This is a genomic window from Halomonas sp. LBP4 (assembly GCF_003202205.1).
Taxonomy (GTDB): Bacteria; Pseudomonadota; Gammaproteobacteria; order Pseudomonadales; family Halomonadaceae; genus Halomonas; species Halomonas flagellata.
Genome location: NZ_PDOG01000003.1, coordinates 246,578 through 302,918, shown reverse-complemented (window position 1 = coordinate 302,918; position 56,341 = coordinate 246,578). Strand labels below are relative to the sequence as shown.

Annotated in this window: 54 protein-coding genes and 1 other RNA gene (2 of these 55 cut by a window edge); 22 read left to right on the top strand and 33 right to left on the bottom strand. The window is 66.8% G+C overall.

Features of this window, described 5'->3' with window-relative positions:
* Together CR157_RS11825 and CR157_RS11820 are read right to left on the bottom strand one after the other, a co-directional pair.
* On the bottom strand, positions 1-1,517 hold the 5' portion of the coding sequence (locus CR157_RS11825; protein ID WP_181422045.1) for a vWA domain-containing protein. 340 nt of this gene lie to the left of the window's left edge; 1,517 of the gene's 1,857 nt are visible here — the first part of the coding sequence; it begins with the start codon at positions 1,515-1,517; the stop codon falls past the left edge of the window.
* 9 nt (positions 1,518-1,526) lie between these two features.
* Positions 1,527-1,961 (bottom strand): hypothetical protein, encoded by a 435-nt coding sequence (locus tag CR157_RS11820; RefSeq protein WP_110283731.1) that lies wholly within the window; start codon positions 1,959-1,961, stop codon positions 1,527-1,529.
* Between the two features lie 71 nt (positions 1,962-2,032).
* Here CR157_RS11820 and CR157_RS11815 point away from each other — a divergent pair, with 71 nt between their 5' ends.
* Together CR157_RS11815 and CR157_RS11810 are read left to right on the top strand one after the other, a co-directional pair.
* The gene (locus CR157_RS11815) at positions 2,033-4,141 is read left to right on the top strand and encodes a S9 family peptidase (RefSeq protein ID WP_110283730.1); all 2,109 of its coding nucleotides are present in this window, start codon (positions 2,033-2,035) and stop codon (positions 4,139-4,141) included.
* Between the two features lie 81 nt (positions 4,142-4,222).
* A complete protein-coding gene (locus CR157_RS11810) occupies positions 4,223-5,203 on the top strand; it encodes a cysteine synthase A (protein ID WP_110283729.1) in 981 nt (326 codons plus the stop codon).
* On the opposite strand, the gene CR157_RS11805 is transcribed toward CR157_RS11810, so the two are convergent.
* The 8 genes from CR157_RS11805 to ffs all read right to left on the bottom strand — a co-directional run bounded on the left by CR157_RS11805 (position 5,200) and on the right by ffs (position 13,023).
* Positions 5,200-5,649 carry a YcgN family cysteine cluster protein gene (locus CR157_RS11805; RefSeq protein WP_110283728.1) on the bottom strand — a complete coding sequence of 150 codons (450 nt, stop codon included), beginning with the start codon at positions 5,647-5,649 and terminating at the stop codon, positions 5,200-5,202. The genes CR157_RS11810 and CR157_RS11805 overlap by 4 nt on opposite strands.
* A gap of 64 nt (positions 5,650-5,713) precedes the next feature.
* Positions 5,714-6,025: a YcgL domain-containing protein gene (locus CR157_RS11800; protein ID WP_110283727.1), complete on the bottom strand. Its 312-nt coding sequence runs from the start codon at positions 6,023-6,025 to the stop codon at positions 5,714-5,716.
* Positions 6,022-7,152, bottom strand: coding sequence for a ribonuclease D (rnd, locus tag CR157_RS11795; RefSeq protein WP_110283726.1), 1,131 nt, complete (start codon positions 7,150-7,152; stop codon positions 6,022-6,024). Before rnd ends, CR157_RS11800 begins: the two co-directional genes overlap by 4 nt.
* 35 nt (positions 7,153-7,187) lie before the next feature.
* The gene (gene recR / locus CR157_RS11790) at positions 7,188-7,808 is read right to left on the bottom strand and encodes a recombination mediator RecR (protein WP_110283725.1); all 621 of its coding nucleotides are present in this window, start codon (positions 7,806-7,808) and stop codon (positions 7,188-7,190) included.
* Between the two features lie 22 nt (positions 7,809-7,830).
* Positions 7,831-8,157 (bottom strand): YbaB/EbfC family nucleoid-associated protein, encoded by a 327-nt coding sequence (locus CR157_RS11785; RefSeq protein WP_110283724.1) that lies wholly within the window; start codon positions 8,155-8,157, stop codon positions 7,831-7,833.
* Positions 8,158-8,209: 52 nt separating this feature from the next.
* A complete protein-coding gene (gene dnaX, locus CR157_RS11780) occupies positions 8,210-10,150 on the bottom strand; it encodes a DNA polymerase III subunit gamma/tau (protein ID WP_110283723.1) in 1,941 nt (646 codons plus the stop codon).
* Between the two features lie 105 nt (positions 10,151-10,255).
* Positions 10,256-12,526, bottom strand: a complete 2,271-nt coding sequence (locus CR157_RS11775) for a putative bifunctional diguanylate cyclase/phosphodiesterase (protein ID WP_146218678.1) — start codon at positions 12,524-12,526, stop codon at positions 10,256-10,258.
* A 400-nt stretch (positions 12,527-12,926) separates the two neighbouring features.
* Positions 12,927-13,023, bottom strand: an RNA gene (gene ffs / locus CR157_RS11770) — signal recognition particle sRNA small type.
* 257 nt (positions 13,024-13,280) lie between these two features.
* Between ffs and CR157_RS11765 the strand changes: the two genes are divergently transcribed.
* Genes CR157_RS11765 through CR157_RS11755 form a run of 3 tightly spaced genes read left to right on the top strand, consistent with a single transcriptional unit; the run spans position 13,281 to position 17,379 of the window.
* Positions 13,281-14,504, top strand: a complete 1,224-nt coding sequence (locus CR157_RS11765) for an ATP-grasp domain-containing protein (protein ID WP_110283721.1) — start codon at positions 13,281-13,283, stop codon at positions 14,502-14,504.
* Between the two features lie 46 nt (positions 14,505-14,550).
* Complete coding sequence (locus tag CR157_RS11760; RefSeq protein ID WP_110283720.1) at positions 14,551-16,584, top strand: hypothetical protein; 2,034 nt, start codon at positions 14,551-14,553, stop codon at positions 16,582-16,584.
* 18 nt (positions 16,585-16,602) lie between these two features.
* Positions 16,603-17,379, top strand: a complete 777-nt coding sequence (locus tag CR157_RS11755) for a TlyA family RNA methyltransferase (RefSeq protein ID WP_110283719.1) — start codon at positions 16,603-16,605, stop codon at positions 17,377-17,379.
* 18 nt (positions 17,380-17,397) lie between these two features.
* On the opposite strand, the gene mscK is transcribed toward CR157_RS11755, so the two are convergent.
* The gene (gene mscK, locus CR157_RS11750; protein WP_258364143.1) at positions 17,398-20,745 is read right to left on the bottom strand and encodes a mechanosensitive channel MscK; all 3,348 of its coding nucleotides are present in this window, start codon (positions 20,743-20,745) and stop codon (positions 17,398-17,400) included.
* 530 nt (positions 20,746-21,275) lie between these two features.
* On the opposite strand from mscK, the gene CR157_RS11740 reads away from it, so the two are divergent.
* From CR157_RS11740 to CR157_RS11720, 5 genes are all read left to right on the top strand, one after another.
* Entirely contained in the window at positions 21,276-22,346 is a 1,071-nt protein-coding gene (locus CR157_RS11740; protein ID WP_258364142.1) for a phospholipase A, read from the top strand.
* Between the two features lie 111 nt (positions 22,347-22,457).
* Positions 22,458-22,790, top strand: a complete 333-nt coding sequence (locus CR157_RS11735) for a DUF883 family protein (protein WP_110283716.1) — start codon at positions 22,458-22,460, stop codon at positions 22,788-22,790.
* Positions 22,790-23,182 carry a phage holin family protein gene (locus tag CR157_RS11730; RefSeq protein ID WP_110283715.1) on the top strand — a complete coding sequence of 131 codons (393 nt, stop codon included), beginning with the start codon at positions 22,790-22,792 and terminating at the stop codon, positions 23,180-23,182. Before CR157_RS11735 ends, CR157_RS11730 begins: the two co-directional genes overlap by 1 nt.
* A complete protein-coding gene (locus CR157_RS11725) occupies positions 23,175-23,507 on the top strand; it encodes a YqjK family protein (protein ID WP_110283714.1) in 333 nt (110 codons plus the stop codon). Before CR157_RS11730 ends, CR157_RS11725 begins: the two co-directional genes overlap by 8 nt.
* 149 nt (positions 23,508-23,656) lie before the next feature.
* Positions 23,657-24,112 (top strand): DUF4149 domain-containing protein, encoded by a 456-nt coding sequence (locus tag CR157_RS11720; RefSeq protein ID WP_110283713.1) that lies wholly within the window; start codon positions 23,657-23,659, stop codon positions 24,110-24,112.
* A 57-nt stretch (positions 24,113-24,169) separates the two neighbouring features.
* Here CR157_RS11720 and CR157_RS11715 read toward each other — a convergent pair whose 3' ends face one another.
* Together CR157_RS11715 and CR157_RS11710 are read right to left on the bottom strand one after the other, a co-directional pair.
* Entirely contained in the window at positions 24,170-24,817 is a 648-nt protein-coding gene (locus CR157_RS11715) for a TetR/AcrR family transcriptional regulator (RefSeq protein ID WP_181422044.1), read from the bottom strand.
* A 67-nt stretch (positions 24,818-24,884) separates the two neighbouring features.
* Complete coding sequence (locus CR157_RS11710) at positions 24,885-26,081, bottom strand: NAD(P)/FAD-dependent oxidoreductase (RefSeq protein WP_110283711.1); 1,197 nt, start codon at positions 26,079-26,081, stop codon at positions 24,885-24,887.
* A 472-nt stretch (positions 26,082-26,553) separates the two neighbouring features.
* On the opposite strand from CR157_RS11710, the gene CR157_RS11705 reads away from it, so the two are divergent.
* On the top strand, positions 26,554-27,462 hold the full coding sequence (locus tag CR157_RS11705) for a helix-turn-helix transcriptional regulator (RefSeq protein ID WP_181422043.1): 909 nt from the start codon (positions 26,554-26,556) through the stop codon (positions 27,460-27,462).
* A gap of 428 nt (positions 27,463-27,890) precedes the next feature.
* On the opposite strand, the gene CR157_RS11700 is transcribed toward CR157_RS11705, so the two are convergent.
* From CR157_RS11700 to CR157_RS11640, 13 genes are all read right to left on the bottom strand, one after another.
* Positions 27,891-29,153, bottom strand: coding sequence for a TadE/TadG family type IV pilus assembly protein (locus CR157_RS11700; protein ID WP_110283709.1), 1,263 nt, complete (start codon positions 29,151-29,153; stop codon positions 27,891-27,893).
* Between the two features lie 2 nt (positions 29,154-29,155).
* Positions 29,156-29,656 (bottom strand): TadE/TadG family type IV pilus assembly protein, encoded by a 501-nt coding sequence (locus tag CR157_RS11695; protein ID WP_110283708.1) that lies wholly within the window; start codon positions 29,654-29,656, stop codon positions 29,156-29,158.
* A gap of 47 nt (positions 29,657-29,703) precedes the next feature.
* Positions 29,704-30,645 (bottom strand): tetratricopeptide repeat protein, encoded by a 942-nt coding sequence (locus CR157_RS11690; RefSeq protein WP_110283707.1) that lies wholly within the window; start codon positions 30,643-30,645, stop codon positions 29,704-29,706.
* Positions 30,646-30,695: 50 nt separating this feature from the next.
* Positions 30,696-31,667, bottom strand: coding sequence for a type II secretion system F family protein (locus CR157_RS11685; RefSeq protein ID WP_110283706.1), 972 nt, complete (start codon positions 31,665-31,667; stop codon positions 30,696-30,698).
* Between the two features lie 12 nt (positions 31,668-31,679).
* The gene (locus tag CR157_RS11680) at positions 31,680-32,678 is read right to left on the bottom strand and encodes a type II secretion system F family protein (protein WP_110283705.1); all 999 of its coding nucleotides are present in this window, start codon (positions 32,676-32,678) and stop codon (positions 31,680-31,682) included.
* The gene (locus CR157_RS11675; protein WP_110283704.1) at positions 32,669-34,033 is read right to left on the bottom strand and encodes a CpaF family protein; all 1,365 of its coding nucleotides are present in this window, start codon (positions 34,031-34,033) and stop codon (positions 32,669-32,671) included. The genes CR157_RS11680 and CR157_RS11675 overlap by 10 nt, the downstream gene beginning before the upstream one ends.
* 81 nt (positions 34,034-34,114) lie before the next feature.
* The gene (locus CR157_RS11670; RefSeq protein ID WP_110283703.1) at positions 34,115-35,302 is read right to left on the bottom strand and encodes an AAA family ATPase; all 1,188 of its coding nucleotides are present in this window, start codon (positions 35,300-35,302) and stop codon (positions 34,115-34,117) included.
* Between the two features lie 49 nt (positions 35,303-35,351).
* Positions 35,352-35,606, bottom strand: coding sequence for a hypothetical protein (locus tag CR157_RS11665; protein WP_110283702.1), 255 nt, complete (start codon positions 35,604-35,606; stop codon positions 35,352-35,354).
* Between the two features lie 179 nt (positions 35,607-35,785).
* On the bottom strand, positions 35,786-37,345 hold the full coding sequence (locus tag CR157_RS11660; protein WP_110283701.1) for a type II and III secretion system protein family protein: 1,560 nt from the start codon (positions 37,343-37,345) through the stop codon (positions 35,786-35,788).
* A gap of 186 nt (positions 37,346-37,531) precedes the next feature.
* Positions 37,532-38,347 carry a Flp pilus assembly protein CpaB gene (gene cpaB / locus CR157_RS11655; protein ID WP_110283700.1) on the bottom strand — a complete coding sequence of 272 codons (816 nt, stop codon included), beginning with the start codon at positions 38,345-38,347 and terminating at the stop codon, positions 37,532-37,534.
* A complete protein-coding gene (locus CR157_RS11650) occupies positions 38,344-39,717 on the bottom strand; it encodes an AAA family ATPase (RefSeq protein ID WP_110283699.1) in 1,374 nt (457 codons plus the stop codon). Before CR157_RS11650 ends, cpaB begins: the two co-directional genes overlap by 4 nt.
* A gap of 117 nt (positions 39,718-39,834) precedes the next feature.
* Positions 39,835-40,380: an A24 family peptidase gene (locus CR157_RS11645; RefSeq protein WP_258364141.1), complete on the bottom strand. Its 546-nt coding sequence runs from the start codon at positions 40,378-40,380 to the stop codon at positions 39,835-39,837.
* A gap of 69 nt (positions 40,381-40,449) precedes the next feature.
* Complete coding sequence (locus CR157_RS11640) at positions 40,450-40,650, bottom strand: Flp family type IVb pilin (protein WP_110283698.1); 201 nt, start codon at positions 40,648-40,650, stop codon at positions 40,450-40,452.
* A 387-nt stretch (positions 40,651-41,037) separates the two neighbouring features.
* Between CR157_RS11640 and CR157_RS11635 the strand changes: the two genes are divergently transcribed.
* Entirely contained in the window at positions 41,038-42,147 is a 1,110-nt protein-coding gene (locus tag CR157_RS11635) for an efflux RND transporter periplasmic adaptor subunit (RefSeq protein WP_110283697.1), read from the top strand.
* The gene (locus tag CR157_RS11630; RefSeq protein ID WP_110283696.1) at positions 42,147-45,260 is read left to right on the top strand and encodes an efflux RND transporter permease subunit; all 3,114 of its coding nucleotides are present in this window, start codon (positions 42,147-42,149) and stop codon (positions 45,258-45,260) included. Before CR157_RS11635 ends, CR157_RS11630 begins: the two co-directional genes overlap by 1 nt.
* Before the next feature lie 111 nt (positions 45,261-45,371).
* Here CR157_RS11630 and CR157_RS11625 read toward each other — a convergent pair whose 3' ends face one another.
* The 7 genes from CR157_RS11625 to CR157_RS11605 form a co-directional block, all read right to left on the bottom strand.
* The gene (locus CR157_RS11625; RefSeq protein ID WP_110283695.1) at positions 45,372-45,797 is read right to left on the bottom strand and encodes a DUF3617 domain-containing protein; all 426 of its coding nucleotides are present in this window, start codon (positions 45,795-45,797) and stop codon (positions 45,372-45,374) included.
* A 191-nt stretch (positions 45,798-45,988) separates the two neighbouring features.
* Complete coding sequence (locus CR157_RS11620) at positions 45,989-46,399, bottom strand: VOC family protein (RefSeq protein WP_110283694.1); 411 nt, start codon at positions 46,397-46,399, stop codon at positions 45,989-45,991.
* A 206-nt stretch (positions 46,400-46,605) separates the two neighbouring features.
* A complete protein-coding gene (locus CR157_RS11615; RefSeq protein ID WP_110283693.1) occupies positions 46,606-47,271 on the bottom strand; it encodes an SOS response-associated peptidase in 666 nt (221 codons plus the stop codon).
* A gap of 259 nt (positions 47,272-47,530) precedes the next feature.
* Positions 47,531-47,749 carry a hypothetical protein gene (locus CR157_RS22240; protein ID WP_146218677.1) on the bottom strand — a complete coding sequence of 73 codons (219 nt, stop codon included), beginning with the start codon at positions 47,747-47,749 and terminating at the stop codon, positions 47,531-47,533.
* A 540-nt stretch (positions 47,750-48,289) separates the two neighbouring features.
* Positions 48,290-49,954, bottom strand: a complete 1,665-nt coding sequence (locus CR157_RS11610; protein ID WP_110283692.1) for a tetratricopeptide repeat protein — start codon at positions 49,952-49,954, stop codon at positions 48,290-48,292.
* Between the two features lie 762 nt (positions 49,955-50,716).
* Positions 50,717-50,890 (bottom strand): hypothetical protein, encoded by a 174-nt coding sequence (locus CR157_RS22605; protein ID WP_181422042.1) that lies wholly within the window; start codon positions 50,888-50,890, stop codon positions 50,717-50,719.
* A gap of 100 nt (positions 50,891-50,990) precedes the next feature.
* On the bottom strand, positions 50,991-51,332 hold the full coding sequence (locus CR157_RS11605; RefSeq protein WP_181422041.1) for a YbjQ family protein: 342 nt from the start codon (positions 51,330-51,332) through the stop codon (positions 50,991-50,993).
* Between the two features lie 512 nt (positions 51,333-51,844).
* On the opposite strand from CR157_RS11605, the gene CR157_RS11600 reads away from it, so the two are divergent.
* The 9 genes from CR157_RS11600 to CR157_RS22235 all read left to right on the top strand — a co-directional run.
* Positions 51,845-53,128: a tyrosine-type recombinase/integrase gene (locus tag CR157_RS11600; protein ID WP_110283690.1), complete on the top strand. Its 1,284-nt coding sequence runs from the start codon at positions 51,845-51,847 to the stop codon at positions 53,126-53,128.
* A gap of 68 nt (positions 53,129-53,196) precedes the next feature.
* Positions 53,197-53,478, top strand: coding sequence for a hypothetical protein (locus CR157_RS11595; RefSeq protein WP_110283689.1), 282 nt, complete (start codon positions 53,197-53,199; stop codon positions 53,476-53,478).
* A 141-nt stretch (positions 53,479-53,619) separates the two neighbouring features.
* On the top strand, positions 53,620-54,381 hold the full coding sequence (locus tag CR157_RS11590; protein ID WP_110283688.1) for a hypothetical protein: 762 nt from the start codon (positions 53,620-53,622) through the stop codon (positions 54,379-54,381).
* Between the two features lie 96 nt (positions 54,382-54,477).
* A complete protein-coding gene (locus CR157_RS11585; protein WP_110283687.1) occupies positions 54,478-54,654 on the top strand; it encodes a helix-turn-helix transcriptional regulator in 177 nt (58 codons plus the stop codon).
* Positions 54,654-55,286 (top strand): KilA-N domain-containing protein, encoded by a 633-nt coding sequence (locus tag CR157_RS11580; protein WP_110283686.1) that lies wholly within the window; start codon positions 54,654-54,656, stop codon positions 55,284-55,286. The genes CR157_RS11585 and CR157_RS11580 overlap by 1 nt, the downstream gene beginning before the upstream one ends.
* On the top strand, positions 55,283-55,474 hold the full coding sequence (locus CR157_RS11575) for a hypothetical protein (RefSeq protein WP_110283685.1): 192 nt from the start codon (positions 55,283-55,285) through the stop codon (positions 55,472-55,474). The genes CR157_RS11580 and CR157_RS11575 overlap by 4 nt, the downstream gene beginning before the upstream one ends.
* Positions 55,471-55,746, top strand: a complete 276-nt coding sequence (locus tag CR157_RS11570; RefSeq protein ID WP_110283684.1) for a helix-turn-helix domain-containing protein — start codon at positions 55,471-55,473, stop codon at positions 55,744-55,746. Before CR157_RS11575 ends, CR157_RS11570 begins: the two co-directional genes overlap by 4 nt.
* A gap of 4 nt (positions 55,747-55,750) precedes the next feature.
* Positions 55,751-56,146, top strand: coding sequence for a MarR family transcriptional regulator (locus CR157_RS11565; protein WP_110283683.1), 396 nt, complete (start codon positions 55,751-55,753; stop codon positions 56,144-56,146).
* Positions 56,143-56,341, top strand: partial view of a hypothetical protein gene (locus CR157_RS22235; protein ID WP_146218676.1) — the 5' portion only. 116 nt of this gene lie beyond the right edge of the window; only the first 199 of its 315 coding nucleotides appear in the window; the start codon lies at positions 56,143-56,145; its stop codon lies beyond the right edge, outside the window. The genes CR157_RS11565 and CR157_RS22235 overlap by 4 nt, the downstream gene beginning before the upstream one ends.

Below are 56,341 nucleotides of genomic sequence, written 5' to 3'. Positions count from 1 at the left end.
GCGTCGGGGTTGAGCAGCAGCCGCGGCAGGCGGATCTCCCGGGTCTCGCCGTCCAGGGTGACCCGCGCCGTCAGCAGCAGCGGGCGGCTGATGGCGTCGTCCAGTTCGGGTAGCGGGAGATGCCAGCGCCGAGGCGCCACGGCCTCGGCCTCGAGCGTCTCGCCCTGTAGCTCGCCCGAGAGCTCGGTGTTGTCACGATCGAGACGCGGATGCTCGGCGGCCAGCACCACGCGGTCGGCCCGGGGGTCGTGCCTCGCGCCGATGGCGGGCAGCACGTTGACCGCCTGGATGCGCTGGCGATGGAAGTCTTCGCCCTCGGCATGCAGCTCCAGCCGGGCGTTGCCGGTCAGGGCCGGGGCCGGCAGCACCCCGACGAAGCGGCCATCCCGCTCCTCCAGGCGCACGGCGGCCTGGACGCTGCCCTCCGCATCGTACAGCTGCACGTCCATGACGATTTCGTCGACCCCCTCGACGAGCGGTTCGCCATCGCGTTCGAGCCAGACCTCCAGCGGCAGCGGGAAACCGAGGTAGAGGGTCGCCGGCAGGCCGCCGGTATGCAGCCTCAGCGGCGCGACCACACTGATCCGGCTGTCGCCGCCCGCCTCCCCCTCCAGGCGCCACTCGCCGGGCTGGGGGTCGGGGATGCGAATCAGGTCGAAGCGCGGTTCCACCTGCCAGTGGCTGCCCTCCGGGCGGTCGTCGGCACGATAGACGGTGCCGTCGGGGGCGATCAGGCTCAACGGCTCGCCGTCGGGGTCATGGAACAGCAGTGCCGAAAAGGACTCGACGTCCGGATCGATGATGAAGCGCCCCTGCTCGAATGGCACCTGGTCGGTGGGAAAGATGCGCTCGAAGATGTCGAGGAAGGCCCCGAGCAGGCTCTCGGGGGTCTCGACCATTGCCGGCAGGCCGCCGGTGAGCTGGGAGAGGCGCTCCACCAGCGCCAGGTCGGCTTCCTCGGAAAAGGCGACGCCGTGTACCGCCACTCCCTCGCTGGCCAGCCGAGGCGCCAGGTCGTCGAGCAACGCCAGCCGCGAGGCACGATCCACGCCGGGCTTGGCCCCGCGGGCCGGCGGCAGGTCGATCATGCCATCGGTGAGCAGTACCAGATGGCGCCCGCCGTTGGGGTCGGGGGTCGCCGCCTCGCGCAATGCGGCCTCGATGTCGGTGAACTGCTGGTACTCCACCAGCGCCGGCGCCAGGGCCAGGGCCTGGCGGCGCCATTCGGCATCCACGCGGCCCAGCGGCAGGGGGTTGTCGACCCGCTCGCCGAAGGTCCAGACACCGGCACTGACGCCCCCCGGCAGCAGCGACACCAGCAGCTCCAGGGCGCTGGTGCCGAGCTGGTTGGGATCGTGCTCCTTCATGCTGCCCGAGACATCGATGATCACCCGGATGTCCGGCTGTTCCCCGACCTCCTGGGCCAGGCCTGGCCCCGCCGCCAGCCACAGCAGGCTGGCCGCCACCAGCAGCCCGCGGACTCGACGTCCGCGCCTGCCCACCATCCACCAAGCCATCATGGCTCCTTAGCCGATCATCGGCTCCCGGCGCGCCCCGTCGCTACCGCGGCGGGGTGGCATGGGCTCGTCATCCTCGTCCATGTCGACGTAGTCGTGACGATGACGCCCCCGCCACCAGAGCAGCAGCCCGAGCCCGGCCCCGGCCAGACCGCCCGCGACCAGCAGCAGCAGCGCCGGCACCATCACCGAGGCGTTGCGTTCCAGGAACGCCACGGCGGCGACCATCACCGCCGGCGCGAAGCCGGTATAGACCTCGCCCTCCTCGAGCAGCGGCAAGCGGAAGCGCGCCGGCATCCAGATCACCCCGGCTACCAGCCAGGTGATCACCAGCCGTGGCAAGCGCGGCAGGAAACCCAGCCCCAGGTAACCGGTCAACACCACCACCAGCGACAAAAACCCGTAGCTCAGCCATAGTAGGGAGATCGAATCTGTTATCGGCATCGATACCTCGCAGCCCGTGCGTCCCGCGACGCACTGTCTTGAAATGTTTTAAGTATGGTACATCCCGCGCAATGAAAGCACAGCCGCCCCGTGACAATCCCCAGCCCGCCGACGACACCCCCGTGGCCCGCTTCCGCCGCGCCGACGATCCCGAGTGGCACTGGCTGGAGAATCGAGACGACCCGGAGGTGACCGCCTTCCTCGAGGCGGCCAACCGCGAGTCCGCGGACTGGTTCGTCCCGCTGGACGACCTGGTGGAGCGACTCTATCACGGCCACCTGGCACGCCGTGAGCTCGCCGTGCATGGCCTGCGCACGCCGCTGGACCACTACACCTACTGGAGCGAAACGGCGGTGGATGCCGACTACCCGGTGTGGTGGCGCCATCCCAACGGTCGCGACGACGCGGCCGAGATATTCCTCGACCTCCAGGCCCGCGCCGCGCCCCACCACTACCTTGAGTTGGGCGACATGGCGCTGTCGCCGGACGAAGCCTGGCTGGCCTGGACCGAGGACGCCCGCGGCGACGAGACCTTCGAGCTCTACCTCAAGCGACTGCCGGACGGCGAACCGGTGAAACTGCTCGAGGAGATCGGCCCCGAGCTCAGCTGGGCCGAGGACAACCGCACCCTGCTGTTCACCCGCTACGACGCCACCCAACGCCCGGAGAGCATCTGGCGACTGCCGCTGGCGGAAGGGGCGACCGGCATGCCGGAGGCGGGCGAGCCCACCCTGGTACTGCGCGAGGAGGACCCCGAGTTCTGGCTGGGGCTGGGCAAGACCCGCTCCCGGGAGTGGCTGGTGCTGGAGAGTGCTTCGAAGGATACCAGCGAGTGCCACCTGATTCCGGCCCGGCAACCGGCGACGGCACCACGCTGCTTTCGCCCCCGTGAAAGTGGCGTCGAGTACGCCCTCGACCACCGTCCCGGCCACTTCTATGTGCTGCACAACCGCGAGGCCCCCCACTTCCGCCTCGACCGGGTGGATGAGGGCACCGTCGTCGCCGGCTCCACCCGGGCGCTCCCCTGGCAACCGCTGCTCGCCCATTGCCAGCACGAGACCCTGGAGGGCGTCGATGCCTTCGACTGGGGGCTGGTGATCACCGCGCGCGACCATCACGAGGCGCAGGTGTATCTGCGCATTCTCGAGCTGGACGGCGCCCATGCCATTACCCGCGACGAGCGCCTGCCGCTACCGGAGACGCCCTGCAGCCTGGCCCTGGGCGACTCGCCCCACTTCGATGCACGGCGCCTGCGGCTGCGTGAGGAGTCCTTCACCCTGCCGGTGACCTGGCTGGAGCACGACCTGGACAGCGGCGAACGCCGCCTGCTCAAGCAACAGCCAATCCACGGCGACCTCACGCCGGCGCAGCTGGTCTGCGAGCGACTCTGGGCCACGTCCCACGATGGTGAGCGGATCCCCGTCTCCGTGGTGATGCGTGCCGATCTCACCGGGCATCCGCTGCCGACCCTGCTCTACGGCTACGGGGCCTATGGCGAGGTGCTCGATCCCTGGTTCTCGGTGGCCCGGCTGGAACTGCTCGCCCGCGGCATGGCCTTCGCCGTGGCCCACGTCCGCGGCGGTGGCGATCGTGGCGAACCCTGGTACCTGGCCGGCAAGCTGGAGCACAAGGAGAACAGCTTCCGCGACTTCCTGGCCGCCCGCGATGCCCTGGTCGCGAAGGGCATCAGCGATGGCGAGCGCATCGCCGCCTACGGGGCCAGCGCCGGCGGCCTGCTGGTCGGCGCCAGCCTCAATCTGGCGCCCGAGTCCTTCTGTGCCGCGGTGCTCGACGTGCCCTTCGTCGACGTACTGCGCACCATGGAAAACCCCGACCTGCCGCTGACCACCGCCGAGTACACCGAGTGGGGCAATCCCGGCGAGCCCGATGCCCGCCGGCGTATCCTCGCCTACTCGCCGCTGGACAACCTCTCGGCCCGGCCCTGGCCCACGGTGTTCCTGCAGGGCAGCTGGCACGATACCCGGGTGCCCTACTGGGAGCCCGCCAAGCTCTACGCCCGGCTGACCGAGCTGGGTACCGCCCGCGGCCCCGTCCTGATGCGCACCGACATGGCCGCCGGCCACGGCGGGGCCTCCGGCCGCTTCAAGGCCTGGCACGACAATGCCCGCCAGGATGCCTTCATCCTCTGGGCACTGGGACTGGAAGAGCGGGAAGGCTGAAGATACCGGCGGCTTGTCGTCGACCGGCTCCGAGGGTCCATACTGCACTCAGCGATATCGTCAGGATCCGGGAGGTCCACGATGGATGACCGTATCTGCGCAGGCTTCGCCGGGGCGGTGGGCCGCACGCCGCTGATCCGCCTCGCGCGGTTTTCCGAGGAGAGCGGTTGCGACATCCTCGGCAAGGCCGAATTCATGAACCCCGGGGGCTCGGTCAAGGACCGTGCCGCACTCTACATGGTCCTCGACGCCGAACGGCGCGGATTGCTCGGCCCCGGTGGCACTGTGGTGGAGGGCACGGCCGGCAACACCGGCATCGGCCTGGCGCATATCTGCAATGCCCGTGGCTACCGCTGCGTGATCGTGATTCCCGAGACCCAGACCCGGGAAAAGATCGACCTGCTGCGCACCCTCGGGGCCGAGGTGCATACCGTGCCGGCCAAGCCCTACCGCGACCCCGACAACTACCAGAAGATCGCCGGACGCATGGCAGCGGACATGGACAACACCATCTGGGCCAACCAGTTCGACAACACCGCCAACCGTCAGGCCCACTACGAGACGACCGGGCCGGAGCTCTGGGAGCAGACCGGGGGACGTATCGATGCCTTCGTCGCGGCCACCGGCACCGGCGGCACCCTGGCCGGGGTCAGCCGCTACCTCAAGGAGCAGCGTCGCGATGTCCGCTGCATTCTCGCCGACCCCAGCGGCAGCGGCCTGTACCGTTACGTCACCACCGGCCATCCGGATGTGGTGGGCGGCAACTCCATCACCGAGGGGATCGGCAGCACCCGGGTGACCGCCAACCTGGAGGGTTCGCCGCTCGATGACGCCTTGATGATCCCGGACCAGGAGGCCGTCACCACCGTCTACCGCCTGCTCCATGCGGAGGGGCTCTTCCTGGGCAGTTCCTCGGGGATCAACGTGGCCGCCGCCATGCACGTCGCCCGGCAGCTGGGGCCGGGCCACACCATCGTCACGGTGCTGTGCGACGGCGGGGGGCGCTATTACTCGCGGCTGTTCAATGCCGAGTGGCTGGCCGGCAAGGGGTTACACGCCTAGCCATCGATGGGCAGGATGGCGATGATGTGGTCCTCGAGCTCCTCTTCGGGGACCTCGCTCTGGGAGACGGCGAAGCTGCGCACGCTGATGCCCTTGCGGTGGACCCGCTCCGGGTCCCCCGAGATCAGCGGGTGCCAGCCGGCGAGCTTGCGCCCCTCGGCGAGGCGGCGATAGGCGCAGGACTTCGGCAGCCAGCGGAACTCCTCGATGCGCGCGGGGGTGAGCTGGGCGCAGTCGGGCACCTTCGCGAAGCGGTTCTCGTAGTCGCCACAGCGGCAGCCGTGGATGTCGAGCAGCCCACAGGCGACATTGAGCACCGCGAGATCACCGCTCTCCTCGTCCTGGAACTTGAGCAGGCAGCACTGGCCGCAGCCGTCGCACAGGGCCTCCCACTCCTCGGGGGTCAGCTCCTCGAGGTCGAAGCGCTCCCAGAATCGCTCTCGCATGCTCTCTCCTTCGCGCGGGGACGGGCGCGATCAACGGGTTGTGCGCAGCCTGGGGCGCGATGGATCAATATCTTGCCTCGGTGGGCGTGCGATAGAGGTCGAGCAGGTACTCCTCCTTGGCCGGCGGCATCTGCAGGTAGAAGCCCTTGTCGCGAATCGCCGCCATGACGTCGGCGGCCTTCGCCCGGCCCAGCGTCTTCTCCGGGGTGAGGATCAGGGTCATCGCCGGCAGTGGCCTGCCGAAGCGCTCGAGCAGTGCCTCGGGCACCTCGCCGAGCCCCTTGCGCTTGTCCACGTAGAGATACATTTCGTCCAGGCGCGGGCTCTTGAATATCTCGCACAGCAGCTTGTCGCCCTTCATTCGATCGTCACTCATCCGTCATTCGCCTCGTCCAGGGCCGCCCTGAGCCCCATGTTCAATCGTTCGCCACGCCAGCCGCCGGGCAGCGGCAGCGGTTCGCCCTCGAGGTCGGCGGTCACCAGCGCCTCCAGGTCGCGCCGGCGCATCAGCACCTCGGGGGCCAACCCCAACGCCTCGGCCTCGCCCCTCACCACCCGCTTGAGGGCCTTGAGGCGCTTCTTGAAGTCCGGCGCCATCGGCGAGGGCATCGCCGGTGGCAACGCCTGCTCGTCGACATGCAGCGCCTCGCGCACCAGGGTCAGCAGCGCGTCGCCCTCGCGCTTGACCAGCGTCGGCTTGACCTCCTCGACCTGGGCCAGCTCGTAGCGGTTCTCGGGCAGCCGCTCGGCGATGGCGTAGAGCAGGCGGTCGTTGACCAGCCAGCCCCGCGGCACGTCACGGCGACGGGCCTCGCCCTCGCGCCAGGTGGTCAGCCGGCGGTAGGCCTCGATCTGGCACGGCGAGAGCCGCCACAGCTGGCGGTTGCGCAGGTACCACTGGCCGTCGGCGGCATCGCTGCGGGCCGCCTGGGCGACCATCTCGCGGCAGTCGGCCTCGAGCCAGGCCATCCGGCCCTGCCGCTCGAGCGACTCGCGCTGGTGCTCCCACACCTGCACCAGGTAGACCACGTCCAGGGCGGCATAGCTCAGCTGGGCATCACTGAGCGGGCGCAGCAGCCAGTTCGAGCGGGTCTCGTCCTTGGGCAGGGTCTCGCCGGTCCAGTGCTGCACCAGCCGCTGGTAGCCCATGGCGGGGTCTTCGCCGAGCAGACCCTGGGCGAGCTGGGTGTCGACCAGCGGGGCGGGCGGCACCCCGGCCCAGTGGGCGAAGACCTCGAGGTCCTCGCTGCTGGCATGCAGCAGCTTGAGCGCCCCCTCGGAGAGCAGGCGCCGGAAGGCGTCGGTGCACTCGACCTCGAGCGGGTCGACGACGAAGGCCGGGCCGCCGGCGGAGAACTGGATCAGTGCCGGCACCGGGTGAAAGGTGTTCTCGCGGAAGAACTCGGTGTCCAACGCGATCACTTCCGCTCCGGCCACCTCGGCACAGGCGGCGTCCAGGGCGGCGGGGGTATCGATCCAGTGAATCTCGGGGGTCAGGGGCATGCGGCATCCGGCAGGCAGTGGGACGGGAAAGGGGATCAGTCGCCCTGGAACGGCAGGCGACCGTTGAAGGCACGGCTCAGGGTACCGCCATCGACGTACTCGAGCTCGCCGCCCATGGGCACGCCATAGGCCAGGCGCGAGAGCGTCACGCCCCGGGAGGCGAGCTGGGAGGCGATGTAGTGGGCGGTCGCCTCACCCTCCACGGTGGGATTGGTGGCGAGGATCACCTCCTCGACGCCGCCCTCGGCCGCCTCGCTTCCAGATACCAGGGCCTCGAGCTGGTCGAGGCCGATGTCCTCGGGGCCGATGCCATCCAGCGGCGAGAGGTGGCCGTGCAGCACGAAGTAACGGCCGCGATAACCGCCAGCCTCCTCGATGGCCAACTGGTCGGCGGGAGACTCGACCACGCAGAGCACGCTGTCGTCGCGCCGCGGGCTTTCGCAGAGCGTACAGACCGCTTCCTCGGTGAGGGTGCGGCAGCGCCGGCAGTAGCCGACCTCCTCCAGCGCCACGCCCAGCACCTCGGCCAGGCGCCGGCCACCATCGCGGTCGCGTTCGAGCAGGTGCATGGCCATGCGCTGGGCGGTCTTGGGGCCGACGCCGGGCAACACCCGCAGCGACTCCATCAGTCGATCGACCAGGGGAGAGAAGCTCATTGGCAGCCCTTTCCGGCAGACATCAGAAAGGCATCTTGAAGCCCGGCGGCAGGTTCAGCCCCGCGGTGGCCTCTTCCATCTTCTCACGGGAGTTGGCCTCGACCTTGCGCACGGCGTCGTTCACCGCGGCGGCCAGCAGGTCCTCGAGCAGCTCCTTGTCCTCTTCCATGATACTGGGGTCGATGTCGACCTTGCTGACATCATGGCGGCCATTCATGGTTACCTTGACCATGCCGGCACCGGCCTCGCCCAGGACCTCGGCCTTGGCGACCTCCTCCTGGACGCGCTGCATCTTTTCCTGCATCTCCTGGGCCTGCTTCATCAGGTTGCCCATTCCGCCCTTCATCATGGGGGATTCCTCTCTTGGTCGTGTGAATGCCGCTGTGATCGGGTGCGGCGCCTCAGCCGCGTGCCTCGGCATCGGCCGGCTTGACCGTGGATTCGATCAGCCGCGCACCGAAGGCTTGCTGCAACTGCTGTACCTGCGGGTCGTTACTCAGCGCTTCAACCGCCTCGGCATGGCGCTCGGCGGCCAGGCGCTCGGCCTGCCGCCTGGGGGTCTCGATGCCCTCGGGGAGCGGCCCCTCCTCGACGCTGAGGCGGCGCTCGATGCCGATCGTCGCCAGCGCCTGGGTGATGCGTTCCACATGCACCTCGGCGTTCATCGCCGAGAGCGCCGGGTCGAGCCGCAGCAACAGCCGCTCGCCGTCATCGGCTTCGACAACGCAGTTCGCCGCCAGGTTGCGGGTCAGGCCGCCCAGCCCCAATGACTCGAAGCGGGCCAGCCAGCCGGCATGGTCGAGATGCCCCTCGACGCCCCCTGCCGAGACGGCGGGTTCGGGGGCCGAAGCCGCGGGCTCGGGCACCGCAGGGGCGGGGTCGGGTTCCGGCGACACCGGGGCGACCGGCTCGGGCGCGGTATCCGCCCCGCGCGCTGCGTGCCGCTCTTCCCAGGGCGGCGGCTCTTCCGCTGGCGGCGGCTCTTTCGCTGGTGGCGGCTCTTTCGCTGGCGGCGCCTGGGGCTCGACCGGTGGCGCGGCTTCCGGGGGTGACACGGGGGCCGCCGCACGAGGGGCCCCGGCAGCAGGCGCTTCTGCCGTGGCGGGCGCCTGCTGCGGCGCACTCGCCGCCGGCACGGCCGGGGCACCGGTCGCGGGCGACTCGCCGTCGCCATTGCCGGCCCCTTCGTCGACATTACCCCCCCGCAGCGGCAGTGGCGTCTTCGCCGGCCGGGGCACGCCCTGGGGACGGAAGGCCAGCATGCGCAGCAGGGTCATCTCCAACGCCATGCGCAGGTCGGGGGCGTGCTCCATGTCGCCGCGCCCCTGGATGCCAATCTGGTAGTAGAGCTGCACGTCCTCGGCGGTGAAGCGGGCGGCCAGCTGCAGCAGCGCCTCGCGGTCACCATGACCGTTGTCCAGCGCCTCGGGCACCATCTGGGCGATGGCCAGGCGGTGCAACACACCGGTGACGTCGTCGAGCACCGCGGCGAAGTCGGGCCCCTGCTCGGCCAGGGCCGCGACCTCGGCGAGTACGCGGCCGGCGTCCACCTCGGCCAGGGCCTCGAGCAGTGCCAGCACATGACGGTGATCCAGGGTACCCAACATGGCCGCCACGTCGGCATGGCGCACCTGCCCCTGGCCGAAGGCGATGGCCTGGTCGGTGAGGCTCAGGGCATCGCGCATGGAGCCATCGGCGGCCTTGCCCAGCAGCCACAGGGCGCTCTCGTCACAGGGCACCGACTCGGCCTCGAGGACCCGGGTCAGGTGCTCGACGATGCGCTCCGGCGCCATGTTCTTGAGGGTGAACTGCAGGCAGCGCGACAGCACCGTGACCGGCAGCTTCTGCGGGTCGGTGGTGGCGAGCAGGAACTTCACGTGGGGCGGCGGCTCTTCCAGGGTCTTGAGCAGCGCATTGAAACTGTGGGTGGAGAGCATGTGCACCTCGTCGATGAGGTACACCTTGTAGCGCCCCTGGGTCGGGGCGTACTGCACGTTGTCGAGCAGCTCGCGGGTATCCTCCACCTTGGTGCGCGAGGCGGCGTCGACCTCGATCAGGTCGACGAAGCGGCCCTCGTCGATGGCCCGGCAGCTGTCGCACTCGCCGCAGGGCGTCGAGGTGATGCCCTCGTCGCCATGTCCCTGTGCCGTGCAGTTGAGGCACTTGGCGAGGATACGCGCCAGGGTGGTCTTGCCCACCCCGCGGGTGCCGGTGAACAGGTAGGCGTGATGCAGGCGCCCCTGGTCCAGGGCATTGACCAGCGCCCGCTGGACATGCTCCTGGCCGACCAGTTCATGGAAGGTACGCGGCCGCCACTTGCGGGCCAGAACCTGATAGCTCATGCAGCGCGGAATCCTTGCAGCTGGGCTGGCTGGCAGCCGGACTCGAGGATCGACGCCGCCCGGAACTCCCGCTGGCCACGCCGATCATGGGTATCGCCCTTCATTCTACCGGCTGGGGACGGGGTCGCAAAGCTCGGCTCCGCCCCCCCAGCGACGATCGAACACCTCGGCCGGCACGGGTCGGCTCAACAGGAAGCCCTGGTAGCGCTCGCAGCCCCGGCCCGCCAGGAAATCGAGCTGCACCGGGAGCTCGACCCCCTCGGCCACCACCTCGAGCCCGAGCCGACCGGCCATCGACAGGATGGCGGCCAGGATGATCTCGTCGTCCGCGTCGCCGGGCACGTCGCGGATGAAGGATTGATCGATCTTCAGCCGTTGCACGGGTAGACGCTTGAGATAGGCCAGCGACGAGTAGCCGGTGCCGAAGTCGTCCACCGCCAGCATCACGCCCAGCTCGCGCAGTTCGTGCAGCACCCCGACGCCCTCGTCGGCGTGGTTGATCAGGAACCCCTCGGTGATCTCCAGTTCCAGCCGCTCCGGCGACAGGCCGCTCTCCTGCAGCGCCCGGCGCACGTCGCCGACGATATCGCCGTTGACCACCTGGGCACCGGAGAGGTTGACGGCCACCTGCAGGTCGAGCCCGCGCTGCTCCCACCGACGTGCATGATGGCAGGCCTCGTCAAGCACCCAGCGCCCCAGCGCATGACTCAGCCCCGACTCCTCGGCCAGCGGGATGAAGCGCTCCGGCATGATCATCTCGCCCTCCGGCGAGACCCAGCGAGTCAGTGCCTCGGCACCGAACACCCGGCCCCCGTCGACGAAGGCCTGGGGCTGGAAGTAGAGTTGCAGCTCGTTGCGCTCGAGCGCCCGGCGCAACCCCACCTCGATATCGAAGCGCTCCCGGCTCTCCTCTCCCAGCGCCGCGGTGTAGCGCTGCCAGGTGTTGCGCTTGAGGGCCTTGGCCCGATACATGGCGGTATCGGCGTTGCGGATCAGCGCCTCACTGGTCGTGCCGTCCTCGGGAAACAGGCTGATGCCGATGGAAGCCCCGATGAAGATCTCGTGCCCCCCGACGTGGAAGGGCTCCACCAGCGCGCCGATCAACTGGTTAGCCACTCCATCGGCCTCCGCGGGGGCCGACAGGCGCTCGATCACCATCAGGAACTCGTCGCCGCCCAGCCGACCCAGCTGGTCCCGGTCGCGCAGTACCTGCGACAATCGCCGGCCGACCGCCCGCAGCAGGCGGTCACCCAAGGGGTGGCCAAGGCTGTCGTTGACGCCCTTGAAGTGGTCCAGGTCGAGGAACAGCACGGCGAGCCGGGACCGCTCCGCCGCCGCCGTCTCCAGCGCCGCCTCGAGACACTGACTGAGGTAGAAGCGATTGGGCAGCTGGGTGAGGGCATCATAGTGGGCCGACTCCTCGAGGCGCCGGGCCTGCTCGTCGATGCGCGACAGCAACGGCTTGAGCACCCGGGCCGTGACCAGGGCCCCCAGCAACATCATGATCAGGGTGGCCAGCAGCGGCCAGTACAGCACCCTGAAGACCTCGGCATAGAAACTGCCGGCCGGCAGCTCCACCAGCAACCCCCAGCCCGGCGTCGACATGGGCACAGCGATCAACACCTGCTCGCCATCGCCCATGCCGGTCCTGTCGACCCCGGACTGCCCTGCGGCCAGGGCCTGCACCCTGGCCTGCTCCAGTGCATCCGGCTCCCGGGTCAGGGGCGCTCCGTCATCGCCGGCACCCAGCAGGATCCCGCTCTCCAGCGCCACCAGATACCGGCTCGCCCCGGGTCCGACGCTATCGGCACCGGCCAGCAGCGCCAGCAGGGTATCCACCCGGAAGTAGAACAGCTCGGTGCCGATGGGCTCACCACCCGGGGCGATGATCGGCGCCGCGACCTCCAGCACCAGCGACTCATCCACCCGCACCAACCGGGCTGGCGAACTCGTCTCGCTCTCACCGGGTGGCACTTCCCGCGGCGCCTGCGGGGTGCGGCCGAGGGCCAGCAGCGGCTCCCCCGCGGGGCCCAGGCGTACCACCCCGACGATCTCGTCGGACTGGACCATGGCATCGCGCAGCCGTGGGGCATTGTAGGCGACCAGCCAGGAGCGACTGGATTCACCGTCGACATGGGACACCAGACGCCGACGGATCTCGTCGTCGCTGGCCACCTGTCGAGCCAGATCCTCGAAGTGACGCAGCTGATGGTCCAGGGCACCCGCCTGGGTCTGGAGGCTGGCCAGCGTGGTGGTTTCCAGCCTGTCTCGGGTGACATGAAAGAGCGGCACCGCAGTACTCGCCCCCACCAGAGCGCCCGTGGCCAGGATCCCCATCATGGCCAGTGTCACGATGCGCCGCTGCGCCTGCGTCACCCCGCCCCCCATCCCCTCTTGCACTCCTGCGGCCGATGGGGTCGATGCATGAATATCACGACCCGCCCTGGTTACAGTGTATCGGCTTCCGCGGAGAATGCGCGGCTCCAGTGACGAAGATTCATCCGCCGTCGTCGGCATGGCCCACTGCAGCCCCCTGCGCCGCTCGCGAACGAAGGCCGGCACCGGGACGACTTCCCGCTGACGCTGCAGACAGTGATCGAGGAGGAGTGCATCGGAACGGTGCCCTGGCCGACACCACAGGGACGCCGCTGAATGACGGTTGCGCACCGGGGCTGCGGTACTGTCATGGAAGCAGTAGGGACGCAGGGGGAAACTGGCGGAAAGACGGAAACAGGCAGGCACCGGAGGGGGGATGGCACCGCCGAAATGGAGGCGGCCCCGACAGCCACATCCCGGCACACGCGTCCACCACTACCGTTGCTCCCTTCCGGGCCTGGCGGGGTTTGCGGTTTAGCGTTGCGGGAGGACCGACGGGGCCACCACAGCGGATGCTTCCCGAGCCTGGCTCGAGGCATCAAACTCGACGTCGCATCAAGGGCTTGTCGAGTGCGCGGGCACTATAACAGCGGCCCGCCATGGCGGCAAGGGGCGGCACCCGTTGGAACGCTCGCGCGGCGACGCGAGGATGTCACCCTTCGCCCCCTGGTGTATGGTGAGGGGTATTCTCTTCCTTCCGACAGTCACTCCCGTCAGGGAGGAATCATCCATTGCCGACATCTGGAGGCGCCCCATGAAGAAGGATCCGAACAAGGGCTACATCGCCCTGCTGGGCTGGAGCCTGAATGCCATCGAAGCCGCCGAGAACTTCGATAGACGCTATGTGGTGGTCGCCCCGGACTGGGCGGAGGAGTACTGCCAGAAGCACGACATTCCCCACGTTTCCTGGAACTTCGAGCGCCTCAACGACCGCTCCATGGAGATCGCCGAGACGCTCAAGGAGATGGGCGTCGACGTGGCCATTCCACTGTTCGAGGAGACGGTGGAGTGGGCCGGTGCCATCAACTCGCTGCTGCTCGACAACCCGCGGCTCTACGGCCAGTCGCTGCTGCTGCGTGACAAGGCGCTGATGAAGCGCCGCGCCCAGTTGGGCGGCATCCGCGTGGGCATCTTCGAGGAGGCCCACGACAAGGGAGACGTCATCCGCTTCCTCAAGCGGGTCAACCAGACCCTGCTCAAGCTCGACGGCGACCCCAACGACCCCATTCACCTCAAGGCCTTCGACAAGGCCGGCTGCCTGGGCCACCGGGTGATCCGTACCCCGGACGAGGTCGATACCATTCCCGAAGAGGAGTTCCCGGTGCTGATGGAGTCGCACCTGGACGGCTGGGAGTTTGCCGTGGAGGCCTGGATCCACAACGGCAAGGTCGCCTTCCTCAACATCTCGGAATACGTGACCCTGGGCTACTCGGTGTTCGTGCCCGCCTCGCCGGAACTCGAGCAGTATCGCCCGCAAATCACCGCCCAGATCGAGAAGCTGATCAAGGCCTTCGACATCGAGTTCGGCCTGATCCACCCCGAGTACTTCGTCACCAGCGACGGCGAGATGTACTTCGGCGAGGTCGCCTACCGGCCGCCGGGCTTCAAGGTCTTCGAACTGCTCGAGCGGGTCTACGGCTTCAACGCCTACCAGGCCAGCATGCTGGTGTTCGACCCCAAGTCCACGCCGGAAGAAGTCAGCGCCTTCTTCCCGAAGGAAGTGGTCGATGCCGACGGCTACGCCGGCTGCTTCGGCGTCTACCCGCGCCGCCGGGTGGTCAGCAAGCTGGAGATTCCCGAAGAGGTCGAGGACGACCCCTACTTCGAGTCCCACGAATTGACGCCGCCCATGGAGGAGACCGTCACCAAGCGGACCGCCTTCGGCACCCACTGGGGGCTGATCTACTTCAAGGGCGACGAGGCCGCGCGCATGAAGGAGCTGCTCAAGCATATGGAAGAGCTTGATTTCTATGTCTGATCGAGGCGTCATGGGGATGATGACAGCCTGACGACAAGGAGTCGGCGTGACGACGCACCGACCTACGCAAGACACAAACGAGCCGGCAGGCGACGACAAGCTCGCCGGCCTGCTGGCGAAGCTCGATGACGCGACCACCCTGCTCGCCAAATCACTCGACTTCGCCAAGCCAGGGAAGCTGCCCCGGGTGCTGGACACCGCGCGTCGCGTGCTGCTTCAGGAGGGCGGCGCCGCCGCCGTGGAGGCCCGTGCCAGGGCACTGGAGGAGGCCGGGGTCTTCCTCGGCTCCGACTGGGAGACACCCCAGTACCTGGTGCCCTCGCTCACCACCCATGCGCTGAAGAGCGCCGACCCCAACACCGTGGTGATCGAGGCCCTGAGCGAGCTGCGGCTGCTGGCGGTGGCCAAGGGCGAGTACCTGCATCCGCTGGTCTCGGCGGAGCAGGCCCACCACTACCTGACCCAGGTGATGGCGCTCAACCTCTGGCTGCTGTTCGGCGCGCCCAGCGAGGCCGAGCGCGAGACCCAGGGTCGCCTGGCACAGATCCCGCGCCACCTGTTCCGCCACCTGGCCGAGCGCATCGGCTACGAACACATCATCGACAAGCTGATCGAGGAGATCTGGCGGATCCTGCAACAGCGTCCGATCCAGGTCGAGCCGGTCAAGCAGATGATCACCCAGATCGCCATCTGCCAGTCCAACCCGGCGATCGACCTGGGCACCAGCGGCCAGGGCGCCGACCGCCTGGTCAGCTCGCTGTTCGGTCCCACCCAGGCATGCCGCGAGGATCCGGGGCTGGAGGTCTATCGCGAACGACTCTCGAGCATGGACAGCTCCGCCCTCCAGAGCGAGGCCACCGGCTTCGCCCGCGCCATGCACGATACCGGCCTGGTATCGCCCTACCATCCGGTGCTGCTGCGCCACCTGCTCGACCATGGCGACCACCTGCTCGCCGAGGCGCTGGGGCTCTCCTCCACCGGCCGCGACTGCCTGCTCTGCTACCGCGAGCTGGTCCATGCCCTGATCCGCGGGGGCGTCCACCCGGCCACCCCCCAGGCGACCTATGGCCTGGCGCTGATGCTCGAGCGCGGCATCCTCTACCAGCCACCGGTGGCCCCGGCCATGTGGCGCCAGTTGGGGCTCTCCCTCTCGGAGTGGTCCCAGGCACGCCTGAACCTGGCCTATGGCGAGGCCATCTCGCCGCGGGCGCGACTGCTGGAAGGCGTGCTGTGCATGCTCGGGCAGCCGCTGGGCGTGGGTCAGGGCAACAACCCCACCTGCCAGTCGGCCAGGGCGCTCTCCATGTGGGCCTACAACGACCCCGACTACCTGCTGCAGATGGTGGCCTGGGCGGCCCGCGACGACGAGATCATCATGCACTTCGAAGGCATGCCGCTCTCCTCCATGGCGAGCCTCTCCGGCGTGGCCCAGACCCTGCCCATGGACCTGGACCCGGTGTCGCTAATCGTGGTGCCGCACCTGGACCGCATCTATGCCGAGATGGGGCGGCGCTGCATCGGCCGCGAGGGCGACCCGCACCGCTGGGTGAACCCGGAATTCCACGGCTGGTGGTCGGGCCGGGGCTTTCGCATCAATGTCGACGTGGCCACCGGGCAGCTGCACGAAGTGGACACCTTCCTGCGCCACTTCTATGCCAGCTACCACCCCTACTACAACGGCAACCAGCCGCTGATCCACCCGCAGCCGGCGGGTATCGCCGTGACCGACAGCGCCGCCCGCTTCATCGGCTGGCACGCCATCACGGTGCTGCGGGTCTCGCTGGACCCGAACGACGTCATGCGGGTCTACTTCTTCAACCCCAACAACGACAGCGGCCAGGACTGGGGTGACGGCATCCAGGTGAGCACCGCCGGCAAGGGAGAACGGTTTGGCGAGTCATCGCTGCCCTTCGAGCAGTTCGCCTCGCGCCTCTACATCTTCCACTACGACCCGCTGGAGCGCGGCGAGCTGGCCCAGATCACCCAGGAGGAACTCGACCGGGTCACCGGCCACATCCACCGCAGTTGGGGGGTCGACCGGATCCCGCCCACGGGCCTGCAGGCCGACGAGGGGCCGTAAGGCGCCTCTGCCCCGCCCATGCCGCGCCTCGACCAACTGCTCGTCACCCAGGGCCTGGCCCGTTCCCGCACCCGCGCCCAGCGGCTGATCCGCCATGGCCGCGTCAGCCTGGCCGGCACTGGCCGGGTGCTGACCAGGCCCGGCGAGAAGCTGCCCGGCGAGGCGCAACTGACGGTGACGGAAGACCCCGAGGAGCGCTACGTCTCCCGTGCGGGGCTCAAGCTGGAGGCACTGCTCGAGGCCCTGGGGCTCGACCTCTCCGGGAAGCTGGTGCTGGACGTGGGCCAGTCCACCGGCGGCTTCACCGACTGCGCGCTACGCTTCGGCGCCCGTCATGTGATCGGCGTGGAGGTGGGCCACGACCAGCTCGACCCCGAGCTTCGCGGCGACCCGCGGGTGACCTGCCTGGAGGGGCTCAACGCCCGCGCCATGGCGGGCGAGCCACGGCTGCGCGGGGCCCTGGCGGCGCAGGGTGCCGAGGGGCCCGATATCGCCGTGATGGACGTCTCCTTCATCTCCCAGACGCTGATCCTGCCCGAGCTCGCCGCCCTGCTCGCCCCCGGCGGCGAACTGCTCAGCCTGGTCAAGCCGCAGTTCGAGGCGGGGCCCGGGGGCGTCAATGCCCGCGGCATCGTCAGCGACCCGGCCCGCTACGGCGAGGTGGAGGCATCCATCCGTACCTGCTGCGACGCGCACGGTTTCAGGATCCTGCACTGGCGAGAGAGCCCGCTGCTCGGCGGCGACGGCAACCGGGAGTTCCTGCTCCACGCCGTTCGGCGAGGCGCCGCGGACTGACGACGACGCTCGTGAGTCTCAACGCCCGCCATCGGCGTCTCCGTCATCGAAATGCCCCGGGTCGCCCCTGGCCCCGGGCGGCGGGAAGGCCGGATCGGTCACCCGGCCGGGCGTGGCGCTCTGCACCTTCTTCACCGTCCCGTCGGTGCGATGCAGCCACACATCGAGCTGGTTGAAGGCGATATCGACCTCGTGCTCGGCGAACAGCTCGCCCACCCGGCAGTTGATCTCGTCGGTGGCGAAGAGCCGGTCACCGAGGCTGTTGACGAAGATGCGCAGCTCGAAATTGAGGGTGCTCTCGCCGTAGTCCATGAAGAACACCTGGGGCTCGGGGTCGGCCAGCACCCGCGGGTTCTCGTCGGCGGCCTGTCGCAGCAGGCGATGCACCAGGCGGTGATCCGAGCCGTAGGCGACCCCGTAGGCGAGCACCACCCGGGTGATCGTATCCGACAACGACCAGTTGATCAGCTGGTCGGTGACGAAGGTCTTGTTGGGGATGATGATCTCCTTGCGGTCGAAGTCGGTGACCGTGGTGGCCCGGATGCGAATCTTGCTCACCGTGCCGGTCAGGTTGCCCAGGGTGATGGTGTCGCCGATCCGCACCGGCCGCTCGAAGAGGATGATCAGCCCCGAGACGAAGTTGGCGAAGATCTCCTGCAGGCCGAAGCCCAACCCCACCCCCATCGCCGCCACCAGCCACTGCAGCTGGCTCCAGGCCACGCCCAGGGTCGCCAGGGACATCACCAGGCCAGTACCGACGATGGCGTAGGAGAGCAGCGAGGTGATGGCATAGGCGCTGCCCTGCTTGAGTTCCAGGCGCGACAGCACCATCACCTCGAGCAGCCCCGGCAGGTTGCGGGCCATCATCAGGGTCAGCGCGAAGACCAGCAGCGCGGTGAAGATATCGGCCACCGAGAGGGCGCTGGTGACCAGGTCGGCGTCCTCGCCATCGCCCCAGATCGCCACTTGGTCCAGGTAGCGCAGCACCGTCAGCAGATCCGCCCAGACCAGGTAGAGCAGCACCGCGAAACCGATCAGCAGGATCAACTTGGACAACCGCAGCGACTGCTGGTTGATCTGCTCCATGTCCAGCGGTGGCTCCTCCACCACCTCGAGCCCGCCCTCGGCCCCCTCCTGCACCTGGGCACGGCGCCGTGCCAGGGCGCGCCGGAAGGCGAGGCGACGCGCCGCCACCGCCAGCCCCCGCACCACGGTGGACTCGACCAGGATCCACAGGCCCAGCAGGTAGAGGGTGATCACGAAGCGCCCCACCAGGCTCAGCGCCGTGTATTCGTAGCCGGCGACGATCAGGCCGATGAAGACCAGCGGGACCGCGGCCATGGTCAGGCCGAGAATCAAGCGGAACAGCTTGACCCCGAAGAAGGGCGTATGGGCGAGGATCAGCCTGGCCGCCAGCACGCTCATCGCCACCAGGCCACCGAGCAGTAGCCCGAGCGCCAGCGGGCGCTGGGTCAGGCTGATATCGCCGTCCCGCGCCAGGGTCGAGATCAGCAGCACCGGCACCAGTGCCACCCCCAGCCACAGCAGCAGCCAGCGCAGCCGGGCGACGTAGCCCGCCGGCCAGTAGAAGTGCTTGGTGGCCACGCCGTCCCTCACCAGCAGACGCCGCGACCAGGCGATCACGGCCCAGGCCAGGGCGAGATGCCAGAAGGCCTGGCCGAGCCCGATGGCGATACCATGGCCCCCCGCCACCAGCGCCACGCCCACCCCGGCCAGCGCCAGCGGCCCGGGCAGCGCCAGCAGGGCGTTCAGGGCCACCGCCTGGGGCGTATGGCCCTGGCTGTCGCTGCGCAACCGGCCTATCTGCTCGTGCAGCACGGCGAGCCGGGCCTGGATGCGCCGGCGGCACCACAGCAGCACGGCCACCACCAGCAGCAAGGGGACAGCGAGGAGCGCCTCGGCGCCGGGCATCCGCCAGTGCACCGGCAGCACCTCACGCCATTCGCCCTCCTCCCATTCGGTGAGCAGGTGCGAGGGCAACTGGCGAAGCCAGGAGAGATCCAGCGGCCGGGTGTTGGCGATCCAGAACAGCTGCTCGTCGATGGTGGTGCGCAGCTCCCGTGAGGTTTCCAGCAACTGCTGCTGGTTGAGCTGCAGCTCGATGGCGGCGCTGAGCAGATTGCCGTAGGACTGCTCGAGCTGGTCGACCAGCTCGCGACGCGATTGGTAGAGGCCCTGCAGCGACTCGACCAGGGCGGGACTGATCTCGATGCCCGCCTCCTCCAGCCGCTGGTTGGCAAGCCGCTCGCTCTGCCGCAAGGCGTCGCGCTGGCGGACCAGGTCGAACTGGCGCAGGCGCAGGTCGGCGATCTCGTCCTGGAGGTCGCGGCGGGCATCCACCTGGGGCAGCGAGCGGCGCTGCTCGCGCAGGATCCGCGACAGCAGCAGGCTGCCGCGGATCGCCTCGATCTGCTCGTTGAGGCTGCGTTGCAGCTGGCGCACATGGTCGAGCTGGCTGCGGATCGCCAGGCTGTCCCGCACCAGGCTGTTGTTGCGGTCGTTGGCGCGCAGCAGCTCCAGGCTCAGGTCCCGGTTGATCTGCTGGGCCCGCTCCAGCACGGGATGTCCGGCCTCGAGCAGCGGGTCGTCCCGCGCGGCATCGGCGATCGCCTGCTCCGAAGCGATCCTGCGCTTGCGCTCGATGACGCTCTGCAGCAGCGCCAGTTCGGTCTCCTGACGCGTGATCTGCTGCGACAGCAGGTCACGCCGCTGCTGGGCCAGCTCGCGCAAGCGGGTGTTGGTGCCCAGCTCACGCTGGTGCAGGCGCAGGGTCTGTTCCGCCAGACGCCGCTCGACCCGTTGCCGCCAGAGCCGCGGATCATCCTCGGCCAGGTCGCGCACCTCCAGTTCGTCCAGCGAGCGACGCGACGTCTCGACGGCCTGCATCGCCTCGGCAATCGCCTGCTGGGCCCGCTCGGGCAGGGTCTGGGCGGAGAGCAGCTGGGAATTGACCTCGGCGAGACGATCCTGCAGTTGCTGCAGCTCGAGCACCGCCTCCTGCTGGCGATATTCGAGTTCCTCCAGGGGCTCGTCGTCCAGGCCGGTGGCGGAGAGTGCCGCGGCCTCCTCCTCTTCCTCCCGCAGCTCCCGCTGCAGGCGCAGCAACTCGGCCGGCGCCTGCTCCACCCGTTCCTCCAGGGCCTGCAGGCGCTCCTCCGTCTCGGCCAGTCGCTCCAGCCCCTTCAGGGTCGCCTCGAGCGCCTCGACACGGCGTTGATCGGCATCGCCGAGGGACTCGCCCTCCCCGGGCTGCAATGCCGCGAGGCGCTCTTCCACCACGGCTCGCTCGGGCAGCGTCTCATCGGCGCGGACCTCGAACGCCACACACAGCAGCAGCAGCGTCATCCACCCGACCATGGCCCGCCTGATATGCTCCCACCCCCGGGAGACTCGCACACATCGCATCCTGATCACTGACTCCCTTGGGCAGCATCCTGGCCGAGCCGGCCGCTAGGAGCCTGTCGCATTTGACCGATCGTCGCGAGAAAGACGGATTTCGAGACAAGTTTATGATCTGATGAGGCGAATAGCGCGCTATTTAACGAATCAGATCGAATGAAATTGGCCGAAAGCCCGGGTTTCGTAGCAGATCAGCGTTAAGTCCGACAGGCTCCCAGGCTTTGTCCGAAAAGTCGGCGAGCGATGGCCAGACAAGGCAAAAATCAGCGCAAAAGCGGAGTTTACGTGGATGTAAATGAGCATTTTAAGCTGATTTTTAACGCCGTATGGGCGAGCGCAGGCAGTTTTCGGGCAAAGCCTAGGGCCAATTCTCGGCTTCCCGGCGCCGCAAGGCAATGCGTCGCCACCTGGCCACAGGGGCGTCGCCCCAGCGCCACGGTTGACTTGCCCCCCGGGCATGGTAGAAGAGCGGTCATATGCCACACACGGTCGACGATGCCATGATCCCCCCTCGTTCAGTCTCGCTGCTCGCCCTGCCACTGCTGCTGCTAGGGCCGGCCTCCCTGGCCCTGGCCGAAGCCGAGCGTCTCACCGCGGACGAGCGAGCCGCCATCGAATCGCGCGTCGACGCCCTGAGCAACGAACTCGACTCGCTGCGCCAGCAACTGGCCGAGGATGATCGGCAGGCCCGGGACGAGGCTTCCGACCCGGCGGAGCAACTCTCCGCCGAGATCGAACAGGACCTCGAAGCGGTGGAGGAGCGCCGCGAGCTCGAGAGGGAGTCCTCACGCAACCCCTACGCCATCACCATGCACCGACGCAACTATCTGCTGCCGCTGAGCTACAATGACAACCCCAACAGAGAGGGCTTCGACAGCGACAGCACCACCACCGATCGCACCGAGATAAAGTTCCAGTTCAGCGCCAAGGTCAACCTGGCCGAGGACCTGTTCGGCGGCAATGGCGACCTCATCTTCGCCTATACCCAGCGCAGCTGGTGGCAGGCCTACAATGGCGACGCCTCTGCGCCCTTCCGCGAGACCAACTTCGAACCCGAGGTCTTTCTGGACTTCGATAGCCGCTGGTCGCTGCTCGGCTGGACCAACATCAACAACCGCTTGGGCTTCAACCACCAGTCCAACGGTCGCTCCGGTGACCAGTCTCGCAGCTGGAACCGGGTGATCCTGACATCGACCTTCATCAACGGCGACTGGGCATTCAGCCTGGCGCCCCATTGGCGAATCCCTGAATCCGCAGAGGATGATGACAACCCCGACATCGAGCGCTTCGTCGGCCACGGCGATGTCACCGTCGCCCGTCGTTTCGGTGACCAGGAACTGAGCCTGCTGTGGCGCGGCAACCCCGGTACCGGCAACATGGGCACCCAGCTCGACTACTCCTGGCCACTGTTCGGCAATGTCCGGGGCCACGTCCAGTATTACTACGGCTTCGGCGAGAGCCTGATCGACTTCGATCACCGCACTCATCGCCTCGGCATCGGTTTCAGCCTCAACCCCCTGTTCTCCGGCAGCCGCATGGCTCGGTGAGACGGGCCCGTGAACCAGTGGGCCCGGCCTGTCGAACGCGGCCTGCCGTATTGAAGTCACCCCGGCGGCTGCTATGCTGAGCCTGTCATTCACCGTCAGAGGAAGACCCCGATGGCAAGCCGAACCCCCAATACCCATGAGTCCGCCCAGCAGCTCAGGGAAGACCTGCACCACCTGACCCAGACCATCGAGGAGCTGGTCAGCGCCACCGCCGACGATTCCCGCAGCAACATCAAGGAGCTGCGCGAGCGCGCCGAGAAGCGCCTCAAGGATACCCGCGACCGCCTCGAGGCCCGCGGCGAGCGGCTCTACGGCGAGACCCGCGAAACCCTCACCCACCAGGCCGACGCCTGTGATCGCTATGTGCACGACAATCCCTGGACCAGCATCGGCATCGGTGCCGCGATGGGGGTCGTCGTCGGCATGCTGATCGGGCGTCGCTGATGGCGGAGAGCCAGGGACCGGCACAGCGGCTGTTCACCGCCGGCAAGCGCCTGCTGGGCAGCCTGCTGGCCACCGGCGAGACGCGGCTGCGCCTCGCCGTGCTGGAACTCGAGGAGGAGCGTGCCCGGCTCGTCACCCTGCTGCTGCTCGCCGGGCTGAGCCTGCTGCTGCTGCTGCTCGGCCTCGCCGTGCTGACCCTGCTGGTGGTGGTGATGTTCTGGGACAGTCACCGCCTCGTCGCCATCGGCCTCAGTGCGCTGATACTGCTCGGCAGCGGTACCGCCCTCGCCCTCTGGGTGCGCCGCCTGGCGCGCCGCCGCACCCTGCTCGCGAGCACCCTCAAGCACCTGGCGACCGATCGCGAACTGGTGGAGCGCTCACGCCATGACTGACACCGCCACGTCTCGGCTCCCGGCCCGACGCGCCGATGTCGACCGCACCGACCACAAGGCACGGCTCGAGGCCGCCATCGAACAGCAACGCATCGATATCCTGGTCGAGGCCAGTCGCTGGCGCGAGGCCGGCCACTACCTCGACGACGGCTGGCACAAGCTGATGCAGGCCAGGACCCCGCTGTTGATCGGCGGGGGCCTGCTGCTCTATCGCGGAATCCGCCATCCCGCTTCGGTTGCCCGCCTCGCCCGGCGTCTGGTGGCCGGTGCGCTGCTGGTCAGCCGCGCCCGGCCCCTCCTGCGTCTGATTCGCAGGGTGACCTGATCTTCCCCCACCCGGCCACGGAGCGCGCATGACCGCCCCACCCGACGACCCCGCGGCCCGGGACGACAATGGCCTGCCCGCCCGGGAACTGGCCGGGGTGATGAACACCGGCGATGCCCTGGCCCGGCTCGACACCTGAGGAGATGCCCATGGCCATCGCCATCACCCTGCATGTACTCGCCGCCGTCATCTGGGTCGGCGGCATGTTCTTCGCCTGGATGATCCTGCGGCCCGTGGCCGTGGGCCTGCTCGACCCGCCGCAGCGGCTGACCCTGTGGCGACAGGTCTTCCAGCGCTTCTTTCCCTGGGTCTGGGCGGCGCTGATCGTGCTGCTGGGCACCGGGCTGTGGATGCTGTTCGCGGTCTTCGGTGGCATGGGCGGGGCCCGCTGGCATGTCCACCTGATGCTGCTGACGGGGCTCGCCATGATGGCGATCTTCCTGCACGTCTGGTTCGCCCCCTACCGCCGGCTCGCCCGGGCCGTGGCCGCCGAGGAGTGGCCGCAAGGCGGCCAGCAGCTGGCACAAATCCGCCGGCTGATCGGCATCAACCTGATCCTGGGGCTCGTCACCGTGGCCATCGCCTCCGGCGGCCGTTTCCTCTAAGCGCCCCGGCGGGGCCTTGCCCGAAAAGTCGGCGAGCGATGGCAGTTTTTGGAAAGCCTAGATCATCGCCTCGGCCGGTGTCCTAGTGTGACCACCCGGCACCCACTTCATCCAGCTATCACCCCGGCTCAGCCGTTTCTCGAGGAAGCGCCGGGTCCGGGTCTGGTTTTCGCTGTGGTCGCGGGCCCACACCGCCAGGGTGGCCGTGAACAGGGCCGTCAGGGCCATCTCCTCCACCCGGGCACGACGGCTGCCATAGCGGGCCTCGAGCGCGGCCGCCTCGCGCAGCCACTGGATGGTGCGCGAGAGGTCGAAGACCATCGGCACCCAGGTGTGCAGGTGCGGCAGGTGCGCCTTGGTGCGCAGCATCTCCACGGTGACCCGGCGATGGGCGGCGAAGGCACCGAACCAGGCCAGCAGGCAGTGCTCGAGGCGCGCCTGCTCGGGCCAATGGGCGAAGCCCTCGGGTTTCTCGTCCAGCATCGCCTGCCAGCCGCGCCGAAACCAGGCGTTGGCCACCGCGTCGAGATCCCGGTACTCGGCCAGCACCTGGCTCATCGGCACCCCGAGGCGGGCAGCCACCTCGGTCAGGCGTACCGCCTGCCAGCCGAGAATCTCGCCCTGGCGTACCGCTTCTTCCACGACGCGCTCGCCAAGCGCTGTCTCGTCGACCCCCGGCTCGTGATGGACGGAAATCATGCTCATGTCTTCCCTCTCAAGTTGTCTCCCACCTGAGAGCAGCATAGACCCGGAACGCGGTGGTGGTGTGACGCTAGAGGGAATTGCCGCAGGCGACACCGCTCGCCCAGGCCCACTGGAAGTTGTAGCCACCGAGCTCCCCGGTGACGTCGAGCACCTCGCCGATGAAGCGCAGCGGCGGCAGGCCATCGACGGCGAAGGTCTTCGACGAGATCGCCCGGGTATCGACACCACCCAGGGTTACCTCGGCGGTACGCCAGCCTTCGGTGCCGGCGGGCTTGAGGCGCCAGTCGCCGAGACGCGCTGCCCAGGCGGCGAGCTCGGCATTGGAGCGCTCGGCGAGCACCCCGTCGCCGCCATGCCACTCGATGAGCGCCTGGGCGAGCCGCCTGGGCAACCGTTCGGCGAGCCAGCTCGAGAGCTGGCGCCGGGGGGTGTCGCGACGCGCCGCTGTCAGCGCCCCGAAGGCATCGAGCCCCGGCAGCAGGTCGATGGCCAGTTCATCGCCCGGCTCCCAGTAGCTCGATATCTGCAGCATGGCCGGCCCGGAGAGGCCGCGGTGGGTGAACAGTATCGGCTCGGCATAGCGCCCCCGCGGCTCGCCGTCGCGCAGCGTTCGCACCCTCACCTCGCAGGAGACACCGGCCAGGGCGGAGGCCCGCTCCTTCCAGTGCGAGGTGAGGGTGAAGGGCACCAGCGCCGGGCGCGTCTCCGTGACTGCCAGGCCGAACCGGCGGGCGATGTCATAGCCGAAGCCGGTGGCCCCCATGGTGGGAACCGACAGGCCTCCCGTGGCCACCACCACCGCGCCAGTGTCGATGCGTCCGCTCGAGATCTCGAGCCGCATGCCCTCGCCCACCCGCTCGATGCCCTCGACGGCGGTCGCGAGGCGGATCTCCACCCCGGCCCAGTCGCACTCGGTGAGCAGCACGCCGAGCAGCTCCCTGGCCGAATGGGCACAGAACAATTGACCCGGCGCCTTCTCCACGTAGTCGATGCCATGCCGCTCGACCAGCTCGACGAAGTGCTCGGGGCGGTAGCGCTTCAGCGCCGAGATGCAGAAGTGGGGGTTGGCGGAGAAGAAGTTGGCGGGCGTGGTGGCCAGGTTGGTGAAGTTGCAGCGCCCGCCGCCGGACATCAGGATCTTCTTGCCGGCCTTGTTGGCGTGGTCCAGCACCAGCACGCGCCGGCCGGCATAGCCGGCGGTGAGCGCGCACATCAGGCCGGCGGCACCGGCGCCGATCACCACGACATCGGGTTGGAGGGGCATGCGGCGTCACCATCGCTATCGACAACAGGGCCGGCGATTCTACCAGAGTGGCCGAGCCCCGCCATCGGCAAGGCGACATCCCCAGGGCTATCGCAGATAGCAGCATGGCTCGGGGCTGATCCGCCGGCAGGCCTGCGAGGAGGCGCTGTAAACCCCTCCATGGGCGCTACCGACGCCATCCATGGCGTAGGACCTCCTCTTCGGCCTGCCCCCGGCGCCCCTCGCTACAGTCAACTGCGATAGCCCTGGCGCCCCCCGCTCGGGTATGAGAAATCCCATGCGGAAGGAAGCAGTCATTTGGCCCATGCTCGACAGAAGTAAAAGCATACGTTTTGAAAAGAAAAGCTACAATCAAACGGAAACGGCAATCATCGGATGCGCCAGGCACATAACGTTACAAGAACGAGTGCCCTTGTATCGCCAGAGACACCCGATGTACCGGCAGCAGAGGGAACACAGGGGGATCTTCGTCATGCAGGCTCATGACTATGTACTGGTTGTGGTTCGTAATCTTCAGGAAACTCACGAAAACGACTACCATCGCGTCCTGCGCCAACAGGGTTACCATGTCGAACTCGTCGGCGCGGGGCAGGACCCGATTCCTACCATGACGGCACGGCCGCCCATCGCGGCCTGCTACCAGTTCGATTATCCCGACCTGCAGGGGCTGGCGGATCTGCGCCAGGCCAAGCAGCGGGTCGCATCGGTCCCGCTGCTGATGGTGACCCAGGCCCATTCGGAGAGCCTGGCCGTCTGGGCCTTTCGCAGCCGGGTGTGGGATTATTTCGTGCAGCCCGTGGACCTCGCCAGGTTTCTGGAGGTCATGAAGACGCTCTACCAGCTGAGGGTCCCCAGGCACAGCGCCAAGGAGTCCCGAAAGGCCATGGAGGTGCACAACCAGATTCCCGCCGAGGCGCGAATCCGCTTTCCGGCGCCTGGCGACCAGGAGGCGCGGCTCGACCTGGCCATCACCTTCATCGACCAGCACCTGCACAGGAAGATCGCCCAGGCCGAGGTGGCCGAGAGCTGCGGCCTCAGCGCCTTCCAGCTCAGCCGGCTGTTCAGGAAACTCACCGGCAGCACCTTCCAGGACTATCTGCTAACGCGCCGCATCACCGAGGCGCAGCGCCTGCTGGCCAACCCCAGGGTAACGGTCACCGATGTCTGCTTCAGCGTCGGCTTCCGCGACCTCTCCTACTTCACGCGCACCTTCCAGAAGCATGTCGGCCATACGCCGACGGCCTATCGCCAGACCCTGACCGTCAAGTATGGCAAGCTCGTGCACGTCTCCGGAGGCCAATCGGCATGCAGCAGGCAGTCGGGGCTCTCCGATAGCCACCTGGCCATGATGAAACACCATTCTCCCTGCCTGGCGCGGTAAATGGTGGCCCCTGAGCCTTCCCGCGAATATCTCGACGATGGCGGCATGTTCGCCGAAAAAGGCGCCGAGGCCGCCCCTATGGGGTCAGACCCCGGCGGCGTCGAATCCGCCCGCAAGACGCACCATGACGGGCTTCGCGATTTGGCTGGGGTCTGACCCCATAGGGACCTGCAGCGCTGGCAGCCTGCCACCCATCCATGTCCAATGCATTGATAATTCTGAAATATTTCTGGGGAGGCCTCAGGGTCGGGACCCCGCAGGGCCTCAGCTATGTTCCTGGGTACCAGGAGATCTCGAGTAAGATCCCTCGACAGCCGCCGTCACCGAGCCACCGACGACATTCCATCTGCAAGACGTCCGCACGATCAAACAACCAAAAAGGGCGCTGGCTGCAAGGCAGTAGCCAACGCCAAGGGGGCTCGGGCTGTCTAGTCCACCAGGACAGGTATTCGCGCCAGGATGCCGTAGTTCTCGCCCCCCGTCTGACCCTTGGGTTCGTGATAGTCGCAGCTCGGCAGGAAGTAGATACTCTGCGTTCTCCAGTCGGCCGGTTCATCGTTCTGATTCTGCAGCGAAAAGTGATCGACGAAACTATCCCAGCGCTCGGTGCCGCTCGTGCTACTGTTTACCCAGTCGCCGGGCCATTCTACGTCCTCGGAATCCGGCGCCAGGCTCATCTGCTGGGGAGCATATTGATCGATCTGGGGCAGGTTCTGATTGTTGTCGATCATCCACACGATATTCACGGTGACCGCCCCCACCAGGGTATTGCTGGGCGCGACACCATCCTCGCAGTCGATCACCGGCAGGGTCAGGGTCCAGGTGATCTCCCGGTCCGTCGCCTCCACCCAACAGTCGTAGAGTGCGCTGAACGCCGACTGCACCTGACCATTATTGGTGGCGATATCCTCGCCGTAGTACATCTCGTTCTCGTTGCCATCACCGCATATCAGATCCCGGAGTTCATTGGCATTGGTGGCGCCACTCTGGTCATGCTCGAAGTTGGTCCAGCCACCGGTCTGGTCGCCCTCGGGAATGAAACGCCCCACATCGCAGGAGTAGTTGCCATCCGGATCCTCCAGTGCCTGCTTGCATAGCGCGATCGGCTGATCCACATCCTCGGGGCGCAGCGTGCCGGCATAACCGACATAGGCCACCGAGCGTGCAACAACATCATAGCCCTCGAAGCCGAAGATACGCCCGAAGAAGGCCTCCACCTGGGTCTGCTGTCGGGCCGTGACCACCTCCACCGCATTGATGAAAGGGTCAAAAGGATCATATTGATCCAGCTCTTCAGTAGTCTTCGTCGTCAGGTTCACCGGCTCCAGGGAGTCATTGGGGGTAAAGGTGCGGTTGGCGAAGCTCCAGTGGCCACGCAGTGCGCTGATCACCTCCGACGGGGAGTTCTGGCTGTTGTTGGCCTGGGCCGCATCGGTGGCGATCTGGTTGGCGCCCGGATTCACCGAACTGCCGTCGTCGGTATAGAGCAACCGGGCCCCGGCCAGGGAGCCGGCATCGGCGGCGTTGTGCAGCTCGTTGCGCGCCACGAAGAGATTGCCACCGTCCACCGACAGGGCGGTGAACCCTATCAGCATGACCAGCGCCAAGGCGAACAGCACGATGGAGACACCGCCCTGCCGGCTGGGAGATCCATGGCGCCAGGTCGCGCCTCGTGAAATGTGCAGTTTCATGGCTACTCCGCTCGCATGGTGGTGGTGGCAAAGAGCTCCAGCACTCCGCCCAGGGTGCCGACAAAACTTGGCAGCAGCAGGAAGTGGTAGGGGTAGTCAACAGTGACGATCAATTCGTCGCCGGCATCGAAGCGGCCATTGCCATTGCGGTCGAAACGTTCGATCTCGATGGTCATTTCATCCGGCCCGCCACCCAGCGAGATCAGGAAGTCATCCGCATAGCGACAGACGGCATCCCTGATGGCGTCATCCTCTGTCACGACACTGTCAGGACACTGACCAGTGCTATTGTCGAGAGAACGATCCCCGGGTTGAAACAGAATGCCGGTCCTCCCCCCCTCGCGGCTGGCGTTGGTCAGTGTCGCCTTGTCGAACAGGGCAACGCTGAACTCGATGATGCCGAACAGCAGAAGGAACAACAGGAAGGATACAATGGCGAACTCGACGACCTCCGTCCCCTTTTGCCTGCGCAGCGATGCCCGCTTCCGTTTCTGACCTTTCATGATCCGCTCCTCCGCGACCTGGCGATCCGTGGTTGCCACTCATGCCGTCATTCGAGTCGGTCAGCGCCGTTGCGCCGCAACAAGCCGTCGAGGTTGCGAGCATTCTCGCTGGCGGTGGTGTAGTAGGCCGGTGACAGGCGCATGGCTTCCTGGAAGAAGTCCATGGCGTCCACGTAGCGCCCCTCGAGCATCGAGATATAGCCGATATCGTTGTAGGCCTTGGCACGGTCGCCGTTGCGGGCCACGGCCTCGATGGCCGTCTCGTGATCGCCTTCCCGGGCATAGACCAGCCCCAGGTTGCGCCAGGCCAGCTCATAGCTGGGGTTGGCGCTCACCGCTCGGCGCAGCGACTGGCGCGCCCCCGTCCAGTCGCCGGCCAGGTAGCGCGAGTAGCCCAGGTTGTTGAGTACCAGTGGCGTGCCGGGGGCGACTTCCAGCGCCTTCTCGAAGTGCTCCTGGGCCAGGCCATGCTCGCCGTCCATGTCGGCGATCACCCCCAGGGCGTTATGCGCCTGCCAGGGGGCATTGCCTCGCGCGACCAGCGGCTCGAGGTGCTGTCGCGCCCCTTCGAAGTCGCGCTGCTCGAGCAGTGCGATACCCAGGGCGGTACCTGCCCCCCGGTGGTCGGCATCGATCTCCAGTGCCCAGCGATAGGCCTTCTCGGCCAGGTCGTGGTTGCCTCGGCCATGGTGGATGATGCCGACGCGATAGAGCGGGTCGGCCTGGGGGCGCTTCTCCATGCGCAGCCCGCGCAGGTACTCGAACAGCGCCCGATCCGGGTCGCCGGCACTCAGTGCGGCGTTGCCGTTGCGGTAGGCCTCCTCCGGCGAGGCGACCGGGAAGGCCGTGCCGTACTCGACCGAGGAGCCGCCGTTGCCCAGCGCCGCATAGGGGTCCGAGCCGGCCTGCTGCTGGGCGGTGCTGGCACAGCCTCCCAGCAGCAGGGCCAGCGCCGCACCGGCGATTCGAAGGTGCTGTTTGGGTGTCATGACATGTTCTCCCCGAATGCAGGTTATCGTCGTTATTGAGGTGTGCCGGCTCAACGGCCGGCCAGGGCCGCCACAGCCCCCAACAGGGGGGGGCCGAGTGAGACCACGAAGAAGCTGGGAAAGATGCAGAAGACCAGCGGAAAGAGCATCTTGGTACTGACCTTGGCAGCCTTCTCCTCGGCCTCCTGAGTGCGCTTGTCGCGCAGTTCCACGGCGTAGATGCGCAGGGTCATGGCGATGCTGGTGCCGAAGCGCATGCTCTGCAGCAGGGTGGTGACCAGGCCGCGAATGTCATCCACCCCGGTGCGCTCCTCCAGGTCGCGCAGGGCAGCCTTGTTGTCCATGCCGGCCCGGGTCTGCAGGCCGAACAGGTGCAGCTCCTCGGCCAGTTCCGGGTGACTCACCTCCAGGTCGCGGGCCACCCGTTGGATGGCCGCCCCCAGGCCCAGCCCTGCTTCGCTGCACACCACCAGCAGGTCGAGCGCATCCGGTAGCCCGCGGCGCAGCAGCAGGCTGCGGCGCTTGATGGTCCGCTCCAGCCAGTAGCGCGGCAGCAGGTAGCCGGCGATGGCGCTGGACACCACCAGCATGATGCTGACGGCGGGCTCCAGGCGCACGAAGGGCACCACCAGTATCAGCAGCAGCAGCGGCGGCACCACCGTGCACAGCAGGCGCACGCCGAAGAACAGGTTGACCGCACCGGGCGAGCGCTTGCCGGCACGGCGCAGTTCCCGGGCGATGCGGCTCCTGGCCTCCTCCTCGGTGGGTACCAGCCGCTCGCCCATGGGCCCCAGCCACTGGCCCAGGCCCGACTCCCCGGCGGCGGTGCCAGTGGCGGCGCTGGCCTCCAGGTGGCGCAGGCGCCGGCGCAGGGGATCGGAAACCCCCATCACCACCAGCATCACGGCAACCATCAGCGCGAAGATCGCCAGGCCGAGCATGGCGGCAAAGCCCAGCTGCACTGCCTGGGGGTCGTCGAGCAAGTTACCGAACGGCTCCAGCCATACCAACAAGCTTTCCATGTCGCGCCCTCCTCAGACCTCGATGCGCACGATCTTGCGCATCCATAGAATCCCGATGACGATCATCACGAAGGCCCCCACCACCAGTTGCCGCCCGATCGGATCCTGGGTCAGCATGGGAATGAAATTCGGCGAGACCAGGGACAGCACCCCTGCCAGCACGAAGGGCAGCAGCGAGAGAATCCAGGCGGCCATCCGCCCCTGGGCCGAGAGGGTGCGCACCTTGCGGTGAAAGCGAAAGCGGTCGCGCACCACGGCGGCCAGGCCATCGAGCAACTCGGCGAGGTTGCCGCCGGTCTCCTTCTGGATCAGCACCGAGGTGACGAAGATCATCACCGTCACGCTCTGCACCCGCCGCAGCAGGCCGAGCATGGCGCCTCGCATATCCCCCCCGTAGCTGATCTCCATGAAGGTGGTGCGGAACTCGCCGGCGATGGGCTCGGCCATCTCCTCGGCCACCAGGTGCATGGCATCGCTGAAGGGGTGCCCGGCGCGCAGCGCCCGGGCCATGACGATCAGGGCATCGGGCAGTTGCTCCTCGAATCGGGCCAGGCGCCGGCTGCGGGCCCGGGTCAGGCTCAGGAACGGCAAGGCCCCGACACCGAGCCCCAGCAACACCACCAGTGGTAGAGGCAGCGGGAGCAGGAAAAACCCCGCCACACTGGCGCCGGCCCCCAGCATCAGCGCCAGCCCCACCACCCGGTAGGCCGGTGTCTCGCGGCCGGCCTGCTCGACCAGCTGCTCCACCCGCGCCATGCCGGGCAGGGCTTCCAGCGCCCGCTCCAGGGGCGACAGCTCGCGCAGGTACTTGCGCCGCACCAGGGAGATCTCGCTGCGCTCCCCCTCGGCGGAGATCGCCCGCAGGCGCTTCTTGAGCCGCTTCTGGGCCTGGCGATTCTCGCCGAAGGCCGGCACCAGGAAGCTCTGCACCAGCAGGAAGGCGGCGATGAAGACCATGCCGATGACGATCGCCTGGTCGGAGAGCTGGATGTCCAGGCCGATCAGATCCATGACCGCTGCCCTCCGCTGTTCTGGAAGATCTCCAGGCCCGGGTCGAGCCCGCGACGCTTGAGGTGGTCGTGGAAGCCGGGCACCACCCCGGTGGCCAGGTAGCGGCCGACCACCTTGCCCTCGGCGTCGACGCCTTCCCGCTCGAAGCGGAAGATCTCCGACATGGTGATGATCTCGCCCTCCTGGCCGTTGACCTCCTGCACGCTGACCAGGCGGCGCACGCCGTCCTCCTGGCGCTCGATCTGCACCACCACGTCGATGGCCGAGGCGATCTGCGAGCGCAGCGCCTGGGGTGGCAGCTGGTAACCGCTCATGGCCACCATGTTCTCGATCCTCGTCAGCGCATCGCGGGGGGTGTTGGCGTGGATGGTGGTCAGCGAGCCGTCGTGGCCGGTGTTCATGGCCTGCAGCATGTCGAAGGCCTCGCCGCCGCGCACCTCGCCCACCACGATGCGGTCGGGGCGCATGCGCAGGCTGTTGCGCACCAGGTCGCGCTGGCTTACCTCGCCCTTGCCCTCGATATTGGGCGGCCGGGTCTCCAGGCGCCCCACATGGGGCTGCTGCAGCTGCAGCTCCGCCGAGTCCTCGATGGTGACGATGCGCTCGTCGGGGGGAATGAAGCCCGAGAGCACGTTGAGCAGTGTGGTCTTGCCGGCGCCGGTACCGCCGGAGACCAGCACGTTGAGCCGCGCCTTGACCACTTTCTCCATGAGCCGGGCGATCTCCGGCGAGAGGCTGCCGTACTCGACCAGGCGCTCCACCCCCAGGCGCTCCACCGCGAAGCGGCGGATAGACAGCATGGGGCCGTCGATGGAGAGTGGCGGAATCACCGCATTGACCCGCGAGCCGTCCTTGAGCCGTGCATCCACCATGGGTGAGGACTCGTCGATGCGCCGCCCGACGCTGGAGACGATGCGGTCGATGATGGTCATCAGGTGGGCGTCGCTGTCGAAGCGCAGCTCGGTCTGCTCCAGCTTGCCGCGACGCTCCACATAGATGGGCGTGGTGCCGTTGACCAGGATGTCCGACACCGTCCCGTCGGCAAGCAGCGTCTCCAGCGGCCCGAGCCCCAGCACCTCGTCCTGCAGCTCGGTGACGATGCGCTGGCGCAGCGCGGCATTGAAGGGCAGCGTCTCCTTGCTCATCAGCGACTCGCAGACCTGCTGCACCTGCGACCGCGCCTCGCGCTCCTCCAGGGTGCTGAGCAGGGTCAGGTCCATCACCTTGACCAGCTGGCGGAACAGCCGCTGCTTGTACTCCTGCTCGGCCTGGGAGAGCCGGCCGGCGCCGCGGCCCGCCCAGCCCGCACGCGGCTCGCTCTCTCCGGAAGGGGTCATGCGTTCTCGCAGGTTCATCGCTTCTCTCCTTGCTCTTGCCTTGCTCTTGTGCGTTGTCGCCCTCGGGGGGCGTCTCCGTCGATCAATGCCTGCCAGCGATCAGTGCCTTCCCGGCAGGGCCCAACCCAGCAGCGAGCGCTTCCTGGGCGGGCCGGCGGCGGGTGGCGGCGCATCCAGTGCCTCGACCAGCGCCTTGAGCTGGCGGGTCAGGGGCGACTTGGGGGCGATCTCGCCGAGCGGACTGCCCACATTGATGCTGTGGCAGGCCTGCTTGAAGTCGTTGGGCAGCGTGCGCAGCACCAGCCCCGGCAGGGCATCGCCGATGGCCTCGAGGTCGATGTCGCTGCGCTTGTCGTAGCGGTTGACCACCACGCTGACCCGCGATGGCAGGAGACCGAGCTCATGGATCAGGATGTCGCGCAGGCGCTGGGCGTCGTGCAGATGCGCCACGCCCTGCTGCAATACCACCAGTACCTGGTCGGCCCGCTCCAGCACGCAGGCAATGGCACCGTTGATCCAGCGCGGCAGGTCGACGACCACCTCGTCATTGGCCTGGGCGAGCACCTGCAGCAGCTGCTCGACACGGCCTTCCGGCACTTCGCCGAGGCTCAGGTGGTCCCCCGGCGAGGAGGCCAGCAACCCCACCCCGCTGTCGTGGCGCCGCAGGTAGGCCTCGAGCGCCAGGGTGTCCAGGCTGTCGGCCGACTCCAGCGCCCGGACCAGGCCATGGTCGGGTACCAGGTTGAAATAGAGCGGCAGGGAGCCGAACTGCACGTCCATGTCCACCAGCACCGTGCTGCGCCCCTTCCGTGCGAGGCGATGGGCCAGGTTGGCTGCCACCAGGCTGGCCCCCGAGCCACCCTTGGCGTTGATCACCGCGGTGGTGCGTGCCACCCGCCCGGGGTCCTGCCGCCGGTCGCGGGCCAGTTCGCGCAGGAACTGCAGGATCTCGCCATCGTCGATGGGCGGCGAGAAGAAGTCCCTGGCGCCGGCGCGCATGGCCAGGCGAATCAGCTCCACATTGCCCTTGGGCCCCACCACCAGCAGCGGCGGGCGTTCGCTCGCCGGCCGCTCGCACAGCGCCGTCAGCTCGGCCTCCCAGAGATCGCCGACCAGCAGCACCAAGGCGTCGGGCAGGGGCGAGACGCCTTCCAGGGGGTCGACGTTACCGTTGACCATCTGCCGGGAACTCACCTGGATGTCTCCCTGGCTGCAGAGCAGCGACTCCAGGGCCTTCAGTTCCTCCCTGGCCCTTCCTGCCAGCAGTATTTCGAGCCGTTTACGCATTGCATCACCTGCTTGTCATCGAGAGTCCTGGTCATCGACCGGTACGTCATCAGGGCATCGAGCTGCTCGGCGCCTGACCGCCACCGCCGGCCGGCTGGCGATAGCCGTGCATGGCCTCTGCCGCCTTGGCGCCGTGCAGCGGCGGCACCTCGTCGCCGGGCTCATAGGTCTGGGCCGCCCTGGTATGGCGCATGCTGTCGCCGAAGGGCGGCAGGTCGGCGCCCGGCCGCGGCGCCATGCAGCCGGCCAGCAAGAGGATGGCGCCCAGTGCCACCAGCAGGCGGATGCCGTTTGCAGACGCCACCCTCGCTCCAGGGGTCTGACCCCGTGTCCGACAGCAACCGGCCACATGGGCTGTCCACGACGATCCCGACGTCCCGGGGGTCAGACCCCTCAGGCTGAAACCGATCAGCTGCCAACGATATCCGTGTAAATGAAACATGGTGCGTTCTCCCGAGTGGTTGCAGCGAAGGCGGTAAGCCATCAGAGGTCGTGGCCGAACCGGCCTTCGGTTCCGCCCTCCGAGCGGTTCGACATCAGCTCCAGGTCGAAGCTGGTGGGTCGAGGCCGGGGGTTGCCGCGCTCCTCGAGGGACTGGAAGCTGCCCAGCAGGTAGAACTCCAGGTCGCTGGGCGGCACGAAGGAGCCGGTGGGCAGCCGCACCTGCTCCGGCGCGAAGGAGCGGGCCAGGCGCGGGGTGACGAAGATCACCAGCTCGGTCTGCTCCTTGATGTACTCCTGGCTGCGGAACAGCGCCCCCAGCACCGGCACCTCGCCCAGGCCCGGCAGCTTGGAGACGTTCTCGCGCAGGCTCTCGTTGAGCATGCCGGCGATGGCGATGGTCTGGCCGGTGGCCAACTCCACGGTGGAGCTGGCGCTGCGCTTGGCCAGCGCCGGCACGAAGAACTGGGCGCCTACCCCGCTACCCACGCCGACCTGCAGGCTGTTGGCCGGCACCAGGTCGGAGACCGAAACATCCACCTTGAGGTTGATGGTGCCGGAATCGAGCACCACCGGCAGGAAGCCCAGCCCCACGCCGAACTCCTTGTGCTCAATGGCCACCTGGCCGTCGCCCTGGGGCACGGGAATTGGGAACTCGCCGCCGGCCAGGAACTGGGCCGGCTGGCCGGTCAGGGTGGTGAGGTTGGGCTCGGCGAGGATCTTGGCCACCCCTTCGCGGCTGGCCGCATCCAGCACCAGGTTGAGCAGGTAGTCACTGCGCTGGTAGCTGGCGAAGATACCGGTATCCGCGATAGTGGCGGTGGCCGGCGTGAACTCCGATACGGCTGGACCAACAGGTGTCTGTCCCGGGATAAAAGGCAATGCCGACAGGCGATCTCCACCCATTCCCGAGAATGTGGCATCCGGGAAGCTGGCCCCGCCGCTGACGCCGCCGATACGCAGTGCCGAGGAGCCGACATTGAAGACGTTGAAGTTGGCTTCCAGGCGCTTGACCAGCGAGCGCGACACCTCCGCCACCTTGACGTCGAGCATCACCTGCTGGGCGCCGCCCACCTGCATCAGGTTAAGCACGCCCCCTTCGCCGCCGGCGAAGCGGTTGGCCAGGCGCAGCGCGGTTTCCAGCCGCTCGGCGCTGGAGACCTCGCCGCTGAGCACGATGCCTTCCTGGGCCGAGCGCACCTGGACGTTCTCGCCGGGCAGCAGGTCGTGCAGGTTGCTCTTGAGGGTCTCCAGATCGTGGGTCACGGTGACGTTGAGGGTGCCCTCGACGCTTTCCGAGCGGTCCCAGAGCACCACATTGGTGGTGCCGGTGGACTTGCCCAGCACATAGATCTGGCGGGAGCCCATCACCACGATATCGGCGATCTCGGGGTTGCCCACCGAAACCACCCCGACCGGCCGGGGAAACTGCAGCACCTGCCCCTTGTTGATCGCCACGGCCACCGACACCGCCCGCCCCTCCCGGGGCATGGAGACGCTGCGCTCGTTGGTCTGGGCCGAGAGCTGCGAAGCCCAGCCCGCCGCCATCAACGCCAGCAGTGCCAGTGCCAGCCACTTCAGCCATTCGCCTTGCCTGATCATGTCAACTCTCCCCTGTTGCCTGTTCTTCTTGCTGTGCTTTTTTGCCGTTCTTTTTCCGATCTTCTTGCTGTTCTTGCGGTGATCGATCCCGTCGTGGCGATCGATGCCGTTCTCATACTCCCTTACCATGCTCCCTTACAGTGATAGCTCCGGTAGTGCCTGGCCTGCCACCCTGAACTGCCATTTTTAGTTACGAACGCTTACCGTGCTGCTCTGGGTGCCACGTATCACCTGCACCTGGTGGCGAACCGGTGCCGCACGCCGCGGTGGCGGCGAGGCCGGCTCCTCGGGCTCGTCGACGTTGAGCACCGAGCGCTGGGCCACCAGCAGGTCCGATTCGTCCTCCTTCTCAAGGGGGTTGCGCAGGGTGAGCTGCACCTTGCCCTCCTGGGTGGCCTTGACCAGGGACTCGGCCTCCTTGGTCGATACTTCCAGGGTCACGGCACGCACGATCACCGGGCCATCACGCTCCTGGCTGGCGATCTGGTCCACCGCCAGTACCTTGAGGTTGCGCAGCACCGTCTTCGACTCGACGTTGTTGCGGCTACCATTGCGCTTGGTGGAGAGCACATCGACCCGGTTACCCGGCAGCAGGAAGCCGGCCACGCCCACCACGTCGTCGACCCGCACGCTCATGGCGCGCTTGCCGGGGTCGAGCAGCGCCGCCAGGGCGCTGCCGCCCAGGTGCTCGGAGACCCGCCCCTCCAGCACGATCTCTCCGGGATAGATCACCTGGTTGCTGACCCGCCCCACCACGCTCTCGACATCGTTGAAGCTGCTGGGCGGCACCACGTCCTTGGGCATGGTTACCACCTTGAGATCGGAGGCCTGCACGGTGGTGCCGAAGGGCACCTGCAGGGCCGCCACCACCACCTGGGTGGCATCGGCGAGCGCCTCGTTGTCGCCGCCCTGCTCCTGCATCCAGTTCATGGCCACCCCGGCCGCTCCCAGCGCCATCAGCAGCGAGAGCGCGAACATGGCGAAAATACCCTTGCGTTTCATGGTGCATCCCTCCGGTTGGCGGCGGCATCTCTATTCGATCCATCCGAGGCATCGGAGAAGTCGCCGAAGTAGGTTTGCCAGGCCCAGCTCAAGGTCTCGCGGTCGGGGGCTCCGCCGCCCCGGTAGGCGAGCTGGTCCCCGGCGAGGCTCAGCAGGTCGCGGGGGTGGCAGGCGAGCAGCGGCACGCCATGGCGTGCATGCAACTCGTCGATCACGAACTCGGCGAGCGCCGGCTCGAAGGGCAGGCCCTGGGCCTGGCACTGCTGCTGCCAGATGGCCAGGTAGGCATCGCGCGACAGCGCCGAGAAGCGGATCTTGTAGCCGATGCGGCGCAGGAAGGCGGCATCGGCCAGGGTGAGCGGGTCCAGGTTGGTGGAGAACACCAGGGCCACGTCGAAGGGCACGCTGAAGTGGTAACCGTTACTCAGCGCCAGGAAGTCGCGGCGCTCCTCCAACGGCACGATCCAGCGGTTGAAGAGCTCGGTGGGGCTCATGCGCTGGCGCCCCAGGTCGTCGATCACCAGCATGCCGTTGTTGGCCAGCAGTTGGACGGGGGCCTGGTGGATATGGGTGGCCGCGTCGTACTGGATCTCCAGGCGCTCCATGGTCAGCTCGCCGCCGGTGACCACGCAGGGCCGGTGGCAACGCACATAGCGCGGGTCGTGGCCGTCCTCGAGATAGAGCTGCGCGGCGGGCAGCGCCTCGGCCGGGTCGTCCAGCGCCTGGTGCACGGCGGGGTCATAGCAGCGCACGGCCTTTCCGCCCATCAGGATGGCGTGGGGAATGAGCACCTCGCCCTCCAGCAGCCGCACCAGGCGGCGGGCGATATAGCTCTTGCCGGTGCCGGCCTCGCCGTGGATGAACATGGCGCGGCCAGAGTGCAGCCCCGGCCCCAGCTGGTCGAGCAGTGCCGGGTCGATTACCGTATCGGCGAAGGCGGCCGTCACCGTGTCGCGGCGAATGGCCACGTCGCTGAGCGCCTGGCTGCACACCCGGGCGCTGTATGCCTCCAGGGTGACCGGCGCCTGGCCGCTGTAGCCGTCGCGGTTGAGCGCCTCCAGCGCCGAGGCGCGGCCGCGGTCGGTCAGCCCGAAGCGCAGCACCCCGCCCTGGCCCTGGCCGCGCACCTCGAGGCGCCCCTCGTCGCGCAGGAAGCGGCAGATCTCCTCCACCACGCCGCCGGCGAGGGCCAACCCCTGGCTCAACTGATGCAGGTCGAGCACGCCCTGCTCGAAGAGCTGCTTGACCAGCAGGTCGCCCAGATAGAGCACCGAAAGCCCGGTCTCTGCCACGCTGCCGGGGCGGGGCGCCCGCCGGGCCGCCGCACGGCTGGCGGTGGCGTTGTGGAATGTTGGCGCTTCCTGGTGCATGGGAGACCTCACATTGCGTTACAAACCGTTAACTTGATAGCGAATGGGCTGGCAATTCCCGCTGATTTCTTCCTGGCTTTCTCTTCCTTCTTCCTTCTTTATTTCTTCCGCCTTCTTTCAGGCCAGCGGCCATTGCCAGATCATCCAGGCCGTGGTGCCGATGGCGATCGACACCGCAAAGGGAAACTTCCTGCCCATTACCTCCCCCTCGGCGGGGGGGATATAGAGCGGCCGGCCGGTGGTGACCAGGGTGCGGACCATCAGCCCATAGCGGCCCCTGGGAGAAACGGACTGGCGAGAAAACAGTGCACTCAATGCAAATCCCATGGCAATCACACCGCCGACAAGGATACTGGCGAGTGCCGCCTGGAAGGCGCCCAATGGGCCTAGAAAGGTGCCCACCGACGCCATCAGTTTGGCGTCACCGGCTCCGGTAACGCCAAGCAGATAGCCCGGCAGCAGGATGGCCAGCCCTACCAGCAAGCCCGTGATGGCGGCCAGGACACCGCCGGGACCTGCCAGTACCACCTGCAGCAGGACTCCCATTGCGGCCCCGGCCAGAACAAGACGATTGGGGATCCTCCGCATCCGCAGATCCCAGGCCGCCGCGCTCCAGATCAGCAATAGTATCAGAACAGGGATCAGCAGCTGATTTAGGATCATGGGTATCATCTCTGTAAGTTTGGTAAAGTCGGGCGCTGTTAAGTCAGCGCCCGACTATATAACTAATAACTAGTATGTTGCTGCTTCTGTTGAAGCAGTACTAAGAAGCCCCTCTACTAACGCCATAATGTCATTTACATGGCCACCAATAAGCACATACAACGTAGCACCAGCCGCTACAAGTAGCCCACATACCAGTGCCCATTCGACTACCTCGGTGCCCTCTTCCTCGCGCCAGAAGCGCTCGACACCCTGCATCAGCTTGCTCATGGTTGCTTCTCCCGTCCGGTTGTCTTTCAAGCCTGCTGTTGTCGGGAACCGGCGCCTCTCGCCCCGGCTCACGTGACTGAGCATCGCCGTTACAATGCAGTTACGCTTGGAGTATCTTGCAGGACCCTAGGAGTATCTTGCGTCGCACCACCGATCGGCCCTTGGGGGCCCATGGCAGCGGTGACTGCCCTCCCATGTACAACTCTTGTACATTGGGTGGTGAGAGGCGCCGCCAACTTGTGCATTGTTGTCACACTGTGTGAGCGCCGGATGGCTAGGCTACTTTTCAGAACCCCAAGGCAGGCCCCCAGGGATGGGCGGCCAGCCCCTTGGTCTAAACACCATCGCCTAGCCCCCTCGCTTGCCCGCTTCACACCAAGAGCCCCCATGACCCTGACATCGCGATCCCTCCCCTTTCCGCTGGCCCGCTGGTTGCCGGCCATTGCCCTGCTGCTCAGCCTGGCCCTGAGCCTGCCGCTGGCCGCCCAGGAGCGCACCGCCGTGATCGGCGCCCGGGCCAGCCTCGAGCCCTGGTCCGACCCCCTGGAGGCGCTGGGCACCCTGCGCGCCGACGAGAGCGTGACGCTCTCCGCCACCGTCACCGAGATCGTCGCCGAGGTGAATTTCCGCGATGGCGAGGTGGTCGAGGCCGGGCAGCTGTTGGTGCGGCTGGAGGATGGCGAGGAGCAGGCCCAGTTGCGGGTCACCCAGGCGCTGCGTGACGAGCGTCGCAACGCCGTCGAACGCCTGACCCAGCTGCAGAGCCGCAACATGGCGCCGCGGGCCGACGTGGAGGACGCCCAGGCCCAGCTGCGCCAGGTGCAGGCCGAGATCCAGGCGCTGGAGGCGCGGCTGGCCAACTACCGGCTGCGCGCGCCCTTCGGCGGCCGGGTGGGCTTTCGCAACATCAGCAACGGCGCCCTGGTCACCCCGGGCACCGAGCTGGTGACGCTGGACAAGCTCGACGTGATGAAGCTCGACTTCAGCGTGCCGGAGCTCTACCTGGCGCTGCTCGAACCGGGCCTGCGCCTGACCGCCCGCAGCGTGGCCTTCCCCGACGAGACCTTCGAGGGCGAGGTGGCCAGCGTCGGCTCGCGGGTCGACCCGGTGAGCCGCAGCGTCGTGGTGCGCGCCGAGCTGGCCAACCCCGAGCTGCGCCTGCGGCCCGGCATGCTGATGGAGGTGGTGCTCCAGCGCCGCCCCCGCGAGGCGGTGGTGGTCCCGGAGTCGGTGCTGCTCCCCAGCGGCGACCGCCAGTACGTGCTGGTGATCGACGAGGACGACGGCAACCGGCTCGAGCGCCGCGAGGTACGGGTCGGCGAACGCCGTACCGGCCAGGCGGAGATCCTCGAGGGGCTCGAACCTGGGATGCTGGTGGTGGCCCATGGCGTGCAGCGGGCCCGGGAGGGCGACCGGGTGGAGCTGATCGGCATCGCCGATGACGAGATCTCGATCCGCGAGATCCTCGAGACCAACCGCGACGCGGGAGACGCCTGATGCGCCTGTCCGATATCTCGGTGCAGCGCCCGGTGCTGGCCACGGTGCTGGCGCTGCTGATCATCGCCTTCGGCCTGCTCTCGCTGCAGCGGCTGGCGCTGCAGGAGTACCCCTCCATCGACCCGCCAGTGATCAGCATCGACACCCGCTATTCCGGCGCCTCGGCCAGCGTCGTCGAGACCCGCATCACCCAGGTGCTGGAGGATTGCATCGCCGGGGTCGAGGGCATCGAGGTGATCACCTCCTCCAGCGAGGACGGCCGCTCGCGGATCAACATCGAGTTCGGCCTCGACAAGGACATCGACGCCGCGGCCAACGACATCCGCGACCGCATCGCCGGCTCGCTGCGCAACCTGCCCGACGAGGCCGACCCGCCCGAGATACAGAAGGCCGACTCGAGCGAGGAGGTGGTGGTGTGGCTGAGCCTTTCCGGCGCGGGCTACTCCATTCCGGAGCTCACCGACTACGCCAACCGCTTCCTGGTCGACCGCTTCTCGGTACAGCCCGGCGTGGCCCGGGTGCGGGTGGGCGGCGGCAGCGACTACGCCATGCGCATCTGGCTCGACCGCAACGCCCTGGCGGCCCGCCAACTCACCGTGAGCGACGTGGAGAGCGCCCTGCGGGCCGAGAACGTCGAGCTGCCCGGGGGTTCCATCGAATCCCGCGACCGCCAGTTCGTCGTGCGCCTGCCCCGTGGCTTCAGCGAGCCCGACGACTTCGCGCGCCTGGCGCTGGCCCGGGGCGGTGACGGCTACCTGGTGCGGCTGGGCGACGTGGCCCGGATCGAGATCGGCTCGGTGGAGGATCGCACCGTATTCCGCTCCAACGGCACGCCGCTGGTCGGGCTGGGCATGATGAAACAGTCCACCGCCAATGTGCTGGAACTCTCCCGGGGGGTGCAGGCCGAGATGGAACGCCTGCAGGACACCCTGCCCGAGGGCATGGCACTGAACATGAACTTCGACGCCTCGGTGTTCGTCTCCGGCGCCATCCGGCAGGTGGTGCTGACCCTGTTCATCGCCATGGGCCTGGTGGTGGTGGTGATCTTCATGTTCCTCGGCAACGTGCGCACCACCCTGGTGCCAGCGGTGACGGTGCCGATCGCGGTGATCGGCGCCTTCATCCCCCTGGCCGCCCTGGGCTTCTCGATCAACCTGCTGACCCTGCTGGCGCTGGTGCTGGCCATCGGCCTGATCGTCGACGACGCCATCGTGGTGCTCGAGAACATCAACCGGCGCATGCACGACTTCGGCGAGACGCCGCTGGTCGCCGCCTTCCGCGGTACCCGCCAGATCGCCTTCGCGGTGATCGCCACCACCCTGGTGCTGATCGCGGTATTCGTGCCGCTGAGCTTCCTGCAGGGCAACGTGGGCCGGCTGTTCTCGGAGTTCGCCCTGACCATGGCCGCGGCGGTGGCCATCTCCAGCCTGCTGGCACTGACGCTGACGCCGATGATGGCCTCGAAGATCCTCAAGCCGGCGATCTACGACAGTCCCGCCGCCCGCGCCGTACAGTGGCTGCTCGAGCGCTCCCAGCGCCTCTACCGCACCCTGCTGGGCTGGGTGCTCAGGGCGCGCCTGGCGGTGCTGGCGGTGTTCGTGGCGCTGATCGCCGCCACCGCCTGGATGGCCGAGCAGCTGCCCAACGAGTACACGCCCCAGGAGGACCGCGGCAACTTCTTCATCCTGGTCAGCGGCCCGGAAGGCGCCACCTTCGACTACATGCTCGACTACATGGACGAGATCGAGGCGCGGCTGATGCCCCTGGTCGAGTCCGGCGACGCCGAGCGGGTGGTGGTGCGCTCGCCGCGCGGTTTCGGCAACATCGAGACCTTCAACGGCGGCTTCGTGATCATGGGCCTGACCGACTGGGGCAGTCGCCGCAGCGCCTGGGAGATCATGGACGACGTGCGCGGCCGACTCGCCGACCTGCCCGGCGTGCAGGCCTTCCCGGTGATGCGCTCGGGCTTCGGCCAGCGCACCGAGAAGCCGGTGCAGTTCGTGCTCGGCGGCGGCACCTTCGAGGAGCTCGCCGAATGGCGCGACCGGATGTTCGCGCATATCCGCGAGCACAACCCGCGGCTGATCGGCCTCGACAGCGACTACCGGGAGACCCAGCCGCAGTTGCGGGTCGACATCGACCACGAGCGCGCCGCGGACCTCGGCGTCACGGTGACCGAGATCGGCCGCACCCTGGAGGTGCTGCTCGGCGGGCGCAACGTCACTCGCTACGTCGACAATGGCGAGGAGTACGACGTCATCGTCGAGGGTGACCGTGCCAGCCAGAACAGCCCACGCGCGCTGGACAACATCCAGGTGCGCTCGACGCGCTCGGGCGAGCTGATCCCCCTGGCCAGCCTGGTCCGGCTCACCGACTTCGCCGGCCCCGGCACGCTGAACCGCTTCAACCGCATCCGCGCCATCACCCTGGAGGCCAACCTGGCCGACGGCTATCCGCTGGGCGAGGCGCTCGAGTACCTGGAGCGGACCGCCGCCGAGATCCTGCCGCCGGAGGCCTACACCGACGTGGCCGGCCCCTCGCGGGACTACCGCGAGGCCAGCGGCGCCACCACCTTCCTGCTGCTCCTCGGCGCCCTGGTGGTGTTCCTGGTGCTGGCCGCCCAGTTCGAGAGCTTCGTGCATCCCTTCGTGATCATGCTCACCGTGCCCCTGGCCATGAGCGGCGCCCTGCTGGGGCTGCTGGTCACCGGCCAGTCGCTCAACATCTACAGCCAGGTGGGGCTGGTGATGCTGATCGGCCTGGCGACCAAGAACGGCATCCTGATCGTGGAGTTCGCCAACCAGCTGCGCGACCAGGGCCTGGCCTTCCGCGACGCCCTGGTCGACGCCGCGGTGACGCGCCTGCGGCCGATCCTGATGACCGCGGTGACCACCATGGCCGGCGCCGTCCCGCTGATCGTCTCCGGCGGCGCCGGTTCCGAGGCGCGCATGGTGATCGGCACCGTGATCATCGCCGGGGTGGCTGCCGCCACCTGCTTCACGCTGTTCGTGGTACCGGTGGCCTATGACCTGCTGGCCCGCCGTACCGGCTCGCCCGGGGCAGTGAAGCGCCGACTGGAGTCGGAGTTAGGTGACGGCCCCGCCGGGCACTAGCTGTGTCCGAAAATGCCTGCGCTCGCCGACTTTTCGGACAAAGCCCAGGCGTCCGAAAACGACGCAGGCCACCCTTCGGTGGCCTGCGTCGTGACGGTGTGAGGTCCGGGATCAGCAGTCGCCGAGGCGCTCGCCATCGATGGCGGTATGCATCTCCAGCTCGCCCATGGGCGACTCGGTCAGGATGTCCACGCCGCCCTCGACCCGCTCGCCGAGGAACGCCATGCGACCGTCGATGTTCGCCTCGCCCCCCTCGGCGCGGCACACCATGCGGTAGTCGACACCATCGGCGGAGACGTTGTGCTCGAGCAGCTCACAGCCCTCCTCCTCCTCGATGAGCTGGAACTCCTCGTCATCCAGGTCGCCCTGGACGATGCACTCCTGATGGGTCTCGGTCTGGTCGGGAATCGGCATGTCGCCCTTCACCGAGGTGGTACTGGTGAACTGCCACTGCCCCGGCACGATGTTGGGGGTATCGGCCATGGCGGCCAGCGGCAGGGCCAGCACGGCGGCGGCCAGCAGGGAACGAAACGGCATGGGGTGTCTCCCGATCGGTGAATGGTATGCCTCTCCTTCGGCATGCCGGTCAGCTTACCCCAATCGGCGACCCTGCCCAATTGCCGACACGAGCCCATCGTCTGGCGCCTCGGCATCCGCCAGACAGGCGATGGTCAGGGCCACCACCACGACCGGCAGGCCAGTGGAAACAGAAGCCGACTGACGCCACATTATTCGTCTTTCGGGCCGATCCAGACGAAGGGGTTATGGGCCACCTCCCATAGGTAGCCGTCCGGGTCGGCGAAGTACCCCGAGTAGCCGCCCCAGAACACCTTCCCGGCCGGCTTGACCAGCGTCGCCCCGGCGGCCACCGCCTCGGTCATCAGCGCATCGACCTCCGCCTCGGTGCCGAGGTTGTGGGCCAGGCTGAACCCGGCGAAGCCAGAGCCCTCGGCCGGCACCCCCGCATCTTCCGCCAGTGACTCGCGGCCGAACAGCGCGAGCCAGGTGCCGTTGAGGGTGAAGAAGGCGACCTCCGGCGGCGACTCCATGCGCGGCCACCCCAACCCCTCTTCATAGAATCGGATGGAGCGCGCCAGGTCGCTGACCCCGAGGGTGATCATGCTGATTCTGGGTTTCATCGGGTGCCTCCCGGGCCATGGGTATACCGCAGTCTAGTACCTACGCTTTGTCTGAAAACTGCCTGCGCTCGACCATACGGCGTTAAAAATTGGCTCAAAGTACTCATTTACACTGCGTAAACTCCGTCTTTTCGCCAATTTTTGCCTTGTCTGGTCATCGCTCGCCGACTTTTCAGACAAAGCGTAGTACGAGCCACGGCCCGGGGTTACCCGCTATCTGCCAATGGCTCGATCAGGTCGGGGCCCTCGTGGGTCGGAGAGTTGACCCGGGGTGACACGGGCCAGGCGACGAGGTGATCAACGTTCAGGTGGTGCGTGGCGCCGCGGATGGCACCGCGGGTGACGAGTGTCGGGTCGAGCCAGGCGGCGAGGCTGCTGTCATCGATCAGTATCGGCATGCGGCCGTGAATCCGGCGAACGAGGCCGCGGGCAGGCTCGGTGATCAGCGCGCAACAGGCGGTCTCGTCGGCGTAGGGCTCCCAGAGGCCGGCCAGGAACAGCGGCTCGCGATCCTCCCGGCAGAAGTACCAGGGCTGCTTGCCGCCCTCCCCTGGTAGCCACTCGTACCAGCCGTCGGCCGGCAACAGGCAGCGGTGATGATGAAAGGCACCGCGGAAGTAGCGGGAACTGTCGAGATTCTCGGCACGGGCGTTGACCGGCTGGGGAGCATCGCCGCCGGCCCAGCGGGGCCGAAAGCCCCACCACAGCACATCGAAGACGGGTCCTGCCTCCGGCACCGGCCGGCGAATGCCGGTGATCCAGGTGCCGGGCGCCACATTGTAGCGAGGCGGCCAGGCCTGCTCCGGCTCGGCGATCCCGAGCTTGCCGGCTATGCGTGCGGGACCGCTGTAAAGCGCAAGACGACCGCTCATGGCGTCGTACCCGAGGCAGGAAACTGCTTCAAGGCTGGGCAAGGCGAGGCCGGAGGTCAAGGGCAGGTGAGATACCGGGGGCGCACGCAAAGACACCAGCCGGGCCCTGACGACGGCGATGCCGCTCCTGTGAGCGGCATCGGCAAGGTCGCCTGTCGAGCCGAGTGGGAATGGAACCCTCGGGGCAGCCGTTCAACTCCATCGTGCCCGGCAACGTCGCGACTCAGCAGGCGTGTGCAAGCGGTCCTGCACCTGTGCATCAGCCCCTGCGTCCAGGTTGGCACCGGTGTTGCGGCGACCGGTCGCTGTGACCGGTGGGCCCGCTGACGAAGCCCCAGTAGTTCAGCATCGCATCCGCCGAACATAGCCAGAAATAGCCGCTCATGGCGAGTGGAAACCAGACAAGCGACATGGGGGACGGCTGAATACCGACGCTACGACGAGCCCGCTCGACCGGAAATTGAATAATCTTGGCCATGGTAATGACCTCCGTGCTTCAACTGGTGACCCAGGAGCCTGTCGAGCCTGGCCGCGGGTTTCGGCCGGTCAAGCTACAGGCTGCTGATGCTGGCGTTGTCAATTACACCTCCCTCTTCTTTATAAGGGCATCATGAACCATGGATGCTTCCTTCTGCGCCGTTTGCCCTACCCTACCGTCGGCGCCACCCTGGAGGGTTCCCGCCATGCCAGAATGAAATATTCGGTCTTTCCACCTACTATCGGAATCGCAGTATTTTGAAACACAACATTACAATACAGACTACACGAAACTGACAGAAATTGCGTAATCGCGGAGGGGGGAAAGTGCCGATGCGGCATCGGTAGCGTTCTCAGGGCGACAGACTGGAAGCGCCCTATCATCGCCCCGCGCTCGAAGCGATATTCGAATTCCGCAATAACGGCCAAGGGATAGCTGCCCAGGCGCCAAACAGATGCCGTGTATCACCTGTCGAGTGATGCACGGCATGGCGTTGTCGAAGTCGGCCGGCTTGAAAGCGGTGGGATATCCCTTCTGGGCCTATCCCTCGACGAAAGCCCTGGCCTCACGAATAGCATCACGCTCCGAATCGCCGGCGATCTCCAAGAGCTGCCGGTAGTACTCTCGAGCCGCGGTATCGTCCTCGGCAGCTTGCGCGGCACGTGCAGCGCCCAGCAAGGTATTGTAGCGGCCGGGCCAGATCTCGTCGGAGGCCCGATAGGCCTCCAGGGCTTCGGCAGGACGGTCCCGAGTCAGTAGGAGATCACCCAGGGCCTCATAGGGCGGGAGCAGGGCGCCGGGAGTGATGGGGTGTTTTTCCGTCGTCCCTTCCAACTCGGCGGCCGATTGCATCAGCTCGATGGCTTCCCCGATGTCATCGTCGGCGTGAGCAATCCAGCCGGAGAGAATGCGCCGGTCGACCTCGAGATAGGTGGCAAAGACGTCCTCGCCCTCGGCTTTTGCCTGGTCTCGAAGAGCCTTGAGGCGTTCCTCGGCCTCGTGGGCGATGTCCAGTTCACCGCTGTGCACGCCACCGAGTCCGCGCGCGTACCAGGTCAGCCCCTCTGCCCAGAGGGACTGGTCCCAGGGCAGGTAGTCTGGCGTCCTCGGCTTCAGGGCCGTGGCCCTTCCCCAGTCTCGCTGCTCGACGGCCAGACGGGCGGGTATGGCAGCGGCATGGAAGGCGGCAGCAAATGATGGCTGGTGGTTGTCATGCGCCATGGCCTCTTCGAAGATTTCCTGTGCCTTGGTGTCATTGCCTTTTTGAAGGTAGCCGTAGACCAGGTAGTCGCTGCCGTGGAGGTAGTGCAGCGATATGCTGTCGTTCACTGGGCTCCGGAGCGCGGCATCCACCGAACGCCGGTTCCAGTCAATGACCTCGGACCACTTCCCCAGGCGGACATAGATGTGTGACGGCATGTGCCGGGCGTGGGTTACCTCGGGGGCGATGTCTGCGTAGACCTCCACCAGGTCGAGCGCATTTTCCGCGCGGCCTTCGACGTCGGTGGCGTGGATGGAGTAGTGGATGGCGCCCGGGTGGGTGGATTCTTCCTCCCACACCGCGCGCAGGACCGCTTCCGCTTCGTCGAGCAGCGGATTGCGGTCCTCGGCCCTTGCTGCGACAGCCACCAGCGACAGGCCATAAAGCGCTGCGGTGTCCAGGTCATCCGGATTGGCCTCATAGGCCGCGGCCATGCCCTTGGCCCAGCGATCGATCCGATCCCAGTAGGCCGCTGTGTCCGGTTCGCGGAAGAATCCCGCAGTCGCGTCCACCAGCAAACGCTCGCGCTCGGTTTCCGGCTCCAGGTCGATGGCCTTGCTGATCTCGTCCCACCCCCGCTGGAGGGCTGCCTGATCGGGGCGTTCCGGCCACAGCGGCTGAAACAGGGTAGTGGCGACGCCCCAATGAGCCATCGCACAGTTGGGGTCCGTCTCAGTAATGGCACCGAACTCCGCACGGGCCTGCTCGTACATCATGTGATGCATCAGGCCCAATGCCCGGTCAAAGCGCTGCTTCACGGCATCGTCGCAGGAGACGCGAAAGTCCACCGTGCCGATATCATCGCCCTTCGGCACTACTACTTCCTCCCCTTGGGGGTACCCCTGTTCGGCCAGTGCGGAATAGCTGAATGACAGTCCTGCCACGAAGATAACGTAGGTCGGCAGCGACAAGCCGGTTTGAAACTGGACTAGATTGCGAGGCATGGCGACACCCTCCCGATCAGTTGTCAGTTTCAGCGTAGCGGATCGTTGTTACAGTGGCCGTGGCTTATGCGTTCTTGATTACGTATATCCCGGGATATTCATGACAGAGGGCTCGAAATAAAGATAATCGCTTCGGGGAACGCTGAGATGTGGATAGGACAGTTGCCGGGACGGGTAGTAGTACAAAGTCCGACGTGACCGGTAACCGGCTTTGCCGCTTGGCCTTGCAGATCCAGGTCTGAACGAGATTGGTATTCAGTCCGTGCTGCAGGGCGACTTGGGCGATCGAGGCATCGGGCTGCAGGCCTCAGCGGAAGATGGGTTCGCCGGACGGATACACTGGGTACGTCCGCCGGCATGCTCGAGGGCCTCGTGGTTGATGAAGTCGGTGATTTACGAGGGTCGGAAGGCGCCGCACAGCATGGTCGGCGGTGAGCACCGGCGCAGCCGCCGGCGAAGCCGGGGACGGGATTGAGGTCGACGCTGGGGAAGGACACTCCCGCGGCGAGGGTGGCGCGCAGCGTGACCCGCACGCCAACGCAGCGCCGTGGCCACGGGCGTGGCGGCTGGCCGGGGGCTGGCCGCGGTGTGGGCAAGGGACGGCGCGAGCGGTGAAGGTTGGCGTCTGATCACCAGGGCGTCAGCCTTGCGGGCCTGGGGTTGGCCTGGCGGCGAAGCCGCGTGGCCTTGAGGTGGGGCCGTATCGCTCCACCGCGAATCCCACCGCTCGGCAACTGGTACCGATGCGGGAGGCCCAGCGGATCACTCTCGAGGGTGGCGCCGACGGCGGCGGAATCGAATGCTCGACAGGCGCAAGATGGTCTTGCGGAGTCCACGCCATGCACCACCAAACAACCTGGCGAACAGCTTGGCGCGCAACCGGGCATTGCGCTGCTCGAGCGCGCGGATTTTCGGATTCGGGTTATGGAAGGCCATGACCGTCGCCTCCTCCGCTGTCGCGAGCACACTGGATGCATAGCATGGGGTCGCAGCACCTGTCGAGACACCAGCTCACAGGAGTCAGCGCGGGGGCGGCTCAGGCCCTGGTGACTTTCACGGCGGTGCCGGTAGCCACCAGGAACAGCATCGACTTGCCGCCGCCGGAGATCTCGCTGTAGTCCAGATCGATGCCGATCACCGCGTTGGCCCCCATCTCCTCCGCTTCCCGGCGCAGCTCGTCCAGGCAGGCCACCCTCGCATCGCGCAACGCGTCCTGGGACGACTTGTTGCGCCCGCCGAAGAAGTCGCGGAAACCGGCGAACATGTCCTTGAGGATGTTCATGCCGAACACGCACTCGGCGGATACGATGTCGATGTGCTCGGTGACTCGGTAGCCCTCGAGGTGCGACGAAGTGGTGAGAATCACTCGTTCAGACATGGGAGTCCTCCATTCCTTGGTTCTGGTCACGATGATGGCACGGCACCCGCTGCCCTGGCCGGCATCTCGGCTCCAGCATGCCCTGTCCGCCGCCGTTTGGAAACCGACACCATCCGAGCAGCTTTGCTCTCCTGCAGCCAGCGGCTCACGCCGCATAGTCGGTGCCAGTCGGGCTCGAGTTCCAGCGGCGTTACGGCAAGTGGATCCGCACCGACGGCCAGGACGTCCCCGCCATGGTCGAAAAGCTTCTGGAGCTCTGACCGTTCCCAGGCTTGTTCCCAAATCCTTCCCAAACGCCAAAAACGAAGAAGGCGAATCAACATAAGTGTTGATTCGCCTTCATAATCTCGTGGCGGAGGGGGAGGCCGCCTCCTCCACACTTCACCGCGTGTCATAGCGTATTAACAACCCCGCCTAAGCCCCGCAATATCTAGATTTATTGTGTTAAGCCATTTCATCGCCTATCATCCAATTACACCTGCAATGTTGGGTAGGTAGTTGGAGGAAGGTCGATGCCGAAGAAAGCCCGCGAAATGTCCGCCGCTGAGGTAAGGCGCCTCACAGCCCCAGGGCTGTACGCCGTTGGTGGCGTTGCAGGCCTGCAGCTGCAGGTGACAAAGAGCGGAGCTCGTTCATGGGTCCTGCGCATCAAGGTAGGGGCCCGTCGCCGGGACATTGGCCTGGGGGGCTTCCCTGATGTCCCCCTGTCCGACGCCAGAGCGAAAGCCCGCACCCTGCGAGAACAGATCGCCTCCGGCATCGACCCGGTAGAAGAGAAGCGCGCCGCCCGCCTGGCCATGCTGACGCAAACGCAGCGCCTTACCTTCGACGAAGCGACCGAGAAGTTCCTGACCCTCAAGCGCCATGAGTTCAAGAACGCCAAGCACGCCGCCCAGTGGGAGAGCACCCTGGCCACTTACGCCTCGCCTGTCATCGGCAGGAAGCGCGTCGACGAGATCGCCCTGGCGGACATCGAGGAGCTGCTGACCCGGGATAATCTGTGGCTGGCCAAGACCGAGACCGCCAAGCGCCTACGGGGTCGCGTCGAGAAAGTGCTGGATTGGGCCACCGCCGGCGGCCACCGGGCCGGCGACAACCCGGCCCGCTGGCGCGGCAACCTGGACGCCCGACTGCCCAACCCCAGCAAGGTCGCCACGAAGCGCCACCACTCCGCCCTGCCGATCGACGACATACCCCGCTTCATGCGCCACCTGGCGACCATGGAGGGCGGCGGCGCCCGCTGCCTGGAGTTCGCTATCCTAACCGCTACACGCTCCCGTGAAGCCAAAGGGGTCCGCTGGAGCGAGATCGACCTGGAGGCGCGCCTGTGGACGATTCCCGCCGACCGCATGAAGGCGGGAAAGGAACACCGCGTACCCCTCTCGCGGGCCGCTGTGGCGCTTCTGAAGGCGCAACCGAGGCACGAGGGCACCGACCTGGTATTTCCGTCTTCCCGCGGCAAGCTGCTGTCCGAGAACACGCTGACGGCCGTCATCAAGCGGATGGACAGCGCCATGCCCGAGGGCCAGAAGTACCGCGACCCGAACACCGGCGGCGTCGTCACCGCCCACGGCTTCCGATCGACGTTCAGAGATTGGGCCGGTGAGCGTACCGCATACCCGGGCGACATCTGCGAGATGGCCCTGGCCCACGTCATCAAGAACAAGGCCGAAGCCGCATACCGCCGCGGCGACCTGCTCGAGAAGCGTCGCCGGCTGATGAAGGACTGGGCGCAATTCTGCGCCGAGGGTGCCACGCAATCCAGCGTGACGCCGATTCGAGCCCAAGAGGGCTGACAAGGTGGCCCCAGGGTGCGGACACACCCCAGGGCCGACACAACGGCACCACATAGGAGACTGCCGTCATGCAACACAATGCTATCACGAGCAGCGCCAAGCACATCGACGCCCGCGCCCTGGGCCTGCACGCCGAGAAGGTTCAAGATGCCGGGTACGCGATAGACGTCATCGTCCAACTGATCGACGAGGACATAGGTCGGCGTGCCAGCATGGGCCCTGAGCCATTTATGACTGATTACCATCGGGGCGCCCTGCTCAAGGTCCTGCGAGAGAAAGCCCGAGTGCTGTCCGAGATCGGCGATGAATGGGAGGAGATGGCAGAGGCTATGAAGGAGGACAAGCAATAACTCCCTGGCCGGCCGGCGCGGCAACCCGCACCGGCCGCCCCTTATGTGGGCTCGGATGTTGGGAAACGGGGATCAGGCTTGCTTGACCCCCGTGGTTACAAGGGTTGCGGCGGACTATGTTTCCGCCATTGGGGTGGCACCATGCTGAATGAGCTGATGAGGATCCAGGAGGACCTGGATAGTGTGATTGACCGACTTGAAGCGATGACCAGCAAAGAAGGGACTGAAGCCAGGGAGTACGTTGGTGCTGCACTCTACGCTTACGCGATGCGAAGGGGGCGTTCAGATAACAGTGGCATGGAGTACGACTTAGCAATATCAATGACCCTTCATGGCATGTCAGAGTTTGGTAGAAATACAGACTACCCTGATTATCTATATGGCGATCACCCTTCTTATCGTGAACGCAATGAGTATCTTCATAAGAAGTTTAAGGCGAGAGTTGATGGGGAGTCTTTTCATGATCCGGAACGTCCCGACTATCCACTCGAACCTACCAAGGAGCAGGAGGACAAGGCGGATTTCATGTGGGCTCTGCACACGATACTGAAAGCAAACGACCTTGACGTGCCCCCTCCGAAACGCTCGCTGGGACTGATTTATTGGCCGGTGCTCAGATACCTGAGGCGGTACGATAAGTACATAGGTGAGTTCTGGACAAAGAAGCGATTCGAGCACCCAACGAAAGCGCTTGACCGCACAAACCCCAAGCGCTGGACAGCCGCTCTCATGGTTGGCCAGTTTCGTTTCGACGACCCTGATAACAATCCAGCCAGCAAAGGCTCGCCCAAAAGCGTTTACAGCAAAGTGGCAGACAAGCTGGGCATGAGCGAGTCCAGTGTTGAGCGTGCGTACATCGAGTTTCGCGAGGATGTTGAGAGGGCCCTCAGTTCAAACCGATGAGGCCAGACCTCAAAAAGTTAGAATTCTTGAGGTCTGCCCCACCAGACTACCCCGTCATTCTCTGCCTTGAACCAACCCGCAACAAGGCAGAACCAAATGACCTATCTCACAGTAAAGCAACTTTCCGCTCGCTATGGCGTCAGTGTCCCCAGTGTTTGGCGCTGGGCCCGCGAGGGGGATTTCCCACAACCCGTCAGGCTCAGCAAGTGCTGCACCCGCTGGCGCCTGGATGATATTGAAGCGTGGGAAGCCTCCCGCAAGGAGGAGGCGTAATGACCTCCCCCGCGACCAACATCGTCCCTTTCGAGTATCAGGGCCAGCCTGTCCGCTTCAATACGGACGGATGGATCAACGCCACTGACGTGGCCAAGCGATTCGATCGGCTGCCCAACGAGTGGCTGCGCGTTGAGGAAACCAAGCGCTACATGGACGCGCTCGCTGCTGCTTTAAATGCGGGGGAATCCCGCAATTTAGTGCGCACGTCACGCGGCCGCAATGGCGGCACTTGGCTGCACCCGAAGCTGGCCGTTGCTTTCGCCCGCTGGCTCGATATGCGCTTTTCTGTCTGGTGTGACGCCCAGATCGACAAGCTGATCCACGGCGACCAAGACGATTGGCAGCACCTTCGCGACTCCGCCGCCATCGGCTACCAGGGTATGTGTGACGCCCTCAACCTGACCCGCCAGGCCCAAGGCAAGCAGTCCGCACCCCACCATTTCATGAATGAAGCCAAGCTGATCAATGGCGTGCTGTACGGCGAGTTCAAGGGCCGTGACCGCAGGGATATGGACCGGGCCGAGCTACGCCTGATCGGCCAGGGCCTGGACTATCAGGATCGCAAGCAAGCCTTGACCGAGTACGCCGAGCAGCACCTGAGGCCGCGCCTGGCGGGGGGTGCTGCATGATCCCCAGCCGCAAGAACTTCGACCTGTGGCAGGCCCTGCAGTGGGCCGTCGCTGACCCGAATCGCGGCCCCGAGCTGGCACGTGTGCTGGATCTTCTGGTGCTCGAACCCGGCGAGGATTCGGCCAAGCAGGCCCGCCGGCAACTGCGCCGGTTGTTTGAGGATCATGCCAAGGAGGCGCGCCCATGACGACCATGAAAAAGCCCCGGGGACAAGCCGGGGCCAATTCAAATAGCAAAGCGCAGATTGATCCTACCAGCCATATGGGCCGCGTGCTAGCGGCGCTTCAGCAAGGCCCGATGAGCGCCGCTGAACTGCAGTGGGGGCTCCGCATCGCCCACGCGCCGGCCGCCGTCAGGGATCTTCGCCGGAAGGGTATCCGCATCGATGGTCGGGATCACCCCCACCCCTCGAGGCCCGGCGAGAAGATCAAACGCTATCACCTCGTCGGCGAGGGGTGATCGTATGGCGAAGCGCAGCATCGCCAAGACCAAGTGGCAAGGCGGCTACCTCGCCCTGCCCAAGGTGGTCATGGAGGACGATGATTTCCGCAGCCTCCCGCCCTCCTCTCTCAAGGTGCTGATGGCCCTGGCAAGCCAGTACAACGGGAAGAACAACGGCGACCTATCGGCCACTCACTCGACGATGAAGGCTTGGGGCGGCATGGCCCATACCACGCTTGGAAAGGCCCTCAAGCAGCTGCAGGAGCGTCGGCTAGTCGTGAAGACCAGGGACGCACTCATTGGACGAGAGGGAGCCCGTTGCGCCTTGTACGCCCTCAGCTGGCAGCCGATCGATCCGTGTGACGGCAAGCTCGATGTGCCCGACACGAACACGCCACCAAGGAGGTGGAGTCCATGATTTCGATTCTGACCGACTCCAGAAAATGGAGTGCCTTACTCCAGAAAATGGAGCAGTTGCCCGGTACGGCACAGTCTTTCTCGGCAAACGCTCCAGAAAATGGAGCAGTTGGGCCAATTTCGGAAGGCTTACGACTCCAGAAAATGGAGACCTTACTAAGTTACCAATGGGGTATAGGGTTCAATCCCTTTGATC

Coding starts and splice junctions, on each gene's coding strand:
- CR157_RS11820 (WP_110283731.1), bottom strand. CDS start 1,961: ATGCCGATAACAGATTCGATCTCCCTACTATGGCTGAGCTACGGGTTT.
- CR157_RS11815 (WP_110283730.1), top strand. CDS start 2,033: ATGAAAGCACAGCCGCCCCGTGACAATCCCCAGCCCGCCGACGACACC.
- CR157_RS11810 (WP_110283729.1), top strand. CDS start 4,223: ATGGATGACCGTATCTGCGCAGGCTTCGCCGGGGCGGTGGGCCGCACG.
- CR157_RS11805 (WP_110283728.1), bottom strand. CDS start 5,649: ATGCGAGAGCGATTCTGGGAGCGCTTCGACCTCGAGGAGCTGACCCCC.
- CR157_RS11800 (WP_110283727.1), bottom strand. CDS start 6,025: ATGAGTGACGATCGAATGAAGGGCGACAAGCTGCTGTGCGAGATATTC.
- rnd (WP_110283726.1), bottom strand. CDS start 7,152: ATGCCCCTGACCCCCGAGATTCACTGGATCGATACCCCCGCCGCCCTG.
- recR (WP_110283725.1), bottom strand. CDS start 7,808: ATGAGCTTCTCTCCCCTGGTCGATCGACTGATGGAGTCGCTGCGGGTG.
- CR157_RS11785 (WP_110283724.1), bottom strand. CDS start 8,157: ATGATGAAGGGCGGAATGGGCAACCTGATGAAGCAGGCCCAGGAGATG.
- dnaX (WP_110283723.1), bottom strand. CDS start 10,150: ATGAGCTATCAGGTTCTGGCCCGCAAGTGGCGGCCGCGTACCTTCCAT.
- CR157_RS11765 (WP_110283721.1), top strand. CDS start 13,281: ATGAAGAAGGATCCGAACAAGGGCTACATCGCCCTGCTGGGCTGGAGC.
- CR157_RS11755 (WP_110283719.1), top strand. CDS start 16,603: ATGCCGCGCCTCGACCAACTGCTCGTCACCCAGGGCCTGGCCCGTTCC.
- mscK (WP_258364143.1), bottom strand. CDS start 20,745: ATGACGCTGCTGCTGCTGTGTGTGGCGTTCGAGGTCCGCGCCGATGAG.
- CR157_RS11740 (WP_258364142.1), top strand. CDS start 21,276: ATGCCACACACGGTCGACGATGCCATGATCCCCCCTCGTTCAGTCTCG.
- CR157_RS11735 (WP_110283716.1), top strand. CDS start 22,458: ATGGCAAGCCGAACCCCCAATACCCATGAGTCCGCCCAGCAGCTCAGG.
- CR157_RS11730 (WP_110283715.1), top strand. CDS start 22,790: ATGGCGGAGAGCCAGGGACCGGCACAGCGGCTGTTCACCGCCGGCAAG.
- CR157_RS11725 (WP_110283714.1), top strand. CDS start 23,175: ATGACTGACACCGCCACGTCTCGGCTCCCGGCCCGACGCGCCGATGTC.
- CR157_RS11720 (WP_110283713.1), top strand. CDS start 23,657: ATGGCCATCGCCATCACCCTGCATGTACTCGCCGCCGTCATCTGGGTC.
- CR157_RS11715 (WP_181422044.1), bottom strand. CDS start 24,817: ATGAGCATGATTTCCGTCCATCACGAGCCGGGGGTCGACGAGACAGCG.
- CR157_RS11710 (WP_110283711.1), bottom strand. CDS start 26,081: ATGCCCCTCCAACCCGATGTCGTGGTGATCGGCGCCGGTGCCGCCGGC.
- CR157_RS11705 (WP_181422043.1), top strand. CDS start 26,554: ATGCAGGCTCATGACTATGTACTGGTTGTGGTTCGTAATCTTCAGGAA.
- CR157_RS11700 (WP_110283709.1), bottom strand. CDS start 29,153: ATGAAACTGCACATTTCACGAGGCGCGACCTGGCGCCATGGATCTCCC.
- CR157_RS11695 (WP_110283708.1), bottom strand. CDS start 29,656: ATGAAAGGTCAGAAACGGAAGCGGGCATCGCTGCGCAGGCAAAAGGGG.
- CR157_RS11690 (WP_110283707.1), bottom strand. CDS start 30,645: ATGACACCCAAACAGCACCTTCGAATCGCCGGTGCGGCGCTGGCCCTG.
- CR157_RS11685 (WP_110283706.1), bottom strand. CDS start 31,667: ATGGAAAGCTTGTTGGTATGGCTGGAGCCGTTCGGTAACTTGCTCGAC.
- CR157_RS11680 (WP_110283705.1), bottom strand. CDS start 32,678: ATGGATCTGATCGGCCTGGACATCCAGCTCTCCGACCAGGCGATCGTC.
- CR157_RS11675 (WP_110283704.1), bottom strand. CDS start 34,033: ATGAACCTGCGAGAACGCATGACCCCTTCCGGAGAGAGCGAGCCGCGT.
- CR157_RS11670 (WP_110283703.1), bottom strand. CDS start 35,302: ATGCGTAAACGGCTCGAAATACTGCTGGCAGGAAGGGCCAGGGAGGAA.
- CR157_RS11660 (WP_110283701.1), bottom strand. CDS start 37,345: ATGATCAGGCAAGGCGAATGGCTGAAGTGGCTGGCACTGGCACTGCTG.
- cpaB (WP_110283700.1), bottom strand. CDS start 38,347: ATGAAACGCAAGGGTATTTTCGCCATGTTCGCGCTCTCGCTGCTGATG.
- CR157_RS11650 (WP_110283699.1), bottom strand. CDS start 39,717: ATGCACCAGGAAGCGCCAACATTCCACAACGCCACCGCCAGCCGTGCG.
- CR157_RS11645 (WP_258364141.1), bottom strand. CDS start 40,380: ATGATCCTAAATCAGCTGCTGATCCCTGTTCTGATACTATTGCTGATC.
- CR157_RS11640 (WP_110283698.1), bottom strand. CDS start 40,650: ATGAGCAAGCTGATGCAGGGTGTCGAGCGCTTCTGGCGCGAGGAAGAG.
- CR157_RS11635 (WP_110283697.1), top strand. CDS start 41,038: ATGACCCTGACATCGCGATCCCTCCCCTTTCCGCTGGCCCGCTGGTTG.
- CR157_RS11630 (WP_110283696.1), top strand. CDS start 42,147: ATGCGCCTGTCCGATATCTCGGTGCAGCGCCCGGTGCTGGCCACGGTG.
- CR157_RS11625 (WP_110283695.1), bottom strand. CDS start 45,797: ATGCCGTTTCGTTCCCTGCTGGCCGCCGCCGTGCTGGCCCTGCCGCTG.
- CR157_RS11620 (WP_110283694.1), bottom strand. CDS start 46,399: ATGAAACCCAGAATCAGCATGATCACCCTCGGGGTCAGCGACCTGGCG.
- CR157_RS11615 (WP_110283693.1), bottom strand. CDS start 47,271: ATGAGCGGTCGTCTTGCGCTTTACAGCGGTCCCGCACGCATAGCCGGC.
- CR157_RS22240 (WP_146218677.1), bottom strand. CDS start 47,749: ATGGCCAAGATTATTCAATTTCCGGTCGAGCGGGCTCGTCGTAGCGTC.
- CR157_RS11610 (WP_110283692.1), bottom strand. CDS start 49,954: ATGCCTCGCAATCTAGTCCAGTTTCAAACCGGCTTGTCGCTGCCGACC.
- CR157_RS22605 (WP_181422042.1), bottom strand. CDS start 50,890: ATGGCCTTCCATAACCCGAATCCGAAAATCCGCGCGCTCGAGCAGCGC.
- CR157_RS11605 (WP_181422041.1), bottom strand. CDS start 51,332: ATGTCTGAACGAGTGATTCTCACCACTTCGTCGCACCTCGAGGGCTAC.
- CR157_RS11600 (WP_110283690.1), top strand. CDS start 51,845: ATGCCGAAGAAAGCCCGCGAAATGTCCGCCGCTGAGGTAAGGCGCCTC.
- CR157_RS11595 (WP_110283689.1), top strand. CDS start 53,197: ATGCAACACAATGCTATCACGAGCAGCGCCAAGCACATCGACGCCCGC.
- CR157_RS11590 (WP_110283688.1), top strand. CDS start 53,620: ATGCTGAATGAGCTGATGAGGATCCAGGAGGACCTGGATAGTGTGATT.
- CR157_RS11585 (WP_110283687.1), top strand. CDS start 54,478: ATGACCTATCTCACAGTAAAGCAACTTTCCGCTCGCTATGGCGTCAGT.
- CR157_RS11580 (WP_110283686.1), top strand. CDS start 54,654: ATGACCTCCCCCGCGACCAACATCGTCCCTTTCGAGTATCAGGGCCAG.
- CR157_RS11575 (WP_110283685.1), top strand. CDS start 55,283: ATGATCCCCAGCCGCAAGAACTTCGACCTGTGGCAGGCCCTGCAGTGG.
- CR157_RS11570 (WP_110283684.1), top strand. CDS start 55,471: ATGACGACCATGAAAAAGCCCCGGGGACAAGCCGGGGCCAATTCAAAT.
- CR157_RS11565 (WP_110283683.1), top strand. CDS start 55,751: ATGGCGAAGCGCAGCATCGCCAAGACCAAGTGGCAAGGCGGCTACCTC.